This is a genomic window from Corynebacterium sp. NPDC104732 (genome assembly GCF_055583565.1).
This window is the reverse complement of record NZ_JBVJNS010000016.1, coordinates 1-50,600: the sequence shown is the minus strand read 5'-3', so window position 1 is coordinate 50,600 and position 50,600 is coordinate 1. Positions and strand designations below refer to the sequence as shown.

44 protein-coding genes are annotated in these 50,600 nt (G+C 59.2%); 31 read left to right on the top strand and 13 right to left on the bottom strand.

The genetic code is table 11. The features are described from left to right. Positions 1-542: 542 nt before the first annotated feature. Positions 543-1,898 carry a M20/M25/M40 family metallo-hydrolase gene (locus ACZ6ZO_RS10620; RefSeq protein WP_465292524.1) on the bottom strand — a complete coding sequence of 452 codons (1,356 nt, stop codon included), beginning with the start codon at positions 1,896-1,898 and terminating at the stop codon, positions 543-545. Positions 1,899-1,962: 64 nt separating this feature from the next. Beyond that, complete coding sequence (locus tag ACZ6ZO_RS10615; RefSeq protein ID WP_465292522.1) at positions 1,963-2,748, bottom strand: hypothetical protein; 786 nt, start codon at positions 2,746-2,748, stop codon at positions 1,963-1,965. A 338-nt stretch (positions 2,749-3,086) separates the two neighbouring features. On the opposite strand from ACZ6ZO_RS10615, the gene ACZ6ZO_RS10610 reads away from it, so the two are divergent. The 5 genes from ACZ6ZO_RS10610 to ppk2 all read left to right on the top strand — a co-directional run bounded on the left by ACZ6ZO_RS10610 (position 3,087) and on the right by ppk2 (position 7,895). Beyond that, complete coding sequence (locus ACZ6ZO_RS10610) at positions 3,087-3,854, top strand: hypothetical protein (RefSeq protein WP_465292520.1); 768 nt, start codon at positions 3,087-3,089, stop codon at positions 3,852-3,854. A gap of 320 nt (positions 3,855-4,174) precedes the next feature. Further along, positions 4,175-5,818, top strand: a complete 1,644-nt coding sequence (gene groL / locus ACZ6ZO_RS10605) for a chaperonin GroEL (RefSeq protein ID WP_208768100.1) — start codon at positions 4,175-4,177, stop codon at positions 5,816-5,818. A gap of 498 nt (positions 5,819-6,316) precedes the next feature. Continuing rightward, positions 6,317-6,502 (top strand): hypothetical protein, encoded by a 186-nt coding sequence (locus tag ACZ6ZO_RS10600; protein ID WP_465292518.1) that lies wholly within the window; start codon positions 6,317-6,319, stop codon positions 6,500-6,502. Positions 6,503-6,549: 47 nt separating this feature from the next. Next, positions 6,550-6,696, top strand: a complete 147-nt coding sequence (locus ACZ6ZO_RS10595) for a hypothetical protein (RefSeq protein WP_182385373.1) — start codon at positions 6,550-6,552, stop codon at positions 6,694-6,696. 299 nt (positions 6,697-6,995) lie between these two features. Further along, positions 6,996-7,895, top strand: coding sequence for a polyphosphate kinase 2 (gene ppk2 / locus ACZ6ZO_RS10590; RefSeq protein WP_182385374.1), 900 nt, complete (start codon positions 6,996-6,998; stop codon positions 7,893-7,895). A gap of 45 nt (positions 7,896-7,940) precedes the next feature. Here ppk2 and ACZ6ZO_RS10585 read toward each other — a convergent pair whose 3' ends face one another. The 3 genes from ACZ6ZO_RS10585 to ACZ6ZO_RS10575 all read right to left on the bottom strand — a co-directional run bounded on the left by ACZ6ZO_RS10585 (position 7,941) and on the right by ACZ6ZO_RS10575 (position 12,636). After that, positions 7,941-11,825 (bottom strand): Pls/PosA family non-ribosomal peptide synthetase, encoded by a 3,885-nt coding sequence (locus tag ACZ6ZO_RS10585; RefSeq protein ID WP_465292515.1) that lies wholly within the window; start codon positions 11,823-11,825, stop codon positions 7,941-7,943. A 2-nt stretch (positions 11,826-11,827) separates the two neighbouring features. Next, positions 11,828-12,280, bottom strand: a complete 453-nt coding sequence (locus ACZ6ZO_RS10580) for a MarR family winged helix-turn-helix transcriptional regulator (protein WP_465292513.1) — start codon at positions 12,278-12,280, stop codon at positions 11,828-11,830. A gap of 68 nt (positions 12,281-12,348) precedes the next feature. Next, positions 12,349-12,636: a rhodanese-like domain-containing protein gene (locus ACZ6ZO_RS10575; protein ID WP_465292511.1), complete on the bottom strand. Its 288-nt coding sequence runs from the start codon at positions 12,634-12,636 to the stop codon at positions 12,349-12,351. A 608-nt stretch (positions 12,637-13,244) separates the two neighbouring features. Here ACZ6ZO_RS10575 and ACZ6ZO_RS10570 point away from each other — a divergent pair. Genes ACZ6ZO_RS10570 through ACZ6ZO_RS10550 form a run of 5 tightly spaced genes read left to right on the top strand, consistent with a single transcriptional unit; the run spans position 13,245 to position 16,729 of the window. Next, the gene (locus tag ACZ6ZO_RS10570) at positions 13,245-13,865 is read left to right on the top strand and encodes a DUF4178 domain-containing protein (RefSeq protein ID WP_465292509.1); all 621 of its coding nucleotides are present in this window, start codon (positions 13,245-13,247) and stop codon (positions 13,863-13,865) included. 3 nt (positions 13,866-13,868) lie between these two features. After that, positions 13,869-14,354, top strand: a complete 486-nt coding sequence (locus ACZ6ZO_RS10565; protein ID WP_465292507.1) for a DUF2617 family protein — start codon at positions 13,869-13,871, stop codon at positions 14,352-14,354. Continuing rightward, positions 14,351-14,764 carry a DUF4247 domain-containing protein gene (locus tag ACZ6ZO_RS10560; protein ID WP_465292505.1) on the top strand — a complete coding sequence of 138 codons (414 nt, stop codon included), beginning with the start codon at positions 14,351-14,353 and terminating at the stop codon, positions 14,762-14,764. Before ACZ6ZO_RS10565 ends, ACZ6ZO_RS10560 begins: the two co-directional genes overlap by 4 nt. 25 nt (positions 14,765-14,789) lie before the next feature. Continuing rightward, on the top strand, positions 14,790-15,215 hold the full coding sequence (locus ACZ6ZO_RS10555) for a DUF350 domain-containing protein (protein ID WP_182385381.1): 426 nt from the start codon (positions 14,790-14,792) through the stop codon (positions 15,213-15,215). Then, positions 15,203-16,729 carry a polyamine aminopropyltransferase gene (locus ACZ6ZO_RS10550; RefSeq protein WP_465292502.1) on the top strand — a complete coding sequence of 509 codons (1,527 nt, stop codon included), beginning with the start codon at positions 15,203-15,205 and terminating at the stop codon, positions 16,727-16,729. The genes ACZ6ZO_RS10555 and ACZ6ZO_RS10550 overlap by 13 nt, the downstream gene beginning before the upstream one ends. On the opposite strand, the gene ACZ6ZO_RS10545 is transcribed toward ACZ6ZO_RS10550, so the two are convergent. Together ACZ6ZO_RS10545 and ACZ6ZO_RS10540 are read right to left on the bottom strand one after the other, a co-directional pair. After that, a complete protein-coding gene (locus ACZ6ZO_RS10545; RefSeq protein ID WP_465292500.1) occupies positions 16,697-17,926 on the bottom strand; it encodes a TsoY family (seleno)protein in 1,230 nt (409 codons plus the stop codon). The genes ACZ6ZO_RS10550 and ACZ6ZO_RS10545 overlap by 33 nt on opposite strands. Positions 17,927-18,649: 723 nt before the next feature. After that, on the bottom strand, positions 18,650-19,126 hold the full coding sequence (locus tag ACZ6ZO_RS10540) for an inorganic diphosphatase (protein ID WP_182385384.1): 477 nt from the start codon (positions 19,124-19,126) through the stop codon (positions 18,650-18,652). A gap of 85 nt (positions 19,127-19,211) precedes the next feature. Between ACZ6ZO_RS10540 and dacB the strand changes: the two genes are divergently transcribed. From dacB to ACZ6ZO_RS10485, 11 genes are all read left to right on the top strand, one after another. Then, a complete protein-coding gene (gene dacB, locus ACZ6ZO_RS10535; RefSeq protein ID WP_232843232.1) occupies positions 19,212-20,471 on the top strand; it encodes a D-alanyl-D-alanine carboxypeptidase/D-alanyl-D-alanine endopeptidase in 1,260 nt (419 codons plus the stop codon). Then, on the top strand, positions 20,468-21,385 hold the full coding sequence (gene tilS, locus ACZ6ZO_RS10530) for a tRNA lysidine(34) synthetase TilS (RefSeq protein ID WP_182385385.1): 918 nt from the start codon (positions 20,468-20,470) through the stop codon (positions 21,383-21,385). The genes dacB and tilS overlap by 4 nt, the downstream gene beginning before the upstream one ends. A 293-nt stretch (positions 21,386-21,678) precedes the next feature. Then, positions 21,679-22,263, top strand: a complete 585-nt coding sequence (gene hpt / locus ACZ6ZO_RS10525) for a hypoxanthine phosphoribosyltransferase (RefSeq protein WP_182385386.1) — start codon at positions 21,679-21,681, stop codon at positions 22,261-22,263. Positions 22,264-22,381: 118 nt separating this feature from the next. Next, on the top strand, positions 22,382-24,709 hold the full coding sequence (gene ftsH / locus ACZ6ZO_RS10520) for an ATP-dependent zinc metalloprotease FtsH (RefSeq protein ID WP_465292497.1): 2,328 nt from the start codon (positions 22,382-22,384) through the stop codon (positions 24,707-24,709). Continuing rightward, positions 24,702-25,280 (top strand): GTP cyclohydrolase I FolE, encoded by a 579-nt coding sequence (gene folE, locus ACZ6ZO_RS10515; RefSeq protein ID WP_182385388.1) that lies wholly within the window; start codon positions 24,702-24,704, stop codon positions 25,278-25,280. Before ftsH ends, folE begins: the two co-directional genes overlap by 8 nt. Further along, positions 25,280-26,125 (top strand): dihydropteroate synthase, encoded by an 846-nt coding sequence (gene folP, locus ACZ6ZO_RS10510; RefSeq protein ID WP_182385389.1) that lies wholly within the window; start codon positions 25,280-25,282, stop codon positions 26,123-26,125. Before folE ends, folP begins: the two co-directional genes overlap by 1 nt. Continuing rightward, positions 26,126-26,494 (top strand): dihydroneopterin aldolase, encoded by a 369-nt coding sequence (gene folB / locus ACZ6ZO_RS10505; protein ID WP_465292494.1) that lies wholly within the window; start codon positions 26,126-26,128, stop codon positions 26,492-26,494. A 1-nt stretch (position 26,495) separates the two neighbouring features. Continuing rightward, positions 26,496-26,987 carry a 2-amino-4-hydroxy-6-hydroxymethyldihydropteridine diphosphokinase gene (gene folK / locus ACZ6ZO_RS10500; protein WP_465292492.1) on the top strand — a complete coding sequence of 164 codons (492 nt, stop codon included), beginning with the start codon at positions 26,496-26,498 and terminating at the stop codon, positions 26,985-26,987. Next, positions 26,984-27,448, top strand: a complete 465-nt coding sequence (locus ACZ6ZO_RS10495; RefSeq protein ID WP_465292490.1) for a DUF3180 domain-containing protein — start codon at positions 26,984-26,986, stop codon at positions 27,446-27,448. The genes folK and ACZ6ZO_RS10495 overlap by 4 nt, the downstream gene beginning before the upstream one ends. Positions 27,449-27,466: 18 nt before the next feature. Beyond that, a complete protein-coding gene (locus tag ACZ6ZO_RS10490; protein WP_465292488.1) occupies positions 27,467-28,177 on the top strand; it encodes a DUF6779 domain-containing protein in 711 nt (236 codons plus the stop codon). A 24-nt stretch (positions 28,178-28,201) separates the two neighbouring features. Then, on the top strand, positions 28,202-28,720 hold the full coding sequence (locus ACZ6ZO_RS10485) for a hypothetical protein (protein ID WP_208768083.1): 519 nt from the start codon (positions 28,202-28,204) through the stop codon (positions 28,718-28,720). A 49-nt stretch (positions 28,721-28,769) separates the two neighbouring features. Here ACZ6ZO_RS10485 and ACZ6ZO_RS10480 read toward each other — a convergent pair whose 3' ends face one another. Then, on the bottom strand, positions 28,770-30,842 hold the full coding sequence (locus tag ACZ6ZO_RS10480) for a PhoX family protein (protein WP_465292486.1): 2,073 nt from the start codon (positions 30,840-30,842) through the stop codon (positions 28,770-28,772). Between the two features lie 209 nt (positions 30,843-31,051). Between ACZ6ZO_RS10480 and lysS the strand changes: the two genes are divergently transcribed. After that, entirely contained in the window at positions 31,052-32,623 is a 1,572-nt protein-coding gene (lysS, locus tag ACZ6ZO_RS10475; protein ID WP_182385395.1) for a lysine--tRNA ligase, read from the top strand. A gap of 52 nt (positions 32,624-32,675) precedes the next feature. Here lysS and ACZ6ZO_RS10470 read toward each other — a convergent pair whose 3' ends face one another. Together ACZ6ZO_RS10470 and ACZ6ZO_RS10465 are read right to left on the bottom strand one after the other, a co-directional pair. Continuing rightward, entirely contained in the window at positions 32,676-33,890 is a 1,215-nt protein-coding gene (locus ACZ6ZO_RS10470; protein WP_465292483.1) for a NupC/NupG family nucleoside CNT transporter, read from the bottom strand. A gap of 3 nt (positions 33,891-33,893) precedes the next feature. Next, entirely contained in the window at positions 33,894-34,364 is a 471-nt protein-coding gene (locus ACZ6ZO_RS10465) for a cytidine deaminase (protein ID WP_465292528.1), read from the bottom strand. Positions 34,365-34,522: 158 nt separating this feature from the next. Between ACZ6ZO_RS10465 and ACZ6ZO_RS10460 the strand changes: the two genes are divergently transcribed. From ACZ6ZO_RS10460 to ACZ6ZO_RS10450, 3 genes are all read left to right on the top strand, one after another. Then, on the top strand, positions 34,523-35,806 hold the full coding sequence (locus tag ACZ6ZO_RS10460; RefSeq protein ID WP_465292481.1) for a thymidine phosphorylase: 1,284 nt from the start codon (positions 34,523-34,525) through the stop codon (positions 35,804-35,806). Between the two features lie 223 nt (positions 35,807-36,029). After that, complete coding sequence (locus ACZ6ZO_RS10455; protein ID WP_465292526.1) at positions 36,030-38,051, top strand: glucose PTS transporter subunit IIA; 2,022 nt, start codon at positions 36,030-36,032, stop codon at positions 38,049-38,051. A 27-nt stretch (positions 38,052-38,078) separates the two neighbouring features. Next, on the top strand, positions 38,079-38,906 hold the full coding sequence (locus tag ACZ6ZO_RS10450; RefSeq protein ID WP_465292479.1) for a PRD domain-containing protein: 828 nt from the start codon (positions 38,079-38,081) through the stop codon (positions 38,904-38,906). On the opposite strand, the gene ACZ6ZO_RS10445 is transcribed toward ACZ6ZO_RS10450, so the two are convergent. Next, a complete protein-coding gene (locus ACZ6ZO_RS10445; RefSeq protein WP_465292477.1) occupies positions 38,903-39,541 on the bottom strand; it encodes a Pr6Pr family membrane protein in 639 nt (212 codons plus the stop codon). The genes ACZ6ZO_RS10450 and ACZ6ZO_RS10445 overlap by 4 nt on opposite strands. 44 nt (positions 39,542-39,585) lie before the next feature. Between ACZ6ZO_RS10445 and ACZ6ZO_RS10440 the strand changes: the two genes are divergently transcribed. Together ACZ6ZO_RS10440 and ACZ6ZO_RS10435 are read left to right on the top strand one after the other, a co-directional pair. Next, positions 39,586-39,885, top strand: coding sequence for a hypothetical protein (locus tag ACZ6ZO_RS10440; RefSeq protein ID WP_465292475.1), 300 nt, complete (start codon positions 39,586-39,588; stop codon positions 39,883-39,885). Between the two features lie 165 nt (positions 39,886-40,050). Next, a complete protein-coding gene (locus tag ACZ6ZO_RS10435; RefSeq protein ID WP_182385401.1) occupies positions 40,051-42,654 on the top strand; it encodes an ATP-dependent Clp protease ATP-binding subunit in 2,604 nt (867 codons plus the stop codon). Positions 42,655-42,746: 92 nt separating this feature from the next. Here the strand turns inward: ACZ6ZO_RS10435 and ACZ6ZO_RS10430 are convergent, their stop codons facing one another. Together ACZ6ZO_RS10430 and ACZ6ZO_RS10425 are read right to left on the bottom strand one after the other, a co-directional pair. Then, entirely contained in the window at positions 42,747-42,914 is a 168-nt protein-coding gene (locus ACZ6ZO_RS10430; protein WP_182385402.1) for a hypothetical protein, read from the bottom strand. Between the two features lie 1,166 nt (positions 42,915-44,080). Further along, positions 44,081-45,103 (bottom strand): HtaA domain-containing protein, encoded by a 1,023-nt coding sequence (locus ACZ6ZO_RS10425; protein ID WP_465292472.1) that lies wholly within the window; start codon positions 45,101-45,103, stop codon positions 44,081-44,083. Positions 45,104-45,281: 178 nt separating this feature from the next. Between ACZ6ZO_RS10425 and ACZ6ZO_RS10420 the strand changes: the two genes are divergently transcribed. Genes ACZ6ZO_RS10420 through ACZ6ZO_RS10405 form a run of 4 tightly spaced genes read left to right on the top strand, consistent with a single transcriptional unit; the run spans position 45,282 to position 50,404 of the window. After that, positions 45,282-47,510 carry an HtaA domain-containing protein gene (locus tag ACZ6ZO_RS10420; protein WP_465292470.1) on the top strand — a complete coding sequence of 743 codons (2,229 nt, stop codon included), beginning with the start codon at positions 45,282-45,284 and terminating at the stop codon, positions 47,508-47,510. Beyond that, on the top strand, positions 47,507-48,610 hold the full coding sequence (locus tag ACZ6ZO_RS10415; RefSeq protein WP_465292468.1) for a heme/hemin ABC transporter substrate-binding protein: 1,104 nt from the start codon (positions 47,507-47,509) through the stop codon (positions 48,608-48,610). Before ACZ6ZO_RS10420 ends, ACZ6ZO_RS10415 begins: the two co-directional genes overlap by 4 nt. Further along, positions 48,597-49,640, top strand: a complete 1,044-nt coding sequence (locus tag ACZ6ZO_RS10410; RefSeq protein ID WP_465292466.1) for a FecCD family ABC transporter permease — start codon at positions 48,597-48,599, stop codon at positions 49,638-49,640. The genes ACZ6ZO_RS10415 and ACZ6ZO_RS10410 overlap by 14 nt, the downstream gene beginning before the upstream one ends. Continuing rightward, complete coding sequence (locus ACZ6ZO_RS10405; protein WP_465292464.1) at positions 49,637-50,404, top strand: heme ABC transporter ATP-binding protein; 768 nt, start codon at positions 49,637-49,639, stop codon at positions 50,402-50,404. Before ACZ6ZO_RS10410 ends, ACZ6ZO_RS10405 begins: the two co-directional genes overlap by 4 nt. Positions 50,405-50,600: the final 196 nt, after the last annotated feature.

Here is a 50,600-nt window from a genome sequence, read left to right as displayed (position 1 = left end):
AACAGTCCTACTGACAGGCATAACAAGCAGCTTCCTCCCGGCAACACACGCCGGGCTCAGCCACGCAGACCCTCCAACAAAAAGTCCGCAGTCCCTTTTTCCAAAAAGCAAATGTGAAGCTCCCACTCTCGAAAAACAGGACTCGAACTCAAGCAGTGGGGCGCTTAGGGGAGGGTTGCTGGTGAGATAGTCGGCTTTGGGGTTGGCTGGGGTGGGGGTTGGCCCCGACATTACGGCCCCGACAATGCCTGGCTAGCGCGTTGGCCCCGACATTACGGCCCCGACAATGCCTGGCTAGCGCGTTGGCCCCGACATTACGGCCCCGACAATGCTGCCAAAACGCCTCAATGAACCCGAACTTCGGGCGGGTAATGTCGGGGTGGGCAAAGGATATGCCGACCCACCATCAACTAAAAACGCAACTGTTGGGAACAATGGAACAATTGAGGATATTGTGATAAATGGGCTAACGTTGCGCGAATCGCAAAAACCCGCGAACCCAAAAAAAACTGAGCTCGCGGGAGAAGGTAAGGAAAAATGCGTTATGCCTTGTAGTTCAGCAAGAACAGAGCTTCGGCGATCGCAATATCGCGGATTTCTTCTGGAGCCACGGACTCGTCAGGGGAGTGGATCACGCAAGACGGTTCTTCGACGCCAAACAGTGTAATTTCAGCGGATGGCATGATTGATTGGAGTTTTTCGCATAGTGGGATGGAACCACCGGAGCCGACGGTCACTACGTCAGAGGAAAAGGCGTCTGCCATGCAGGTGTTGAAGTAGGTGACTGCGGGGCCGTTGATGTCGGTGCGGAAGGGGTCGTTGAGGCCTGAGGTTTCGATGGTGATGTGTGCGCCCCATGGGGTGTGTTTACGCAGGTGGGCCTCGAGGGCGTCGGCGACTTGCTGGGCGGTGAGTCCTGGTGGGACGCGGAACTGGAGGTTCGCGGAGCAGGTTGCTGGGACGGCGTTGACTGCTTCGGCCACTGGGGTGGAGGTCCAGCCGGTGATGGAGATTGCCGGACGCGCCCATACCTGATCGGCGACTCCTGTAGTGCCGGAGCCCATGACTGCAACGCCGTCGAGGATGCCGGCGTCGGCGCGGAAGTCGGCTTCATCGTAGGGAAGGCCGTCCCACTGCTGGGTGCAGTCGAGGCCGTCGATGGTGATCAGGCCGCTCTCGTCGCGGAGCGTGTTGAGCAGGCGCACCATGGCGAAAACGGCATCAGGCGCGGCGCCACCGAAACCGCCAGAATGGACGGGTGCGCGGAGGGTGTCGAGGGTGACCTGCATTTGGCCGCCACCGCGTAGCGTCGTGGTGAGCGTCGGCTTACCGACGGCCACATTCCCCGAATCCGCGATGAAAATAACATCGGCTTGGAACAGTTCTGGCCGGGTGTCGATGAGGTTTTCCAAGCCCTCGCCACCCATCTCCTCAGAACCTTCGATCACAACGCGGAGCCCCAGCGGGGTGCCACCGTGCTCAGCAACAGCGCGCAACGCAGCCAAGTGCATGACCAGGTTGCCCTTGCAGTCGGCTGCGCCTCGGGCGTACCAGCGGCCATCGCGTTCGGTGAGGGTGAACGGATCGGAAGTCCATTTGTCCAGGTCACCTGCTGGAACCACGTCATAGTGGGAGTACAGCAGGACGGTTGGTTGGCCTGGTTCTGGGTCCTTGGTGGCGATGAAGATGCGAGCGCCGTCGATGCCGTCGTGGTGAGTGACGTTGAGTCCGGCGTCGGTAAGCGCCTGCTCTACCCAGTTCGCTGCACCGGCGAGCTCCTCAGCGAGTTCCGGCGTGGAGTGCACCGAGTTGAAGGACGTGAGCTCGGAAAGGTCCTTGAAAATGCGGTCGCGCTGGCCCGTGATGTGGTCGCGGATGGATTCAATCGAGTTAGTCATGCCTTACAGCATACGGACAATAGCGAAACGCCCGAGCAAAAATTCATTTGCCCGGGCGCGATGGCTAGAAGTGTGGAAGTCCGTTGCTCTTCAAGAAATTGTTGATCACGGTGCCGATTCCGAAAACGATGCCGATGGTTCCGAGGGCGCTGAGGATGACGTCCACGATGCCAAAAGCGCTGTCAGAGGAAAACCCGCCGTCTGCATCAGATTCAGGGGATTTCTGCTTGTTGTCGGTTTCCGGCTTGGCTGGGTTTGCCTGCTTGTTGTCGGTTTCCGGCTTGACTGGGTTTGCCTGCTTGTTGTCGGTTTCCGGCTTGACTGGGTTTGCCTGCTTGTTGTTGGTTTCCGGCGTGGCCTCAGGGGATTCCTGCTTGTTGTTGGTTTCCGGCGTGGCCTCAGGGGATTCCTGCTTGTTGTTGGTTTCCGGCGTGGCCTCAGGGGATTCCTTCAGGTCCTTTTCGGTAGGAGACTCAGCTTTTGTTCTGGCCTCTGCCTCAGCATCGAGTGATTCCATTTCCTTTTCATCTATGACCTTGGCAAGGTCGGGGAATGCCCAGTGGAGGTATGCGGAGGGGTCAACTTTAAGTAGTTGGTCTCGAAGGTCCTTAGCTTCCTTAAGGGAGGCCTTCTGGAATAGTTCCTTAACCTGTTTAACCCATTCTTTGGCTTCCTTATCATCAATGTTTGAATTTTCACCAGGGGCCGGTGGGTGTTCAGCCGATTGTTTGATCTTAAGTTTTAGATAATCTGGCACTGGCGGAAGTTCCACAGCTTGTGCGTTTGGAGCCGTAAGCGCGCTTACTGCCAGGGAAATAGCCAGCGCCGAGGTGAAAAGAGCTTTGCGCATGAAAGACCTCACGATAGATGATTGATGAACTGATTTCAGAGTTTAGTTCGGAGAGTTAGGGTTGCCTTAATTTCTTGCGCGTGTTTTTTATCACTGCTGGGTGTGGTGAAACCTTAAGTGCAACCAGGGTTAATGCAAAACATTTAAAGGAAATGATCAAAGTAGATTAATAAAAATATGTAGCAAACGTTTAAAAAGTTTTAAGGAAGGGGCTGGGCAATGGCGAAGGGTTATAGCCCGTAGGTGCTTGATCCTTATTCACAAGAGTGTGAACTACACACAGTCGGATCCGCAAACTGTGGAGTATCAAGTTGTCGATGTAGATAAAAGACTGGTCATTGACGGAGATTCCTGCTCCAAAGCCGTATGCTTTCGCTGACTCGTGGGAAGCGAATGTTCATCCGGTGCCTCAGTTGCCTGTTGTTCCCGCGCGGAAATGGTCGTCGAAGCTGATTGTCAGCGTTGTGGTGCCGATTGTGGGTCTGTTGCTGCTGGGTGGTGGTAGCTATTGGGATTATTTGCAGTATCAGACAAAGGCGGAGGGGGAGCCTGCCGTGGTGAGGATTACCCGGAAAGTTCCGCCGCCGGTGCTGGACGTATTCTCAGTTGGTGGCGATTTTGGCGCAGTGCTTTACGATGGTTCGCAGTCCCACATCTTTGGCACCCTAGTTTCGGATGTGCCGTGGGCCACTATAAAAGTGTCAATCGCGCTGGCTGCACTGGCGCAGGGCGCTGCTGATCCGGGGTTGGTGGCGCCTGCTCCTGTGGTTAATTCGGCGCCTTCTCGACATGGTTTCAGTGTGTTTGGGCAGATGGAATGGACGCTAGCCTCACAAGCTGAGTTAGGGTGCCACCCGAACGCTGCGATAGTAACGGACAAAATGGGTTTAGTAACTCCTGAACAGCGCGACGGTTTAGGGCAGATTCCAGGGATGAGGTTTAGAGGGGGGTGGGGGTCGGATCCTTCGGGCGGGTATTTTGCGCGGCGGTTCGGTTTTGTGGAAACCCCGGCGGGGTGGTTTGGGGTGGCGATTGCTGCGCGGCCGACGGACGGGAGCTATATGTCTGCGCAAATGATGCTGGATGAGGTGACATCTCAGCTGTAGCAGCGGATGGTTGCGGGTGGTGCACTGAATTGCGCGGAGCTGCCTCACTAGGGTGGTTATAACCGATCCGGTTTTAGTGGCCGAAATCTGTCTGCAAAAATTCTCTCTATACCTGTATATAAGGAGCGATGTTTCACTGGGATAATCTTGCACTCACCTCCATGGACTGCTAGAAACGAGTATTAGCACTTGCATTGCCTAAGTGCCAGGAATTTTTTAGCGGGTGAGGTTGGCAACACACTCACCGACCGTGCCGTCGCGGGCGCCCGCTATTAAGTGACGTGAGTGTCGTCCTCAACTAACAAGGAGTACATACTTACATGGCTAAGATCATCGCCTTTGATGAAGAAGCACGCCGTGGTCTGGAAAAGGGCCTGAACACCCTGGCTGATGCAGTCAAGGTAACCCTTGGCCCTAAGGGCCGTAACGTGGTGTTGGAGAAGTCTTGGGGCGCTCCAACCATCACCAACGATGGTGTCTCTATCGCTCGTGAAATCGAGCTGGAGGATCCATACGAGAAGATTGGCGCTGAGCTGGTCAAGGAAGTAGCTAAGAAGACTGATGACGTTGCCGGTGACGGCACCACCACCGCTACTGTGCTCGCTCAGGCGCTGGTTCGTGAGGGCCTGCGCAACGTGGCAGCTGGTTCTAACCCGATGGGCATCAAGCGTGGCATCGAGAAGGCTGTGGAGAAGGTTACCGAGCAGCTGCTGAGCTCCGCTAAGGAGATTGAGACCGAGGAGGAGATCGCTGCTACCGCTGGTATCTCCGCCGCGGATCCTGCGATTGGCGCAAAGATTGCTGAGGCGATGTACGCCGTTGGCGGTGGCAAGCTGAACAAGGAATCCGTCATCACGGTGGAGGAGTCCAACACGTTCGGTGTTGAACTCGACGTGACTGAGGGTATGCGCTTTGACAAGGGCTACATCTCCGGTTACTTCGCTACCGATATGGAGCGCCAGGAAGCAGTCCTGGAAGATCCATACATTCTCCTGGTGTCCAGCAAGATCTCTAACATCAAGGAGCTGCTGCCACTGCTTGAGAAGGTTATGCAGACCGGCAAGCCTCTGCTGATCATCGCTGAGGATGTTGAGGGCGAAGCCCTCTCCACCCTGGTGGTCAACAAGATCCGCGGCACCTTCAAGTCTGTTGCTGTGAAGGCTCCGGGCTTTGGTGACCGTCGTAAGGCCATGCTGCAGGATATGGCTATCCTCACCGGTGGCCAGGTCATCTCCGAAGAGGTCGGCCTGTCCTTGGAGACCGCGGACATCGAGCTGCTGGGTACCGCACGCAAGGTGGTTATTACCAAGGATGACACCACCATCGTTGAGGGTGCCGGCCAGGCTTCCATGATCGAGGGGCGTGTAAACCAGATCCGCGCCGAGATCGAGAACTCCGATTCTGACTACGACCGCGAGAAGCTCCAGGAGCGCCTGGCTAAGCTCGCTGGCGGTGTCGCAGTGATCAAGGTGGGTGCCGCTACCGAAGTTGAGCTCAAGGAGCGCAAGCACCGCATCGAGGACGCTGTCCGCAACGCCAAGGCTGCTGTCGAGGAAGGCATTGTGGCCGGCGGTGGCGTGGCGCTGCTGCAGGCTTCGCACGTGCTTGACGACGCCCTGTCCCTCACCGGCGATGAGGCTACCGGTGTCAAGATCGTTCGTTCCGCCCTGTCTGCCCCTCTGAAGCAGATTGCGGAGAACGCTGGCCTGGAACCAGGCGTTGTTGCTGACAAGGTCGCTAGCCTCCCGCTGGGCCAGGGCCTGAACGCCGCTACGGGCGAATACGTTGACTTGATGGCTGCTGGCATCAACGACCCAGTGAAGGTAACTCGCTCTGCCCTGCAGAACGCAGCATCCATCGCTGCGCTGTTCCTGACCACTGAGGCTGTCGTTGCAGACAAACCACAGCCTGCCGGCGCTGCGGTCCCAGATGCAGACGCTATGGGTGGTATGGGCGGCTTCTAGGGCCCCTTCTAGCACCGCTTTATCCCGTTCCTTCTCGGTTACGTCCCGAGAAGGAACGGGATTTTTGTGTTTCTGCAAGGCACACAAGTTAATTCTTGGGGCAGTAGAGGGTATCTGACAGCATGTATATACCCCCGGATGGGGTAAAAAATGGGGACTTTTTTCGGGGGTATTTCTGGCGCTCGCGCTTAATCGAAGCGACTACGTCGGGCGTTACGGGGTCAGGAAAAGTTTCACGAAAAAGTAGCGTTACTGAAAAGGTGTCAAAAGCAGTTTTCCCTTCCTGAACAGGCGATTTGCAAAATCAAGGTTAAATCTTGTTGATGTAACAGTTTCTTCTTTGGCGTTCACGGCGGGGGAAAGTGTGACGGGAGAAAATGGGGTTTCAGGTTGACCGTGGAAAGAAATGTGCTTTAATTTAAGTCATGACGTCCTGAGGGGCGTCAGCAACTGGAACCGTTTCTCCAGCTAGAAGCTGGAACCTCTCAAGGAGTAAATATGTTCGAACAGATCGGCAACTTCGGCAAGGTCATCGAAGGTCTCGCAAAGATCTCCGACAACATTGGCGGCGCTTTGGATAACATCGTGACTCTTGCTAACCCAATCAACTGGATCATCTTTGCTGATGACTTCGCATTTAACGTCTTCGATGCCACCAGCTCGGCTCTTCTGTCGTCCTACTAATTCTGGGCAACATCAATCACACTTTCTTATCTACTAGGAGATAACCAATGCTTTCTGCTGAACTGATCACCTCCACCGCTGACTTTGCAATCGACCTCTTCCAGCCAATCCTGACTCTGGGCGAGACCCTCAAGCCACTGGGCAACGTTGCTTCCGCTATCGCAAGCATCGCTAAGGTTTTCGGCCTCAAGTAAGCCTTAATAGCCTGAGCTTTGAGCTCTAGCTTGTGAAATTCCCCCGACCATCAGGTTGGGGGATTTTCTTTTTGTTTCTCGGCCTGTAGTTCAGGGGATCGTTGCGGTTGCTTGATTCAGGCGTTGACGCGCAGGTTTCGGTGGCTCACCGGTAGGCCACTGCTGAAAGAGCATTTCCGCGCCAGCAGCTGGGATGAGTTACGCCAGAAAAACATTTCGAGAATCTCAGTAACTACTCCCACCTATTTTAGGGTCCGTTTTAGCAGGTCTGGCCCACGTTCCCGGGGTAGTATTGAACTATGGCTGAAGCAAAAGAGCAGGAATTTCACATTGTCGATCTCGCGGCTACCGAGGGTTACGTGGTAGACGATTCTGATGAGGATGATCCTGTCCTCCTTACCCCTTCGGGTAAGCCGATTGATACCTGGCGGGAAAATTACCCATACAGTGAACGTCTTACTCGCAAAGAATACGAGCGTGAAAAGCGCGCACTCCAGATCGAGCTTTTGAAGTGGCAGAACTGGACCAAGGAAACTGGTCAGAAACACATTATCTTGTTTGAGGGCCGTGACGCTGCGGGCAAGGGTGGCACCATTAAACGCTTTAACGAGCACCTCAATCCTCGTGGTGCCCGTACCGTTGCGCTGGAGAAGCCCTCGCCCCGCGAATCTACTTCTTGGTACTTCCAGCGTTACATCCAGCATTTCCCTTGCGCTGGCGAGATCGTGTTCTTTGACCGTTCCTGGTACAACCGTTCCGGTGTTGAGCGCGTTATGGGCTTCTGCACTGAATCGCAGCACGCTGAGTTCCTGCGTGAGGTCCCTATGCTCGAGAATATGATCATGGGTTCCGGAATTTCCCTGACCAAGCTGTGGTTCTCCGTTACCCAGAAGGAGCAGCGCACCCGCTTCGCTATCCGTCAGGTAGACCCAGTGCGTCAGTGGAAGCTTTCCCCAATGGATCTCGCATCCCTGGACAAGTGGGATGATTACACCCGCGCTAAGGAAGAACAGTTCCGCTACACGGACACTGACGAATCTCCATGGATCACCATTAAGTCCAACGACAAGAAGCGCGCCCGCCTCAATGCGATGCGCTACGTGCTTTCCAAGTTTGAATACACCGGAAAAGATCACGAGCTCGTTGGCGAGCCAGATCCGCTGATCGTGCTGCGCGGTCGCGACCAGATCGGCGACTAAACCAACAAAAAATGGGCGCCCACCAGGGGCGCCCATTTTCGCTAACTACACCCGAGGCTCAATCGGGTTGCCCTGCCACGCAGAGTTGGCGGGGACCCGGTCGCCGCGCATCACGAGGGAAGCAGGCCCCACGGAGGCGTCGACACGTAGCTCAGAGGCAGGCAATGCTACGGAATGGGGGCCGAGGGTTGCGCCGTCGGCAAGCGTCACAGCGTCCAAACTCATCACACGGTCCTGGAACAGGTGGGTCTGCACCACACAACCCCGGCCCACGGTGGCTCCCCTGCCCACACAGCACAGGTCAGCCTCCGGGAACCAATAGGACTCAATCCACGCACCCCGACCCACGTGGGCACCGAGGAGCCGCAGCGCATTGTTCAGCGAGCCGGTGCCCAAATTGTGGTTCAGGTACCACGGGGCACACACGCCTTCCACAAACACATCCTGCAACTCGTTCAGCCACACGAACCGCGACCACAACGGGTGATCGCCCGCCTGAATCTGGCCCACGCACGCCCACTTCACCAGCACCGTCACCAGCAGAGCACACAGTCCGGCCACCATCAACACCACGCCACCGAGTGCCCACGCAGCCCAAAACCCCCACACAGACCACAACGTTTGCAAAGCTGCGAGCACCGCGACGAACAGCAACCCAGAGGTGATCGGGCCCAGGAGACGCAAGGTCTCCACCAAACCACGGGCCGCCTTCACACCAAAGCCAGGGTTGTAGGTGAGATCCTCACCGGAACCGGCGGACACCGTCACGCGACGCAGCCGCTCCGGAGGGCTGCCCCACCAGTTAGATCCCGCCCGGGCCTTCTTCGGAGTCGAGGACAACACGGCCACCAGGGAATTCTTACCCAGCTTGCGACCCGGCCCAGCGATACCCGAATTACCGAGGAAGGAACGCTTGCCCACCCGTGCTACGTCAGTGAGCATCCAGCCACCGCCCAGCTCATAGCCACCCACCATGGTGTCATCAGCCAGGAAGGAGCCCTCCTTGATTTCCGTCAGGCGGGGAATCATCACGGCCGTGGAGATTTCGGCATTAGCTCCGATCTTCGCGCCCAAGCTGCGGAACCACAGGGGAGTGAGCTGCGAAGCATAGAGCACGAAGAGGTGGGTTCGGGCGTCGTCAAGCGTGCGCTCCGTCACCCACAGCCGCCAGCCCATCACGCTGCGCACCGGGAACACACCCGGCTTCAGGCCGATGCCCACCACGCGGACGATCAGCCACACCATCACCATGTAGCTCAGCAGGCCCAGGAGGGCGCCTGCCGGGGTGAGCGCCAACGCCCAGCCCAGTGCCGCCAACCCGGACAGTGGGCGCAGCATACTTGGCAGCATCACCACGACACCAGCCACGGCCAACGCCAACAACGGCACCAGGCTGAGCGCCACTGAGGTGAGCCCATACAGCGGAACCCAGTAGCTGCGACGCGGCGGATGCTCCTCGGGGAAGCGGTGCTTGGAACGGCCCACTTTCGCCGCCGGCGAACCAGACCAGCGCGCCCGCGCCTTCACCGGCTTGTGGCCAGTCACGCAGGAGCCTGCCTCGATGTGGGCGTCTTCACCAATGACCGACCCCGGCAACAACGTGGAACGCGCGCCGATGCGCGCATTAGCGCCAATCTCAATGGCACCCACGTGCACCTTGTCGCCTTCAACCCAATACCCGGACAGATCCACCTCAGGTTCCACCGCAGCATGATCCCCGAGCGTCAGCAAACCCGTCACTGGCGGCAACGTGTGCAGGTCAACCTGGGCGCCTACCTTCGCGCCCAGGAGCCGCGCATAGGTCAAAATCCATGTCGCACCGGCGATGCTCGTGGCTCCGGACGTCGCTGCGAAGCGTTCCGCTGCCCAGAGCCGCAGGTGTGTCACCCCGCCGCGCGGGTATGTACCCGGCTTAATAGACCCGGCGATGAGACGCACGAGCAACGCACCTACCGGCAGCCTGCCCAGTGGGGTGAAGAATGCCAAGACCAGGACCACCAGCGCCCACGTCGGCAGCGACAGCGCCCAGGTGACACCAGCAAAGCCCAACAGCCAATTCAGCACCGCCAGGCCCGTCACCCATTGGCCGGCCAGCAGCGTCATCGCCAGAATCTGAATCAAAAACTGCGCCAGGCGAGTGCTCAGGCCAACTGGCTTGATTTCCGAATGCAGATCTTCCGGGATTTCCGACGTGAGCGACACCCCGGTGTCGGCCGCGATCTGGTCGACCCGTTCCGCAAGCAACTCCAGGCGCGGGTGGTCATAGAGGTCCCGCACGGACACGGTGGGGACCCGGTCACGAATCGCGCCTACCAACGTGGCCGCCGCGAGTGACGTCCCCCCGAGCTCAAAAAAGTCCGCCTCCTTCGATTCCACCGACACCCCAAGAGTGTCCACCCACAACTGAGCGAGCCACGACTCCGTGCCACTCAGCCCCTCGGCCTCCACCGCAGTACCCGGCAGCGGCCACGGCAACGCCTTCTTATCCACCTTGCCGGACGTGCGCACCGGCAGATCATCCATCACATGAATGCGCGGCACCAGGGCAGCGGGCATGATGTTGCTCAACCGTTCATGGGCCTCGGCGTGATCAAACGCCTGCGTCTCGTCCTCCAAGGACACATAACCGACCAGCACCTTATCGCCCGCGCCAGTGGCCTGCACCGCCACCGCGGACTGGCGAACATTCGGCAAAGACGCCACACCGGCCTCCACCTCACCCAGCTCAATGCGACGCCCACCGATCTTCACCTGATCATCCACGCGCCCCACAAAGTACAGGCCGTCCTCTTCCAGGCGCACGTGGTCGCCGGAACGGTACGCGCGATCCCAACCGATCGACGGCATCGGCGCATACTTTTCCGCATCCTTTTCCGGATCCAAATAGTGGGCCAGCCCCACCCCGCCGATCACCAACTCGCCGACCTCACCGACCGCCACTGGTTGCTCCTGCTTATCGACGACCACCAGGTCCCAACCCGCGAGCGGCAAGCCGATACTCACCGGCTGATTCGGCTCCATCGTGGTGGCGCACGCCACCACCGTGGCTTCCGTGGGGCCGTACGTGTTCCACACCTCGCGATCCACCGTCGCCAAACGCTCCACCAGCTCCGGCGGGCAGGCCTCGCCACCAAAGATCAACAGGCGCACGTTATCCAGCGCTTCTGCAGGCCACATCCCCGCCAAAGTAGGAACCGTAGAGACCACGGTGATGTCCCGGCGAATGAGCCACGGGCCCAAGTCCATGCCGGACCGAACCAGCGAGCGTGGGGCGGGGACCAGACACGCGCCGTGGCCCCAGGCCAGCCACATTTCCTCACAAGAAGCATCGAATGCGACAGACAAGCCAGCCAGCACTCGGTCCTCCGGGCCGAGCGGTGCGTCCTGCAGGAACATCTGCGCCTCTGCGTCCACGAACGCTGCCGCGCTGCGGTGCGAGACCGCAACCCCCTTCGGTTTGCCGGTAGACCCGGAGGTGAAGATGATCCAGACGTCGTCGTCAAGGCGGGGGCGCTCGGTGTCACCGCTTTCGGAAAGGCGCTTGATACGCAGGCCTTCGTCGGTGAACACGGCGTTGACGTCGGCTTCCCCGAACACCATGTCCGCGCGTTCATCCGGGTCATCAGCGTCCACGGGAACGTATGCGGCGCCAGCGGCGATCGTGCCCAAAATGGCAAGGTATAGGTCCTTAGTTCCGGAGGACATGCGGATGCCAATGCGATCCCCACGCCGGATCCCATGAGCATGTAGATGGGCAGCTAAATTATCAACTTCCTCCATTAAATCGGCGTAGGTCATTACCGTGCCGTCATCAATGGCTGCGGCCTCCGGGTGCGCCTCGGCGGTGGCTTGCAGCAGCTCATAGAGGGTGCGCGCGGGCGGGGCCTGGGAGCTACGCAAATACTGGGCGGGGACTAGATCAATACTCACAGCTACTGAGGGTCCTCCTCAGCGATCAAAACAGAAGTTGCGAGTTTGCGCAGGTGCTTGAGTTGCTTAGATGTGGAATCGTCCAACGCCCGGGCCTCAGCCTCGCTCACCAGGCTCACCAGCTCCGCGTGGGCATTCTTGCCCTTCTTCGTAGCGGCAACGATCTGCCGACGACGATCCTTTGGATCACGCTCCCGCTTGGCCCAGTTGTGGGACTCTAGGGCGTCGATAAGCCGAACCATGTCGGACGCGTCAATGGCGAGCAGCTCGCCGAGGGACGCCTGGCTCGACGCCGACGCCTCAATGAGGCACGTCAGCACCCAAAATTCCCGAAGGGTTGTGCCCTTGGTGGCGAGGGTAGCTTCCACCTCATCGCGGGTGCGACGGCGCAGGCGCTCCAGCTGGAAGGAAGGGGACTGGAGCAGACGTGTTGGGATCTCAAGAGGCGTGGTCATGCCTCAATGTTAAATCCCAAACATCAAAAAGTTAAATCATTGGTGCGGCACCACTATTTTGTTGACTGTTAGCCAGTTGGCAGTCCCGCAGCTACCCAGGCATCCGTGCCGCCCTCAACATTGATCGCGTCATAGCCGGCGCTTTCCAGGTACTGGCACACCTGCGCAGAACGGCCACCACTCTTGCAGATCACGTACACCTCCTGACCCTTATTGACCTGGTCCACGTGAGACGTGAAGTTGGACATTGGTAGGTTGACGGCGTTTTCGGCGTGAACGGCGGCGTACTCATCGGCCTCGCGAACATCGATGAACTGGGCGCCGGACGGAACCTCAGAAACAGAAACAGAGCGCATAGTTTTTCTCCTTACTTAGATGGATGTGTTAGCCAGTGTACTGAAGGAAGAACCAGGCAGACTCGCTCCCGCCATGTGGTTTGGATGTGTATTCCCTGCAGATAGATGCTGGTGGCGGGTTGTGCGGGGTGGTGTTTGCGTTGTCCCCGACATTACCCTCCCGAAGTTCGGGCTGGTGGGGGGTGTTTTTGGGCAATCTCGGGGGAGTGATGTCGGGGTCGTGCTCTTTCGGATCAGGTTTTTCCCAATTGCCTCATCCTTCTCAGCAATCCTGCCCCTTGTCTATTGCCGGGAGCTGAAAACGCACCTCATGGTGCTGCTGCTGAGTGGGATTCCAAGCAAAAGTGCGCGTGTCCTGTTGGCCCCGACATTACCCTCCCGAAGTTCGGGCTCATCGAAGTGTTTTTGGGGCATTCTCGGGGGCGTAATGTCGGGGTCAAGGGGTTAGTCGCCTAATCTCGGGGGCGTAATGTCGGGGCCAACGCCCCGGCCCGCCAATCCCGCGTTCACCCCCCAGCCCACCAATGTCAGTGGGGTGCCGAATTGTAGAACCTGGAAAAGTTCAACTAACGCGCATTGATAAGCCATCCCTATTAGGATCGGCGACTATGAACTCCGGATTTATTATTTTCATGGTGATCGCAATCGTTGCTGCTGGGCTGGCGATCTATTTCTTCCGCTCTGCCAGCCGAGATGACAAGGATGGTATTGGTCAGCCGCAACGTTTTCACCGGGACCCGTTGCAGGATGTGGTCGGCGCGGATCAGTTCGGTCCAGACGTCGTGGCCCCGGGCGCGATCATTTCCCGAGGCGGGAAGGATTACGTGGTACGCGGCACCTTAACTCTCAACCAGGGGCCTTATTACTGGTGGGAGCACCTGCTTGATGGCGGTGACGGTTCCGAGTGGTTCGGGGTCGAGGTTGATGAGGGCCAGCTGATCCTCACATGGTGGCGCACTCGTAAGGGCGCTGGTCTGACTCCGGATTCCTCCGTGGAGTTTGAGGGGATCACGTACCAGGAGGACGAGCGTGGCCACGCCCACTACCAATCCCAGGGCACAACCGGCCTTCCAGAGAGCGGCGAGATGCGGTACATCGACTACGCGGATGCCTCGGGCGCGAAGCTGCTCGGTTTTGAAGGCTGGGCGAGCGATGAGTCTTGGGAAGTGTCGACCGGCGAGACGATTCAGCCGGGCGAGCTCACCGTGTACCCAGCACCAAAGGTGTAACGTATGCGAGTTAGTCTCGAGTGCCCCACCGCCGACGTCAGCGCCCACGACCTTGGCTTGCTTCTCGACGGCCCACTGCCCGAGATCCTCACCGCCCGCAGCTATCGCACCCAGTGGCGCAGGGCGGAAACCAGTCTTGAGCTTGGCATCATCGGGGCGTCGCACGTGGCGACGGTCCGGCACGGGGATCGCACCTTTAGGGAGGAGATTTCCTGTTTCGCGGGCGCCCCGGGGAGCTTGGTGTCGCAGCAGCGGCGTCGTTACGCGCTGCGCGCCAACGTGGCCACCTGCCCCGACTTTCCCACCGCAGCCACGGACCTGTTGGCGGGGTTGGAAGGCTGGTTGGTGGCGGAATTCCCAGGTGTCGGTCCGTTTCACATCACCGCCGTGACCGGAGGTTTTGCTGAGGGCATGTGGGAGTGGCAGACGCACCACCTGTACCCGGAAGAAAAGATCATCGTGAGTACGGCTAGTAGGTTTGAACTATGAGTTCTCGGATGAAGCGAAAGTTAGGGGCCCTGTTCCTGGTCATTGCAGTGGTGAGTTTCGCTGCGGCGCTGATCGTTGGGACATCACCCAAGCCGAATGCGTATTCGAGGTATGGCACTTACCCGTGCGAGGGAAACGTCCAGCAGGTGGCGGATCAGATCGCGGCGGAGGATCGGCCGCAGGCCCGCCAGTTTGATCCCAAGACAGGCACGGAATACTTGAAGTATCGCAAGCGTGTGGTCACGGTCTATCAGGCTGGTCCTACCTACTGTGAGATCCGGGTGGAAGACTTGCGGCGCTACAACGACGGGACGTTTGTGTGGCTCGGCCCTGGTTTCACCCCGAGCTCGCCGTCTCATTCCTCCGGCGGTTCGTCTGGCTCGGGTGGCTCCGGTTCCGGCGTGAAGTGAATTAAAGAAAAGGATAAAGAACGTAATGGCCGCTGACTTGCTGATTGAAGTTCGAGACACCGTCGTTTATTTCGTGTTGTCGCTGTTTGTGCTGCTAGTGGGTTTTGGGATGTTGGATCTGCTGACTCCGGGCAAGTTGTACCGGGCGGTGTTTGTGGATCACCTGCCAAATGCGGCCGCGATTGCGATTGGCCAGCAGGTAGGCCTGGGGCTGATCGTGGTGACTACGGTGCTGGGCTCCCCGGAGTCCTTGCTGGAGGGCATCACAGAGGTAGTGGTGATCGGTCTGCTCGGCGTGGTGTTGCAGGCGGTGGTGCTGGTTGCTTTGGAGGCGTTGATCCCGGGCAGGTTCCGTGATTTGGTGCTGGATCGTAAGCTGCGCGCCGGGGCTGTGACGTGCGCGGTGTTGCTTGTTGTGATCGCTGCTGTGAATGCTGCATGTTTGACTTAACTAGTAGATGGTGGCGGTTTTTCCTGCTGATTTCGGTAGGGATTTGCGCCGCCTCGGGGTTGATTTACGAGCTCGCGCTGCTGAGCCTATCCACCAGTCTGAATGGGGGCGGGGTGGTGGAGACGTCGCTCATTGTGGCGGGGTATGTCGCGGCGTTGGGGGCTGGTGCGCTGTTCGCGAAGCCGCTGCTGCGCTGGCCGGGCCTGTCGTTTTTGATTGTGGAGACCACGCTCGGCATCATCGGCGGGGTGTCAGCCCTGGTGCTGTACGTGGTGTTCGCGACGCTGGGCCAGTCGACGGTGGTGCTGGTCGCGGCCACTTTCCTGATCGGCGCGTTGGTGGGCATGGAAGTGCCGCTATTGATGACGCTCATCCAACAAGGCAAGCTTGCCGACGCGCGAAGCGTCGGATCCCTGCTGGCCACGCTGAACTTTGCCGACTATGCCGGCGCGTTGATCGGCGGCTTGCTGTGGCCTTTTGTGCTGTTGCCGCAGCTTGGCATGATGCGCGGCACTCTTGCTGCGGGAATGGTGAATCTGGCGGCCGCGTTGTTCATTGCGGTGGTGCTGCTGCGTGGCTCGCTTCCTGGTCGGCAACTCTGGTCTGCGGTGACGGCATTGGTGCTGGCGTTGGCCCTGCTCACGACGCTGCTGGTGCGCAGCGAAGGGATCGTCACTACGGCGCGTGCTGCGCTGTACCGGGACCCGGTGATCTACGCGCACCAGTCCGACTACCAGGACATCGTGGTGACTAAGCAGGGCAAGGATCGGCGTCTGTACCTCAACGGTGGCCTGCAGTATTCCAGTCGCGACGAGTACCGATACACCGAATCCCTGGTGTACCCGGCGCTGACTGAGCGCACGAAGGATGTGCTGGTCATCGGTGGGGGAGATGGGCTGGCTGCCCGGGAGCTGATTCGGTTTGGGGCGCAAGTGACGCAGGTGGAACTGGATCCGGAGGTGGTGAAGGTGGCGAACACGGTGCTCGTGGAGGATAACGAGGGTGCCTTGCTGAGTCCGCAGGTGCAGGTCCTGAATGAGGACGCTTTCACGTGGCTCCGCGCCGGGGGAGAGGGCAAGCAGTACGACGCTGTGATCATCGACCTCCCCGACCCCGACAACCCCACCCTGGCGAGGCTCTATTCGCAGGAGTTCTACACCCTGGCGCTCGCGACTCTGAGGCCGTCGGGGCGCATGGTGGTCCAGGCATCTAGCGCCTTCACGACGCCCGACGTGTTCTGGCGGGTGCGCGCCACGCTGGAGGCTGCAGGCTGCTCATCGACGTTCCCGTACCACACCCACGTGCCCACCTTCGGGGATTGGGGTTTCGTGCTGTGCGGAGACGCCCTCACCATGCCCCCGGTGTCGGGGCTGCGCTATCTTTCCCCGGAGGTGCTAGCTGCAGCTGGGGTATTCGGGCTGGACAACGGGCCACGGGACCTGCCGCCATCCACCCTGGACCACCCGTACATTGTTGACGACCTACGTCGTGGCTACCGCCTGGCGGGGGAATAGCTGGTTCTTAGTCAGCACCACCATCAAGCCAATCGTGGCCACCTGAACCGCTACGATCAACACCATCGCTAGTGCATAGAGTGGGGTGCCGCTGGCGAGCAGCCCGTTCTTCACCAAGCCCACATGCAGGAAGAAGTAGCCCAATACTGTTAGGGCAACACCCGGGCAGACCAACGTAAACGGTGCCGGAGTGCGGTTTTCCTGTGAGAACACGAACCTGCGGTAGAAACCGTTTTTCTTCATCACGGCGTGGCCGCCCATGAGAAACGCCAACTGGATCGCCAACGCAACCCCCAGCACCACCATCACCATGATGGATGTCGCCGAATGGGGTGCTAGCGGCTTGCTGAGTGCGGTGGCCCCGGCGTCGGCAAGCGTGTGCGTGCCATGGCGCAGGCGCAGGAACGTTATCGCCCACAGCGTCATGATCGGAACCATCAACCACAACGTCGCGGAGTTGTGCAGGGTGAGTTTGTAGCGGAACATGCTCATGGCGCCCATCGGAAGGAACACGGCGACGAGCATCGCAGAGATCACGCCGAAGAACAGCGTCCCAGCGAAGCCGAACAGCACCGTGTACTTGTTATCGCTCATCGCGGCGGGTGCAGCGAAACCAACGGCCACCATCGCGAACGAAAACCCAGATAGCAGCTGGTTCAAGCCACCATTGCCCTCGAAATCGAACCCAGCGGTCAAAATGCGCTTCACATACCCCGCCAAGTACTTCAGCGCGAGGACGCCCGTCAGACCGTAGGCGACCAACGCGCCGGGGAACAAGTACTCCACCACGCTCCACAAATTGGGAGTGGTGGTGGCAAATGCCATGAACAGGCCATTGACAGTCATCGCGAGGGTGAGGGGGATCGCCATCAACGTGATCTCCGCATTAGAGCTGAGCAACTTCGGATACGCCGCAGTGCGCTTAAACGCGGCAAACTCCCTGAGATTCCACAACAGGAGCGCTACATGGATAGCGAAAAACACAAACATGCCCGCATAACCGATGACGATCGCGGACTTCATGATCGGCCCGGCGGTGGACCATGCCGCCTGTATTGATTCCAGGGTTGGGATCGGGGTCTTTGGGTGCGGGGTGAGGTGCATGAAGATCATGAAGAAACCAATGCTCATCCCGCCAAAGCCGAGTGAGGATAGGAAATAAAGTGGCGAGTACTTTTCGCCAAGGTGAGACAACATAACTTAGCCAACAACTTTCTGTATTCGAAGGGGCTTCGCAGAGTTTCAAGCTGGCAATTGTGTGCTTCATTCCTCGCGTTTTTCAGCAGGGGTAGGGTTAATGAAAAACTGATGGTTAGATGACTATGAAAATGAAAAGGTGGTACCCCCGGCGGGATCTGGAGTTTTGCTGAAGTGGGAGTCCTGGAATTCGATACTCGGAGTAGCTCGGGGTGTTTTGTGGAGAAAAATGGTCTTTATTCACCGAGTCTCGAATTTCAGGACTCGCGTTTACGCGGTTAGTGTGACTTGGGGGATGCCGTAGGTCGGGTTCTGACAGCTGTTAACTATGGTCCCGGGATGGTGCTGCTAAAGAGTAAACCCCGACATTACGCCCCCGAGAATGCCCCAAAATGGGTGCGATGAGCCCGAACTTCGGGCGGGTAATCTCGGGGAGAAAAGGTAGGCAGCCTGGCTCGTAATTTGGTTGCATGTTTCTTGAGTCCAGTGGGGTGATTGGGGCTGTTGTGGCGATGGTGACCGTGGCGCTCGATGCTACGCCGCTGAGGATTCTGGGCTGCGGTGCTTTAAGAATGCTCCCGACATTACTCCCCCGACAATGCCCCAAAATCGCTGCGATGAGCCCGAACTTCGGACTGGTAATGTCGGGGCCAAAGTTGCGGGCCCCAGAAAACCAAAAACCCGCGAACCCAAAAGCGGGCTCGCGGGTGTGTAGTTAAGAAACTACTTGCCGTAGCGTTCGACTGCTTCGGCGAGGATCTTTTCTGCTTCGGCCTTGTCGCCCCAACCGGAGCCGGTGACTTCCTTGTTTGGCTCGAGGTCCTTGTAACGGGTGAAGAAGTGCTCGATCTCGTCCTTTACATGGGAAGGAACATCGGCGATGTCCTGCAGGTGCTCCCAGCGGACGTCGTCGACGACGCAGAGCAGCTTGTCGTCGCCACCTGCTTCGTCGGTCATCTTGAACACGCCGAGTGGGCGAGCGTTGACGATCACACCTGGGAATACTGGTTCTGGCAGGATGACGAGTGCGTCGAGTGGGTCGCCGTCTTCGCCGAGGGTGTGGTCGATGAAGCCGTAGTCTGCTGGGTATGCCATTGGGGTGAACAGGTAGCGGTCCAGGTAGACTTTGCCGGTTTCGTGGTCAACCTCGTACTTGTTGCGGGAGCCCTTCGGGATCTCGATGGTTACTTCAATGCTCATGCGCACTCCTTGGTTTGGTCAAAAGTTCACCACTATCGTAGCGCCGAACCCTGGATGGCACGGGCAAGAGGGCTAACCTGGTGGGGTGTTCAAAAAGGTTGGGTGGATCAGCGCAGTGGTCGTGACCGCGATCGCGGTCGGTGGTGTCGCGACGGTTGCGGTGGTGGATTCTGACGTGTTGCAGCCACGTAAGCATGATCCGGCTGCCACGCTGAGCGCGCCGACGAGGACGCTGGTGGGGATGGGGAACCAGCCGGTGGACGTCGATAAGCTGCGTGCCCGACTGCAGGATGCCGCGCAGGATCCTCGGCTGGGGAAGCTGGGTGGCGTGGTGACCGCGGCGGATGGGCAGGTGGTGTGGCAGCAAAGCCCCACCGCCGTGATGAAGCCCGCGTCGAGTACCAAGGTGCTCACCGCGGCGGCGGCGCTGCTTACTCTGGACCTGAACGACCGCATTGAGACGCAGGTGGTGCAGGCCGAGCCCGGTGTCGTGGTGGTCAAAGCCGCTGGTGACGTGATGATGACCGATGAACAGCTCGATGACCTCGCCGACCAAATTGGCGCCGCGGACCGCGTCCTCATCGACACCTCCCTCTGGTCGCAGGACACCTTCCTGCGCGGGTGGGGCGAGGAGAACATCGCGCAGGGATTCATCGCCCCCATGGAACCGGCCATGCTGTACGGCGGGCGGAACGGAGGCACAAGCGGCGACCTGCCACGCTCAACGACGCCCGCAGCCGACCTCGCAGCAGCCCTCGCAACGCGACTCGGCGCCACCAGTGGCACAGGGAAAGCCCCGCAGGAAGCCCAGGTCGTTGCCACGGTGCGCTCCGAACCGCTCTGGCAACGCCTCGAAACCATGATGGAAAACTCCGACAACGTCATGGCCGAAGCCATCGGCAGGGAAGTCGCCGTACGCCGCGGCACCGGCAACGACGTGGCCGCCGCAGTGCGCGCCACCCGAGAAGTCCTCGCGGAAAACGGTTTCGACCTCACCGGACTCGACCTCAAAGACAACTCCGGTCTGTCAGAAGATAACCGCAACACCCCACGCCTGCTCTCCGACATCCTGCACCGCGCGGTGACGGATACCCGCCTCCGCCCCCTGATAGACACCCTGCCCGTCGCGGCAGCAAGCGGCACCCTCGCCAACCGCTACCACGACCTCGAAGGACGCGGCTGGGTGCGAGCCAAAACCGGCACCCTCACCGGCGTATCAGCCCTCGCGGGGGCCGTCACCGGGCAAGATGGCCAGACCTATACCTTCGCCCTGATCTCCAATGACTCCGACGTCCTCGCCGCCCGCGCTAGCCTCGACGAATTCGTCTCCACGCTCCGCCAATGACAGTTCCCTATCCTCGGCACAGCCCGGCATTCCTCCGCATCCGGAACGCAGTGCGCCCATTTGTCACCGAACAACCCACCGTGATCGGGCTGTCCGGGGGAGCCGATTCCCTCGCGCTGGTCGCCGCTGCTCTCGTGGAAGGCGCGCAGGTGCATTCCGTGGTGGTCGATCACCAGCTGCAGGAAGGCTCAGACGTGGTCGCGCAGCGCGCCACCGATGTGGCCTCGCGATGGGGTGCCCACGCAACCGTTATCCCGGTAGTTGTGTCCGGTGGTGGCGGAATGGAAGCAGCCGCCCGGCAGGCCCGATATGCAGCGCTAACTTCCTTTGGGAAGCCCGTCTGGACCGCACACACCATGGACGACCAAGCCGAAACCTACCTGCTTGGGGCACTGCGGGGAAACCCAACAGGTATTGCGCAGGAGTCTTGCATAAGCGGGGTGCGGATCGTGCGACCGCTCCTCGGCGTACGGCGCGCCGACACTGTGCAAGCGTGTACCGAACTGGGAGTGGAAGCGTGGCAGGATCCACACAACGACAGCTTTGAATACCGCAGAGTCCGCATCCGCCACGAGGTATTACCCCTGCTCAACGACATAATCGGTGGCGACAGCATCCCAGCCATAGCGCAGGCCGCCACTCGGGCACACCAAGCCAATGAGACAATCACGAGCCTGGCAGATCCCTTCGCGCCGATATCACAACTGCGATCCATGCCGGTGGCGGTCCGGCACGAGAGCATCGCAGGCCTCATCCGGTCTGCTGTCGGAAAAGTATCTCAAGCTGCGTTACAGCAGGTAGACGACCTAGTCATGGGTTGGAAAGGTCAAGGTCCGGTCGCGATCGGGGGAGGCTCGGGCGTGCGGATCTGGATCCGGCGCAGCGGGGACCAGCTCGTGGTGGAGGAACAGTAGGGTGCTGTGGAGTCTTAGTGTCTTGGGGCCTTAGTGTCCTTTGCAGAAATGATGATATTGAATTGACGATGCTTCAAGGTCAAGCTAATGAAAATGAGCGACATCCAGGGAACATCGTCAATTCAATATCGTCAAAACCCAAGAACAACAAAATATCTAGCCAGACTTGCCCTAGTGAAAACCTGGGCCGGTACCGGTGGACCTATGTTTCTGGAATTTCTTGGTGGTTCCCGCTAAAAAGTGGCAAGCTGGCTATAACTGTTTGTTACTCGCTACCAAGGGGCGTACTACACATGCATGACAAGAAGGATTTCAACGTTCCGGCTAACCGTTATGGGGAGGATGTGGAGGCGGTTCTCATCGACGAAACCACACTCCACAACCGCATTCAGGAGCTGGCAGATAAAGTTTCTGAGGCGTATCGGGATGCTGACGATGACCTTCTGCTGATTTGTGTGTTGAAGGGCGCGGCGTTCTTCATTACTGACTTTGCGCGTGCGCTGAGCATTCCGAGCCAGTTGGAGTTCATGGCGGTGTCGTCTTATGGCAATTCGACGAGCTCGTCGGGCGTGGTTCGTATTTTGAAGGACTTGGATCGGGATATTGAGGGCCGCGATGTGATCATCGTGGAGGACATCATTGATTCTGGTCTCACCTTGTCGTGGCTGCTGAAGAACCTGGAGAACCGCAACCCGAAGTCGCTTGAGGTGGTGTCGCTTCTGCGTAAGCCGGAGGCGGTGAAGACGAAGATCGACCTGTTCGATGTCGGTTTCGAGATTCCGAACGAGTTCGTCATTGGATACGGCCTCGACTACGCCGAGCGTTATCGCGACCTGCCGTTCGTCGGCACGCTGCACCCGCGGGTGTACACCAGCTAGCACGCTTGACGACGACCACGGGAACTACCACCTGTGGTCTTTCGTTATTCTTTAGGAATTATTACCCGCCCGACTAATCCCAAGAAAGGTTCCGCCAGACAACCACTGGCGGTAATCGATGGACAATAAGAAACTGCTGCGCTACGGCGCTATCGCCGCAATCGTCCTGATTATGATGTTCAGCACCGTGTTGCTGACTAGTGATACTCGGGGCTTCCAAAAGGTGGACACCAGCATTGCGCTCAAGGAGCTGGATGCGAAGAACATCAAGGAAGCTCGCATTGATGATCGGGAGCAACGCGTGCGCCTGGAGCTCAAGCAACCAATTAAGGTGCAAGAACGCGAGGGTGTGACCAAGGTCATCGCGGATTATCCTGCACGCACCGCGCCGATGATCTTTGAAAAGGTGCAGGCTTCGGACGCTGAGAAGTACAACACCAAGGTCACCCGAGACACCTTCCTTGGCTCCATGCTGCAGCTTCTGCTGCCAATGCTGCTGTTCTTTGGCCTGATCATGTTTGTCATGACCCGGATGCAGGGCGGCGGCTTCGGCATGTTCGGATTTGGTGGCTCCCGCGCCAAGGAACTGACCAAGGACATGCCGACGAACACCTTCGCGGACGTCGCGGGTGCCGACGAAGCTGTCGATGAACTGCAGGAAATCAAAGACTTCCTGCAGGACCCCTCCCGGTACGAAGCACTCGGTGCGAAGATCCCGCGGGGCGTGCTGCTCTACGGCCCCCCCGGCACGGGTAAAACCCTCCTCGCTCGTGCCGTGGCCGGCGAGGCCGGGGTACCGTTCTACTCGATCTCCGGTTCCGACTTCGTGGAAATGTTCGTCGGTGTCGGTGCTTCCCGTGTCCGTGACCTGTTCAAACAGGCCAAAGAAAATAGCCCGTGCATCATCTTCGTCGACGAAATTGACGCCGTCGGTCGCCAGCGCGGCGCCGGGATGGGCGGTGGCCACGACGAACGCGAACAAACACTGAACCAGCTGCTGGTGGAAATGGACGGCTTCGGCGACCGCCAAGGCGTCATCCTCATGGCCGCCACCAACCGACCGGACATCTTGGACCCAGCGCTGCTGCGCCCCGGTCGCTTCGACCGCCAGATCCCGGTCACCAACCCAGATTTCAAGGGGCGCGAAGCTATCCTGAAAGTTCATGCGAAGGGCAAGCCGTTTGCCAAGGACGTGGACATCACCGCACTGGCAAAGCGCACCGCGGGCATGTCCGGTGCAGACCTGGCCAACGTGCTCAATGAGGCTGCGCTGCTCACCGCCCGCATCGGTGGCAACGTTATTACTGCTGACGCCCTGGAAGAAGCAACCGACCGCGTGATCGGCGGACCGCGACGCTCCTCCAAGGTGATCTCCGAGCACGAGAAGAAGGTCACCGCCTACCACGAGGGCGGCCACACCATCGCCGCCTGGGGCATGAAGAACATCGAGTCGATCTACAAGGTCACCATCCTGGCCCGTGGCAAGACCGGCGGCTTCGCCATGACCGCGCAGGAAGACGACAAGGGCATGTACACCCGCGACGAGCTGTTCGCCCGGATCGTCTTTGCCATGGGCGGGCGCTCCGCAGAAGAACTCGTTTTCGGTGTTCCAACCACTGGCGCCTCCAACGACATCGAACAAGCCACCCGCATCGCCCGCGCCATGATCACCGAGTACGGCATGAGCCCAGAAATCGGCACGGTGAAGTACGGGGAGGAACAGGGAGACCCGTTCTCCGGTCGCGGCGGAGGTGGCATCTTTGACCCGTCGGAAAGCGTGCAGGCCACCATCGACGAGCAGACCCGCTACCTGGTGAACAAAGCCCATCAAGTCGCCTACGACATCCTCCGCGAAAACCGCCACTACCTGGACAAACTGGCGGAGAAGCTGCTGGAGAAGGAAACCCTGCGCCGCCCGGACCTCGAGGTGATTTTCGAAGGGCTGGAGCCACGCGACGCCCTGGAAGTATTCCCAGGAGAATCCGCGAACTTCCCAGCACAGAACGGGTTCGAACCCGTCAAGACCCCAGTGGAACTTGCTATCGAACGCGGCGAGGAACCACCGAAGCGGTTCTCCATCCTCGAAGCATCCCGCGCTGCTCGCGAGAAGCGCCAGAAGGAACTCGAAGCACAGCGGAACATGCCGATGCCACCAGTGGCTCCGGTACCGCCGTCGGAAAGCGGGCGACATGCAGCGCCGGAAGGACCTACCCCCACCTACGGCGGCACCCCACCGCCAGCGGACTGGTCCGCGCCGGGCTGGCCACCACGCGAGGCGAACAATAATCCGTACGCAGGGCCAGAAGCTCCGCATCCGGGATTGCAGCAGTACCCTGCGCCACAGGATGACAAGCCCGAAGAGACCGAGGAAATCGGATTCCGCCTGCCGGACCACGAGCAACCGGACCACGAGCAGCCGGAGAACGAGGAGCGCAAGGATGATTAGCCCTCAGTTCGACCAACAGCGCGCCGAAGCTGCGGTGCGGGAACTGCTCATCGCGGTGGGGGAGGACCCGGACCGGGAGGGGCTGCAGGAAACCCCGGCCCGCGTCGCGCGTGCTTACGCGGAAGTGTTCGCGGGCCTGCATGTAGATCCAACGGAAGTGCTGGCCAAAACCTTCTCCGAGGACCACAGGGAGCTGGTGCTGGTCCGGGACATCCCGATTTACTCCACGTGCGAGCACCACTTGGTGCCGTTCTTCGGAAAAGCGCACATCGGGTACATTCCGGGAGCTTCCGGGAAAGTCACCGGCCTGTCCAAGCTTGCTCGGCTGGTGGACTTGTATGCGAAGCGGCCGCAGGTCCAGGAGCGACTTACCTCGCAGGTCGCTGACGCGCTGATGGACAAGCTTGATGCTCACGCGGTGATCGTCGTGATCGAGTGCGAGCATCTGTGCATGGCCATGCGGGGCATCCGCAAGCCAGGGGCCACTACCACTACGTCCGCGGTGCGGGGCGGGTTCCAAACCAACGCTGCCTCCCGCGCCGAGGTCTTGAGTCTCATTCGGGGTGCCTGATGCGGGTTGCTGATCTGACGATTCCCGGCCGGTGCACCGTCATGGGCATCGTGAACGTGACGGAGGATTCCTTCTCTGATGGGGGTCAGTATGTGGACGTCGATAAGGCGATTGCGCACGCCCACGAGCTGATTGCGGCCGGCGCCGACATTATCGATGTTGGCGGCGAGTCCACTCGGCCAGGCGCAACGCGGGTCCCCGCGGACGTCGAACAGGCCCGTGTGGTGCCCGTCATCAAGGCCTTGGCAGCGGACGGCATCCGCACCTCGGTGGACACGATGCGCGCCAGCGTCGCCGAAGCAGCGGCGGAGGCTGGGGTGAGCCTGCTTAACGACGTCTCAGGCGGCCTCGCTGATCCCGACATGTATCGCGTGATGGCTTCCGCTGACCTTCCCGTTTGCCTCATGCATTGGAAGACCGTGCGGTTTGGCGACGCCGCGGGCCAGGCCCACGCCACCGGCGATGTGGTGACAGATGTGCGCCGGGTGTTCGACATCCTGGTGGACAACGCCCTGACCGCCGGAGTAAAAGCCGATCAGATCACGCTGGATCCGGGCCTCGGCTTCGCGAAATCCGCGGCCGATAACTGGGCTCTGCTGAAAGCCTTACCGAGCTTCATCGCCGGCGAATATCCCATCTTGGTCGGAGCTTCCCGGAAACGCTTCCTCGCCCAGGTGCGCCGGGATCGAGGCCTAGACGTGGCTTCCCCCGTGGAGGCCGATCCTGCGACCGCCGCAGTGACCGCCATTGCCGCCCAGCTGGGCGCCTGGTGCGTGCGCGTGCATGAGGTCGGTGTCTCGCGCGACGCTGTGGACGTGGCCGCCCGCTGGAACCAAGGAGCGTAAATGGCAGACCGCATCGAGCTCAAAGGCCTCAAATGCTACGGCTACCACGGGGTGCTGGAAGAAGAGAAGGCCACCGGGCAGAACTTTTACGTTGATGCCACCTGCTGGCTGGACTGCGCCCCCGCGGCAGCCACTGATGACCTCACCCAGACCCTGAATTACGCGGAGCTCGCCGAGGTTATTCACGGTATTGTTACGGGTCAGCCACGCGATTTGATCGAAGCCGTCGCGGCGGAGATCGCAGACACCGTCATGGCGCGGTATGAGCTGCTGCACGCCGTGGAGATCACGATCCATAAGCCTGATGCTCCGATTCCGCTGCCGTTCGCGGACGTTGCCGTGGTCGCCCGCAGATCCCGGAGGAAATAGGATGCGCGCCGTTTTGTCCATCGGATCCAATATGGCGGATCGCTATGCGCTACTGCGCAGCGCCTACGATTACTTCGCCGCGGACCTCGTCGCCTCCTCCAGCATCTATGCCACGCCACCGTGGGGCGGGGTGGAGCAAGACGAGTTCCTCAACGCCATCTTGATCATCGACACCGAGCTCAGCCCGATGGAACTCCTCGCGGCCGCGCATGAGATTGAGGAAGCGGGGGAGAGGCGTCGTGAAGTGCGCTGGGGCCCGCGCACCCTCGACGTGGACATTGTGCAGTGCCTTGACGACGCCGTGGAACAAATCTCAACCGACCCCGTCCTCACCCTCCCACACCCCTATGCGCACAAGCGGGCCTTCGTCCTGGTGCCGTGGCTGGAAGCGGACCCCCAAGCCACCCTCCGCGGCGTCCCCATTAGCGAGTACCTCGCAGCGATCAGCCCGGACAATGTGGCTGAGGTGCGGAAAGTCGGTGAATTTTCATGAAGTCCACCAGCATCACCGCGCTGATCTTCTCCGGGGTGGTCGTTGCCTGCGCAACAGCCATCCTCACCTGGGGATTCTATGGCTTGTTGCCTGCGACCGCGGCGAGCGCGTCGGTGACGCTGTGGCTCCTTACCCTGGTGTGTTTGGTGCTGGCCTGGCGGATCCGGGAACGTAAAGACGCTGGGAAGATCGGCATGGACCGCTCGCAGTTAAGTCCGTTGCTGGCGGCGCAGTTTCTGGTTATCGCTAAGGCCTCTGCATGGACTGGGGCGCTGGTGGGTGGCGCGTACCTTGGGATCGCCATGTATGTGCTCCCTCGGGCCGCGGACCTCGTCGCCGCAGCCGAAGATGTTCCTGGGGTGATTGCATCCACGCTGGGCGGAATCGCCCTCAGCGCTGCTGGAGTTTATCTAGAAAGAAACTGCGAGACGCCTCCGCCTACCGACGGTGAACCCGCATAACAGGTAGATTGAATAAGCATGAGTGACGATCCAATGACCCAACCTGCGGAAGAGACCAACACCACCGACAAAACCCAGATCATGCTGGTGGCGTTGGTTGTGCTTGCCGTGGTGGCGAGCGTCGTCATGCTTTTCTCCAATAGCGCAGCAGCAATGAAAGTGGCGGTGCTGGCGGCACTGTGGGCAGCCTTCCTCGGCCTGTTCCTGGTGGCCAAGTACCGGCGCATCGCCACCGAAGAACGTGCGCGTGCAGAAGAGGAACGAGAAAAACTCGCTGCTGAGCTCCGCGCCGAACAAGCAGAACTCGCAGTAGAAAACGCCATCTCTGCTTCTGCACAAGACACCGAACTCTTGCAGGACATCCGCGCCCAACTTGGCGAACTACGCCAACAGCTGGAGGAACTCTCCGGTCGGGAATTCGGGTATGAACCAGCAACCCTCACGGCCGAAGCCTCCCGAATCCGGGAACTTGAAACCGCAACCGACGAGGCGCTGACCGAAACCATCCCAGCAGTGGAGGAATCACCAGTCGAGGCAACTGTGGAACCTTCTGATGATACTTCTGGCGCCTCTCGCTTCGATACCGGCTCCTTCGCCACCGTAAAACTGGACACCCCTGCCGCGGTACCAACCCCAGAACCGGAATCACACGGCCGTCGCCGTCGTGATGAAAACAAAGATTCGATCTCTGTTGCAGAGCTGCTCGCAAACCTGAAGAAGAACAAGTAACTTTCCGCTGAGGAGAACATTCACTTGGCCGCACTAAGCCCACGGTTACGGGTAGCTGACACGAGTCGCCTCTCGGAGTTGGCGCGTCGATTGAGTCAAGCAGGACACCATGTGGGGGAGGCGACCTCGTGGGAGGACCTGGCCAAGTTTGATCTGATCATCATTTCAGAGCCGGCGGAATATGTCCCAGAGGCTGTACAGCGCTTGGAACCATTAGTTTCATCGCGACAGATCGTGATTCACACCGCGGTGGAGTTAGGCGCCGAACCACTTATTGACCTGCCCGCCCTGGGCATAGCCATGGCGTGCTTTGGAGACGACTTCATCGTGGATACCTGCGATGAAATCAGTCAGGCCGTGGCGGAAGTCCTCGTGGCCGAGATGCATGGCAGCGTGTGGGCCGTTTCAGATGAAGAACGCCCTGACTTAGCCAGGGCGTTGAAAATAGCTGCTGAAGCGAATGCACTGAAACTTCAGGCGCTGCGTAGCGTGTCCAGCGAAGCGGCGCGAAACATTGTCATCCGCCAGCTGGGAGGGTGGTAGGTTACCCCAGACAGTGGTGCCGGGAGCAACCCTTAAGGTTTAGGCTTCCTTAGGCTTCGACGCCAACTTTGCCCTTCTTAGGCCACACCACAACTACTGCTGGGCGTGGGACAGCGTTGCCACCGTCTGGCCAGTGGATTGCTGGCTTGTCCGCGGAGGCGTCGTCACCTTCGCCTGGGTGCTGGACGTTGACCATGACGCGCTCGTCGGTGACGATCGGGCCACAGGTCTCAGCGCCCTTCGGGACGGTGAGGAAGCACTTGAGCTCGCCACGGTGGTCACCCGGCTCAACAGCGCAGGCGTACAGTCCGTCGTTGGACTTGAGTGCGTTGCCGTCGGTGGAGATCCACAGGTTGCCGTGGGAATCGAAGGCGAGGTTGTCTGGGCAGGAAATTGGGGAGACCTTTTCCTTGTCGAAGCCACCGAAGTAGGTGTAGGCCTCCTTCGGATCGCCACAGACGAGCAGCAGGTTCCAGGTGAAGTTTTCCCCAGCGTGGTCATCGTCCATTTCCAGGACCAGACCGTTCTTGTTTTCCTTGATCGGAGCGACTTCTTCGACTCCTGGGTAGTTCTTGCCCTCTTCGACTGCGCCACGGTACTTGTTGTTGGTCAGCGCGACGTAGACCAGGCCGGTCTTTGGAGAGACTTCGACGTCCTCTGGGCGGTCCATCTTGGTGGCTTCGACCTTGTCGGCAGCGAGGCGGGTCCACACAGCAACCTCGTCTGGCTTCATGCCGTCCACGTGGGATTCAGCGGAGCCGTCTTCCTTGGAGGTCAGGAGCTTGACCCAGGTGCCCTTGCCGTCGAATGCGCCGTCCTTAGGGAGCTGGCCGGAGCCGTCGATCTCGTCCTTAGGGGAGTTGCCCTCGAACTTGGCTACGTACAGGGTGCCTTCGTCCAGGATCTTGAGGTTGTTTTCCTTGTCGCCTTCTTTGAACTTGCGCGTGGAGACGAACTTGTACAGGTAGTCATTGCGCTCGTCGTCACCGGAGTAGCAGACGACGGTGCCGTCGGAGGTGATGTGGATGTTGCCGGCCTCGTGCTTGAAGCGGCCCACGGCGGTGTGCTTGATCGGGGTGGAGGTTGGATCCATTGGGTCGATCTCTACCAGCCAGCCGAAGCGGTTTGGTTCGTTAGGGGTCTTGGACACGTCGAAGCGGTCGTCGAAACGCTCCCACTTGCGCTCGGATGCGTCGCCCTTGATGCCGAAGCGCTTGAGCTTCTTCTTGGCGTCTTCGTCGGAAAGCTGGTTGGCGTTGCCGAAGTACTGGTCGAAGTTTTCTTCGCCGGAGAGCATGGTGCCCCATGGGGTGATGCCGCCGGAGCAGTTGTTGAGGGTACCCAGGACGGTCTTGCCCTCTGGGTCCGCGGCGGTCTTGAGTAGGTCGGATCCAGCTGCTGGGCCAGTGACCTTGAATGGGGTGGTGCCCGTGATGCGACGGTTGAGCTTACCGAATTCGCGCTTCAGCTCGCCCGAGCCCTCAACCTTGGATACTTCGAGGATGGTGTGGCCGTGCGCCGCGAGACCGATCTTGAACTGGTCCTCGGTTGGGTTTTCTGGGTCGTAGCCCTTGAACATGTTCGGCTCGGTGGAGTACTCGTGGGAGCACACGTAGACCATGCGGTTGCTGTCTTCAGGGTGGTCCAGCAGGCCGGCGAAGTCATTGTTGAAGCCGAACTGCTTCTCGGCTGCCTCTGGGGTCTGGTTGTCGACGTCGAACTCAGGCGCGCCCTCGATCACTGGATCGCCCCACGCGATCAGGACCTTCTGCTCGTAGCCTTCTGGGATCTTCACCTCCTTTTCGGTGTTCGCTTCGACCGGAGTGAACTGCATGCCCGGCAGGGACTTGGCCTGGTCTTTCTTCGCGGAGGAGGAAGCAGAACCCGTGGTTTCAGCATTACCGGAGTCGCTATCAGAGGAGCATGCTGCGAGGGCAGAAGCGCCACCGACGGCCAAGACAGTTACCGCACCGGCCTTCAACGCGGAACGACGCGTGATGTCGCCGAAGTACTCGTTATTCGATTCGTTGGCGCACTCGCCGAAGCAGGCATTACCGCACTTGTAGGTGCAGGTCTGCTTGGTGCGACTAGAAGTGAACAGGTTGAAACCCTTAAGTCCCACGGTGGGGCCTCCATTTTCTTACGCGGTTTATGGGGTGAGCGGATACAGACTTTAGGTAAGCAGAGTTGCAGCAATTGAGAATCGGAGTTACGCCTAAGTGAATTTTCTGTGAAATAACGGGGCATTAGCGTGTGTGGAGCGGGGCGTCGAAAAGCTGGCACAAAGAGTGAGGTGTTTCCAGGTACCACTATGGACTACGCTTAATAGCCGTGACTGACGCTAAGAAGACTCAAAATGCCAATGAAGACCTCCCAGAGCAGCTGCGCATCCGACGTGAAAAGCGCCAGCGTCTGCTGGACGCAGGTACCGACGCGTACCCCGTCGTTGTCGACCGCACCACCTCCATCAAGGATGTGCGTGCAAAGTACAACGTGGTCACCGAAGGCACTGAGCCTATCGACGGCGTGGTGAACCTCCAAGTAGGGGAGGAAACCCAAGACGAAGTAGCCATCGCAGGCCGCGTCATTTTCGTGCGCAACACCGGAAAGCTGTGCTTTGCTTCCATCCAGGAAGGTGACGGCACCCGCATCCAGGCCATGCTCTCCCTCGCAGAAGTCGGCGAAGAGCGCCTGGTCGCCTGGAAGTCCGATGTTGACCTGGGTGACTTCGTCTCCGTTCGTGGTCGTGTGATCGCCTCCAAGCGCGGCGAGCTCTCCGTTATGGCTTCCTCCTGGGCAATGGCAGCGAAGTCTCTGCGTCCGCTGCCCGTCGCTTTTGCGGACATGTCCGAAGACACTCGCGTGCGTCACCGCTACACCGACCTCATCATGCGCGAGGCCGCTCGCGAGAATGCCATGACCCGTATCAAGGTCATGCGCGCGCTGCGTAACTTCCTGGAGTCCGAAGGCTTCCTCGAAGTGGAGACCCCAATGCTGCAAACCCTGCACGGTGGCGCCGCAGCCCGCCCATTCCAGACCCACTCAAACGCACTTGACATCGACCTTTACCTGCGCATCGCCCCTGAGCTTTACCTCAAGCGCTGCGTCGTCGGTGGCATGGAGCGCGTCTTCGAAGTCAACCGCAACTTCCGCAACGAAGGCGTGGACTCCTCCCACTCCCCAGAATTCGCCATGCTCGAGACCTACCAGGCCTGGGGCACCTACGACGACGGCGCCGACCTGATCAAGCGGCTCGTCCAGTCCGTCGCCATGGAGGTGTTCGGCACCCTCGAGGTCACGCTTGCCGACGGCACCACCTACGATCTCGGTGGCGAGTGGAAGCAGATCGAGATGTACCCATCTCTCAACGAGGCCCTGCAGCGCAAATTCCCTGGCCAGCCAGAAGTCACTATCTCCAGCTCGGTTGAGGAACTGAAATCCATCGCCTCCGTGATTGGCCTGGACGTTCCCGCAAAGGGCGGTTGGGGCCACGGCAAACTCGTGGAAGAGATCTGGGAGCACCTGTGCGAAGACCAGCTCTACGGGCCAATCTTCGTACGGGACTTCCCAGTTGAAACCTCGCCATTGACGAGGCAACACCGCTCCAAGCCGGGCGTAACCGAAAAGTGGGACCTGTACGTCCGTGGCTTCGAGCTGGCTACCGGCTACTCCGAACTCGTTGACCCAGTCATTCAGCGCGAACGCTTCGAAGATCAGGCACGCCTGGCCGCCGGTGGCGACGACGAAGCCATGGTCCTCGACGAAGACTTCCTCACCGCCATGGAACAGGGCATGCCACCGACCTCCGGTAACGGCATGGGCATCGACCGTCTCCTCATGGCCCTCACCGGCCTGGGCATCCGCGAGACCGTGCTGTTCCCGATGGTGAAGCCAGAAGGTTAAGTACAGAAACAGGGGCTTCAGAAAACTCTGAAGCCCCTGTTCATCGCGTCGCCTATAGGGCGATCACGCCCACGATCGCGGCGTTCAACATGTTGGTGCAAAAGCCGGCAAATAGCGCTTTGACGCCTAGCTCAGCGACCTCCGAGCGCCTCTCGGGAACGAGCGCGCCGAAAGATCCAATCTGAATGGCGATGGAGGAAAGGTTGGCAAAGCCAGCCAGAGCGAAAGACGTAAGCATGATGGACTTAGGGCTGAGATTGGCCACGTGCTCGGAAAACGAGGTGTAGCCGACGAATTCGTTGATGATGGTCTTCTCACCGATGAAGGAGCCGACCAGTCCGGCTTCGTGCCACGGCACACCGATTGCCCAGGCAAGTGGGGCGAACAACAGGCCGAACAAGCCCTCGAGAGACCAGCCTTCTTGACCGAACATCGAGCCCACTCCGCCAATAATGGCCGAAAGCATAGCGATCGTGGCAACGAAGGCGATGAGCAGGCATGCGACGGTGACCGCGATTCGCCCGCCCGAAAGCGCACCGGCACCAATTGCGTCGATTACGTTCTTCGAGTTTTCATCGCGCATTTGTGTGACGTTCGCATTTACTTTTGACTCCTCCGTCTCCGGCATGAGTGCTTTGGCTACCATTAGTGAGGCAGGGGCATTCATGACGGAGGCGGCGAGCAAGTAGGGCAGCGGTGCTCCCAACAGGGAATACCCGACCAGCGTGGAGCCTGCGACCGACGCGAAACCCCCGGACATACAGGCGAAGAGCTCGGAACGAGTAAGTTGTGGCAGCCAAGGACGGATAACGAGTGGGGCCTCAGATTGGCCGAGGAAAATTACTGTCGCAGCCCAGACAGATTCCACTTTCGAGGTTCCGAGTACTTTGTTGAGTGCGGTTCCGACGATTTCCACGAACCACTGCAGGATGCGCAGATAGTACAGTGCGCCGATGATGGCGCCCAGGAAGATAATCACAGGCAGTACGTTGAGCGCGAAGATGAATCCGACATTGTTGCCGAAGAGTGGTCCAAAAACGAAGGAGGTGCCTTCGTTGGTGTAATTAATGAGTTTTTCAATGGAACCAGCCGTCGCTTTGAGCGCCTGGAAACCCGGTTCCCACTTCAGTACGAGCAGGGCAAAGGCAATCTGGAGGGTTAGCCCTACGCCCAGGATGCGCCAATTGATGCGTCTGCGATTGTTTGACAAGGCAAATAGAACTAGGAAAATCAGTGCGATACCAATGAGGCCCTGGAAGCGTTCCATGGTCTATGCCTCTTTCTCTGCTGGGAGATGATCGGGACCGAAGGAATAGGGGAGGAGGCTTTCAAAATCGATGCTTAGCGGTTCATGATTGTCGTCTTCGACGATGACCCGCTTCGTGTTGAATTCTCGGAGCACCTGCCGGCAGGCACCACATGGCCAGCATGGCGCAGCCTTGAGGCCGACGATAGCAATAGCCTCGATTACTCTTTCGGAGGAGGTAGAGGTGCTGGCAACCATAGTGGTCGCCGCATTGCGCTCTGCGCATAACGTAAGTCCGTAGCTAGCGTTTTCGACATTGCATCCCGTGAATACTGCGCCATCCGTAGTGAGCAACGCGGCTCCTACGGGAAAACGGCTATAAGGGGCATAGGCATGATGCGCAGCGTCCCGCGCTAAGGCGAGTAATTCTGCATCGCTGGTCATGAGCGAATCCTTTCCATGAACCGCCAGGTGCTCGTGGCTGCTCAACCACAAGCGAGCCACATAACATTTGATAAAGCTTCCATTGACATATGTTCTATCTTATGATGTTAATTGTCACAGGGTTCCAATACAAGAGGTGAGATTACAGCAGCCCCATGGGAGTGATGATCCTCACCAGATATTTGTCGTGGGGCAGAAAGGAAGCAGAAATGGCCACAACTTTTGATGTCGTCGACATCATTCGCACCAAGAGGGACGGGGGTGAGCTCTCCACGGAACAGATCAACTGGGTAATCGATGCATACACGCGCGGGATTGTGGGCGATGAGCAAATGGCTGCTCTGAACATGGCAATCTTCATTCGGGACATGAATCGTCGCGAGATCGTCGACTGGACGCAAGCCATGATCAACTCCGGTGAACGGATGGATTTCAGCTCTTTGAGCAAGCCCACGACAGACAAGCACTCCACCGGCGGGGTGGGAGACAAAGTCACCCTTCCGCTCGGCCCGTTGGTCTCATCCTTCGGGGTCGCCGTGCCACAGCTCTCCGGTCGAGGCCTCGGGCACACGGGAGGAACGCTGGACAAACTGGAAGCGATCCCAGGCTGGAAAGCTGACATGTCTAATGCGCGCATGATGGAGATTCTGGAAGATAGTGGGGCAGTGGTCGCAGCTGCGGGTTCCGGCCTGGCTCCGGCCGATAAGAAGATCTACGCATTGCGCGACATCACCGCGACTGTAGACTGCATTCCGCTGATCGCTTCCTCCATCATGAGTAAGAAGATCGCAGAGGGTACGTCCTCTCTCGTGCTCGACGTTAAGGTTGGCTCGGGAGCGTTCATGAAGGATCTGGATCAAGCGCGAGCTCTCGCACAAACCATGGTTGACCTGGGGCACGATGCTGGGGTTCAAACCCGTGCGCTGCTCACAGACATGTCGACTCCGCTCGGCAAGAAGATCGGCAACGGCCTCGAGGTGGAGGAATCGATTGAAGTACTCCAGGGCGGTGGGCCTAGCGATTTGGTCGAAATCACCTGCGAGTTGGCGCGACACATGCTCGATCTAGCGGGTGTGCATGATGCTGACGTGGAGACTGCACTCAAGGACGGTCGAGCAATGGACTCCTGGCGCAGGATGATCAAGGCGCAGGGCGGAGACCCAGATGCCAAGCTCGCCCGAGCTCCCCACACTTACGAGGTTCTAGCGGAAAAAGAAGGAACAGTGCAACAGTTGGATGCTCTGGCATTGGGCGTGGGTAGCTGGCGTCTTGGCGCGGGGCGCGCCCGGAAGGAAGATCCAGTGCAGGCCACCGCTGGCATCGAGATTCATGTGGATTTGGGGCAGCGCGTGACCAAGGGGCACAAGCTGCTGACGCTGCACACCGAAACTCCTGAGCGCTTCGAGCATGCCCTCAACTCGATCTTGCCAGGCATTGTGATTGGTGAGGCAGCTGCTCCCGAGCGGAGGATCATCCTCGACCGTATTGTATGACAGGCCACTTGGTGTCCCCTTGACGTGTGCATCTCACAGGCCTAAAGTTAACAACAGATTAACCAATCAGGGTTGTTACTCCTAGAATCCTTCGAGGCAAGACCTGAGACATGGAGCGTCGGACAATGTGTTCGGTGCCTTGTGTCTCGGGTCTTTTTTGTATGCAGCGGGGAAGCTACAGAGCAGCCCTAGTGACAAAGTTAAGGAGTGATTACCGGTGAGCATGACTCGGCAAGAGACTGCGCGGGCCATTCTTGATGGCATCGGTGGCGCCGACAACATTGCGTCGTTTAGCCACTGTGCTACTCGGCTTCGTTTTGAGCTGCGAGATGCCAAGAAGGCTGACAAGGCGAAGCTGGAGTCCATCAGGAAAGTGATGGGTGCTGTCCCACAAGGCGGCAACTACTACCAGGTTGTGATCGGTGGCGACGTCGCTACCGTGTACGACGACATGAACGCTCTGCCAGAGATGAAGGGTGTGCAGGCGAAGTCCGATGCCGAGGTGAAGGCTGAGCAGCGGGCAAAGGCGAAGGGTAAGCTGCCTTGGCTGGACGCGTTCTTCGAGTACCTGTCTGATTCCTTCCGCCCAATCCTGGGTGTGTTGCTTGGTGCATCGCTGATTATTGCGTTTGCTGCAGTTTTGGACGCATTGGGAGTCGTTGATTTCCGTGCTGAGGACAAGCCGATTTCTTGGGTCTTCGTCGACGCAATGTGGCGCAGCGTGTTCTACTTCCTGCCGGTGATGGTTGCGTTTAACGCTGGTAAGAAACTGCGCATCGATCCATGGGTTACGGGCTCGATTATGTTTGCGCTGCTCACCCCGGAGTTCATGGCGCTGTCCGAGCACACATCCACCGTCTGTACCACCAACGATGCACTGGGCACCGAAACCTGTAAGGCCACCATTTTCGGCCTGCCAATGTTGCTGCAGGGCTACGGCGGTAACGTCTTCGTGCCACTGATCATGGCTGCTGTCGCCGCTGCTGCTTACAAGTTCTTCCAGAAGATCATTCCTTCCGCCGTACACATGGTGTTCGTGCCATTCCTCACCCTCGTTGTGATGATCCCACTGACGGCGTTCCTCATCGGCCCATTCGGCGTCTGGCTCGGTAACGAAATCGGCATTGGTCTGTCCTGGATGAACACCAACGCACCGTTCGTGTTCGCAATCCTCATCCCGATGCTGTACCCATTCCTGGTGCCGCTGGGCCTGCACTGGCCACTCAACGCTCTGATGCTGGTCAACATCAACACCTTGGGCTACGACTTCATCCAAGGCCCAATGGGCGCCTGGAACTTCGCCTGCTTCGGTGCTACCGCTGGTGTGCTCTTCCTGTCGCTGCGTGACCGCGACACTGAAATGCGCCAGACCTCTGCTTCTGCACTGGCCGCAGGCCTGCTCGGTGGTATCTCTGAGCCTTCCCTCTACGGTATTCACCTCCGCTTCAAGCGCATCTACCCACGTATGCTCGTCGGATGTTTTGCAGGTGGCTTGACCATCGCAGTTCTGGGCATGGCTTCCAATGGTGTTAAGACCTCGGCATTCGTCTTCACCTCGCTGATCACCATCCCAGTGTTCAGCCCAATGCTCACCTACGCTGCCGCCATCGCCGTCGCATTCTTCGTGGCATTCACGCTGATCGTCATCACTGACTACCGCACCCCAGAAGAGAAGGCAGATGCTTTGGCACGCATCGCTGCAGCCAAGGCAGAGCCAGCAGCTCCTGCAGAACCAGTAGCTCCTGCAGCGCAGCCGGTAGCAGCCCCAGCTGGTGGCGTCGGTACGCTCACGAAGGTTGCTACTCTGGCAGCACCTGTCGCTGGCCAGGTCGTGGACATGAAGGATCTGAGTGACGCAGCCTTCGCCTCCGGGGCGCTCGGCACCGGCCTGGGCATCAAGCCAACCGAGTCCACCGTGGTCTCCCCAATCGAAGGCACCGTGATCACCGCGATGAAGACCGGCCACGCCTACGGCCTGAAGACCGACGACGGGGTGGAAGTCTTGGTCCACATCGGCATCGACACCGTGAAGATGAAGGGCGAGGGGTTCACCCAGCTGGCTAAGAAGGGCGATCGGGTGACCGTCGGCCAGCCACTGGCTGAGGTTGACTTCGCAGCCGTCACCGCCGCTGGGTACGACGACACCGTCATCATGACCGTCACCAACACCAAGAAGTTCGGTGGTGTCTCCCCAGTACCAGCGGGCCCAGTATCTGCCGGTGACACGGTGGTAACAGTTTCTTAACAAAGGGGCTGCACTACACTGCATACTATGCGTGTTCTGCGAGTCTTTAACAACAACGTCGTCCTTGCCACGAGTGGTGAGGGCGGCGAAGTTGTTGTTACCGGCCGCGGAATTGGGTTCCAGGTCAAAAGCGGCGATCCTGTCGCGCAGGACAAGGTGGCCAAGGTGTTTTATCCCGCCGACGGCCGCGACCCCGACCACCTTGCGGAAATGCTCGCGATGATCCCGGCGGAACACATCCGGATCGTCATTGAGGCGATGGCCAAGGCGGGGATGCCGTCCGAATATCAAGACAAGATCACTCTGGTTATCGCGCTGGCAGACCACGTCAGTGGTGCGATCCGGCGTAGCTACGAGGGGCAGGAGCTGTCCTACCCGTTGCGGGCGGAAGTGCAACAGCTTTACTCTGAGGAATATTCCCAGGCGGTCCGGCTGCTCCACGCGATAAATGAGCAACTCAGGCAGCCTATTTCGGAAGAAGAAGCGGTCGCTTTCACCTTGCACCTGGTCAACGCCAGTTTTACCAGCGGCGATTTGTCGTATACCTACCAGATGACAGGCCTCATCGAGCAGATGATTGCCGTGGTCGAGCAGGGCAGCGACAAGGAACAGCTGGACCAGATCAGTATCGCCCGCTTCATCACTCACCTGCGGTATTTGTTTGTGCGCATTGCGCAGCATAAACAGCTTGCGGAAAAGCCAGGGGCGGTCAGCACCGCGATTATGGAAGCGTATCCGGAGTGTGTGGAGGTTGCGTACCGGCTGGCTGAGTTGGTGGAGCTGCGATTGGGCGAGTCGCTCACGGAGGACGAGGTGTCTTACCTGGTCCTCCATGTCGCACGGTTGAGGAACTAATCCTTCGTCAGGGCCCGCTCCGCTACGGACATTGCCCCAATGAGGGCAGCGGTGACAGCCCCGACTGCGCACACGTTGCGCACAGCAGTGGGGTAGCCGAGGATCGTGGGGTTGATAAAGTCGTAAGGGTAGTAGCCCTGGGTGCGAATCCCTCGGTTAAACGTGTAAGCGGCCCAGAACAGCGGGATCGCGAAGGCGAAAGCAGCGGAGTTTCGTGTGACGTCCTGCGTGGGCGCGCCGGGGCGGTCCAGGAGCCACAAGGTGGGCACCGCAATGGGCATGATGGTGTGCACGATCGGGTTGGTGATCTTACCCAGCCCCTCCACGATGGATGTCTTTGCCAGCAGCGTGTTGTACACCAGGCCGGTGATCACCAGCATGGTCACCGCGTTGATGCGCAGAAACGCCAGGCGGGCAGGCCGCTTACCGACGGCGTACTGCGCGCTTACTAGAGCGCCGATGATATTCGACCACAGAGTGAAGTAGGAGTAGTGGTTGATGAGCTTTTGCTTCGGGGTTTCAAAGGCCGGCCAATCCTGAAAGACGGTGGTAGCAGCCTGGTAGCCGGACAGTGCGATGGCTGCGCCACCAAGAACTGCGGTAAGCGCGCCGGTGCGGCGGACAAGTTTTCTCATAGAAACCGATGGTAGTAGCTTCGGCCTGCAGATATTATGGTGCCATGAAAAAGATGATTGCTGTTGTTTCTGCTGTGGTGGCCAGCTGCGCGATGATGCCGTCGGCCAGTGCTAATCCTGTCGAAATGTCCCTAGAGCCGATTATCAAGGTGGATTCTCCGGAGCACTCGTATTGGGCGGCGGTTGCCGTTGATAGTTGGGATATGCCGGTATCTCCGGTGCCGGAGCTGCACAAGTGCGCCAAGTTTGTGGGAGGGAGCACGGCTGACCCGGGGTTGCGCTTTTTCGCTTCCAACGTGTGCTTAAAACTGAATCCGAACTCAGTTCCGGCTTTGAATTGGTAGTTTCGGCGTAAATCGGGCGCTGTTCGCTAGAGGCGTACAGCGCCCTTTGTGCAGCTAAAGGATAGTTTTTGTGCTGTTTGCTCTGGGGTGGGGCTGAAATTGGAAATTTTGGTGCGGTCTGCGCGTTAAAGTGGGTGCAATTAACAAACGGAATTTAGGAGTGTCATGTTCGAGAGGTTTACCGACCGCGCTCGACGCGTTATCGTGCTCGCTCAAGATGAGGCGCGCATGCTCAACCACAATTACATCGGCACCGAGCACATCCTGCTCGGTCTGATCTCTGAGGGTGAGGGCGTCGCAGCGAAGGCCCTAGAGTCCATGGGGATCAACCTGGAAGATGTGCGTCGGGAGGTTGAGGAAATCATCGGCCACGGCACCACTCCGCCGACCGGCCACATTCCGTTTACCCCGCGTGCTAAGAAGGTGCTGGAGCTGTCCTTGCGGGAAGGCCTGCAGATGGGCCACAAGTACATCGGCACCGAGTTCCTGCTGCTCGGCCTGATCCGCGAAGGTGAAGGCGTCGCAGCGCAGGTGCTGGTTAAGTTGGGAGCTGATCTGCCTCGCGTGCGCCAGCAGGTTATCCAGCTGCTCAGCGGCTACGAAGGTGAAGGCGGCAACCCGGATGATTCCTCCGGTGGTCCTTCCCTCGCTGGTGCTGGTGCTGCCCCTGGTGGCCGTTCCCAGGGTGGTCCTGGTGAGCGTTCTAACTCCCTGGTTTTGGACCAGTTTGGCCGTAACCTGACCCAGGCTGCTCGTGAGGGCAAGCTTGACCCGGTCGTGGGGCGCGAGAAGGAAATCGAGCGCATCATGCAGGTGCTGTCTCGCCGTACGAAGAACAACCCGGTTCTGATTGGTGAACCTGGTGTGGGTAAGACGGCCGTCGTTGAGGGCTTGGCGCTGGACATTGTTAACGGCAAGGTCCCGGAGACCTTGAAGGACAAGCAGCTTTACTCCCTGGATTTGGGTTCTCTGGTTGCGGGTTCCCGCTACCGCGGTGACTTCGAGGAACGCCTGAAGAAGGTGCTCAAGGAGATTAACCAGCGTGGCGATATCATCCTGTTCATCGATGAGATTCACACGCTCGTCGGCGCGGGCGCTGCTGAGGGTGCGATTGATGCTGCGTCCTTGCTGAAGCCGAAGCTGGCCCGTGGTGAGCTGCAGACCATCGGTGCCACCACCCTGGATGAGTACCGTAAACACATTGAGAAGGATGCGGCGTTGGAGCGTCGTTTCCAGCCGGTGCAGGTCCCGGAGCCGTCCGTGGAGATGACGATCGACATTTTGAAGGGGCTGCGGGACCGCTACGAGGCGCACCACCGCGTGTCCATCACCGATGGCGCTCTGGCTGCCGCCGCGAACCTGTCCTCTCGCTACATCAATGACCGGTTCTTGCCAGATAAGGCCGTGGACCTGATCGATGAGGCCGGCGCCCGGATGCGTATCAAGCGGATGACCGCGCCGGAGGGCTTGCGCGAAATCGACGAGCGTATTGCTGACGTGCGCCGTGAGAAGGAAGCGGCGATTGACGCTCAGGACTTCGAGAAAGCAGCTGGCCTGCGCGACAAGGAGCGCAAGCTGGGCGAGGAGCGCGCTGAGAAGGAAAAGCAGTGGCGCTCCGGCGACCTGGAAGAGATCGCTGAGGTGGGCGAGGAGCAGATCGCTGAGGTACTCGGCCACTGGACCGGCATCCCAGTGTTCAAGCTGACCGAGGAAGAGTCTTCCCGCCTGCTCCACATGGAAGAGGAGCTGCACAAGCGCATCATCGGCCAGGAGGATGCCGTCAAGGCGGTCTCCCGCGCGATTCGCCGTACCCGCGCAGGCCTGAAGGATCCGAAGCGTCCGTCCGGTTCCTTCATCTTCGCTGGTCCTTCCGGTGTGGGTAAGACGGAGCTGTCCAAGGCGCTGGCAGAGTTCCTCTTCGGTGAAGAGGACGCCCTCATTCAGATCGACATGTCCGAGTTCCACGACCGCTTTACCGCGTCGCGTCTGTTCGGTGCCCCTCCGGGGTACGTCGGCTACGAAGAGGGTGGCCAGCTGACCGAAAAGGTACGCCGTAAGCCGTTCTCCGTTGTGCTGTTCGACGAGATTGAGAAGGCCCACAAGGAGATCTACAACACCCTCCTGCAGGTCCTCGAAGATGGCCGGCTTACCGACGGCCAGGGCCGTGTTGTCGACTTCAAGAACACCGTCTTGATCTTCACCTCTAACCTGGGCACCAGCGACATCTCGAAGGCTGTGGGTATGGGCTTCTCCGGAAGCACCTCGACGGACCAGGATGCCCAGTTTGATCGGATGAAGGGCAAGGTCCACGACGAGCTTAAGAAGCACTTCCGCCCAGAGTTCCTCAACCGTATCGATGAGATTGTGGTCTTCCACCAGCTCACTCAGGAGCAGATCGTGGAGATGGTGAACCTGCTCATCGGTCGCGTGGAGAAGGCGCTGGCTGCCAAAGACATGGGCATCACGCTTACTGACGTCGCCAAGAATCTCCTTGCCAAGCGCGGTTTCGATCCTGTGCTCGGTGCCCGTCCGCTGCGCCGCACTATCCAGCGGGAAATTGAGGACGTGCTGTCCGAGAAGATCCTCTACGGTGAGTTCGGTGCCGGTGAGATCGTCAACGTGGACGTCGAAGGCTGGGACGGCGAGTCCAAGGGCGATGACGCTAAGTTCGTGTTCACCGCCACGGAAAAGCCACTGCCGGAAGGCCAGTTCTCAGAGATGTCCGTCGAAGCTGCGGAAGCAGTCTCTGACGTTTCCGACGTAGAGTAAGCCAGTCAAGTTAGCAGGCCACCAGAACCTCAAGGTTGTGGTGGCCTGCTTTTGGTGGAGCGGGAAGAGTGTGACTCTGCTGCGTGCTTGTCTTAGAAACCAGCCCGTCCTCGGTCGATATCGCGCTGAAAATCTAGCGCTGATTGACGGGTTTCTTCGTCGTGTTCCTCGCTGCGCTTACGAATCTTTTGCTGCATCATGCCAGCGGGGATGACGATCAACAAGATGGCGACGATAACAACTAGCCAGAAAGTCGACATGTTAGCTTCGGCTGCCGTGCCCACTCCAAGGGGTAAGGGAGCAAAATGTGTGTCCGGTCGGCGTGTTGTCGGTTGTTACTTCACTTCTGGGGGCTTTGATCACGGTCCCTGAAGTTTCTTACTAAAACCCGGGAAGCATTCCCCGGATCTCGGGCCGAAATCAGTGAAATAGCAGGTGTGAAGCCTAAAGGATCACCGAGACCCGGGGAACGCTTCCCGGGTTTTGCGGAGTTAAGCAGCAAAATATATGTCCGGCCAGGCACTGTTGTGTTAGTGCTCGGCTGGGATAGCGTTGTCGCAACAGGGCTGGTCGACCTGTTTCCCAGCTTGTTTTATTTCCCATTTGTCCCAGTGTGAGCACACTACGTGGTCGAGGATGGATGTGATGAGTAGGCAGCCTGCTGCAGTGTACGTCGCCTTCGATAAAGACCTGATCGTATACGCGGTAGGGGTCGGCGGTGCAGAGGGCATCAATAAGTCACAAGGGGTGTGAACCCGCGGTTCAGACTTCTTCGGGAGATGCCTCACGAGCCTGCAGGATCGGTCAGTGCGGTTGAGCTGACAGCATAAGCATGGAAGGCTCGAAAAGTTTGCCGCGTGTGTGTGATCAGCTTTGGTGTTGGTAGTCGAAGCGCCACTAGGTGGTGCACCGCCACCTAGTGGTGCCGTTGTTTTTGCTTTTGTCCCAGGCAGACGGGGGCATCGGGGTCGGTTTTTGGTTACCGGAGTTAGGTGACCGCACCTGTTAGTGCAGGTGCGGTATCACTCGCGGTATTGAACAAGGATTGTGCGTTTATAAGACCTCAAGCTATATAACACATGCATTTGCATACCTTGACCAGGGCCTATCGCGGACAACAGACACACTTTCTGCTACTTAATCCCACTCCAAGCTGGAAATTAATGATGCTGAGTGAAAGGCTGGGGAGCTTTGAATTTGTTAGCTGTGGTTGGGCGCTCTCGGGCTATGCCACACGCGTGTCCAATAACTCACAGTCTCAACCATTACAAGTAACAACCATTGGGATGTGGTGCTCTCAGGTCAAAGAGAAGAAGTCCACTTGTAGGTTGGGCTTCCGGGGACATGCCACGAGCATGAGAAAGTGCCGAAACCTCAAGTCGGGTTAAAAACGACGCCGAAGCGTCGTTTTTAACCCGCTAACTAGTTACTTCATCAGCCCAAAGTGCTTGGCGATGGCCACGCCAGCCAGGCCGAAAAGGCCGCCAAGTGCGGCGAGGATCCCGGCGTCGGTGCCGGAGCTTCCCAGGCTGAAACCGTTGTCCTGGTTGTTTTCCTTACCGGGCTTGTTTGGTGCAGGTGCCGGTGCAGGTGCCGGGTTTTCACCGGGCTTGTTTGGTGCAGGTGCCGGTGCAGGTGCCGGGTTTTCACCGGGCTTGTTTGGTGCAGGTGCCGGTGCAGGTGCCGGGTTTTCACCGGGCTTGTTGTCCACTGGTGCTGGGGCTGGGCTATCGGCACAGGTTGCTTTGAGCTTAAGGGATACCTTTACGGTGTCCATAGGATCGCCAGCTCGGTAGGCTCCCATGAAGGCGCGGTCGGCGCCCTTTTGTAGGTCACGGGTGGACTCGGGGTGCTTGACGTATTTCAGGCCGGGGGCTTCGAGGGTGAGGGTGCCCTGGTCGAACTTCCAGCCGGTGGTGGTTCCTTGGGCGATGACGTCGCGGCCGGTTACTTTGTTTTGTTCCGTTTTGTCTTCCGGGGTGAGGGACGTCATGGCTTTACCTGGTACGTAGTACGAGGTGTAGTCAGTCTTGACGGTGACTTGGTTGCCGCTGACGTCGACGCCGAAGTTGCCTAGGGTGACATCGAGCGCGTCGTGGTGGCCGGTGAAGTGGGCGGTGCCGGTGGCGGCGAGGGAAGTGACAGCTGGAGTGCCGTTGTTGGCGGTGAGTTTGACTGATGCTGGGTCGATTGGGCTGGAGAAGTAAAAGTCTGGGCCAGCTTTGTCGGTGCCGTGCTCGGTCATGCCGCTGACGGTCCATGCTCCGTTCGCGATGGGGCCGTCGATGTAGTTGCGCCAGGTTTGCTTGATGCCCCAGTCGATGGTGCCGCTTTCAACGTCGAAGCTTGGGTTTGCGCAGGTGTTTTCTGCTGCTGTCGCATGTGGGATTGTCAGGGTGCTTGCGAGAAGGCTGGTGCCGATTGCGGTAGCAAGGATTGAACGTTGCATAGAAATCCTTTGTGTCGGAATGGAATCTTTGAGAAAATCAAAGTAAGGTTAGCCTAACCTACGAATTTGCCTTGAAGGTAGTGGGGTGTGCTTCGGGGGTGAGGTTAGCTTTACCTAACTCACCTCGTTTTGTACTGTTCACCCGAAGCGTTAATTAACAAAGAAAAGATGGACAACGATGCGCTCACGTACTGTGACAAGTTTTTGTGCCACAGCCCTGATCGTCTTACTAGGGGTGGCGCCCGCCGCTCAGGCAGCTGAGACGGGTTCTGGCAGTTGCGAAAACCCAACTTTCGAGATCTCCGGCGGCGAGCTGAGCTGGGGTTTTAAACATAGTTTCCGCCGCTATATCGACAGCCCCGTGGCGCACGGTGGGTTTGAAACCACCGGCGATGCCCAACTGCAAGGCGCCTTCTCCGATGAGAATGCCGCCTTTGTTTTTCCGGTTAACAGCAGCTCCGGGGCAGCGAGCAGCCTGGAAGTCGGCTCGCGCGGTGGCGTCCGTTTCACCGGTCATGACGGGGTGCTCGACTCGGCATTCAGCGATCTTAAGCTGCAATTTTCCAGCGCCAATCAGGCAAAGCTGATTGCTTCTTACAACGGCAAGATTGCCGAAGACTTCCGCCCGGGTACACCGACCCGTGATGTGTCCGAACCTGCTTTGGAGCTTGCCGACGTCCACTTCTCCGACTCCTTAAGCGCAACCAATACTCAGCTCACCGGTCGGGTAGTGCTCACCCAAGCCGGAAACGACATTGGATTTAATGGTGCGTACCGCACGGAAGCAGATCGAACTGTCGATCCGCTGAAAATTAACCTTAAGGGTAAAGCAGTGTGTGCCGACGGGTCCGAGCGCGCTATTGGAGGCTCTGGCAACTCTGGCACCTCTACGTCCGGTGGTGGGAAAAGCAGCGGAACCAAGATTGAAAAACTGCCCGATCGCCAACCAGTCCCGGAAGCCAACCACACCATTGTGCAATGGGGAGACACCCTCACTCTTTCTGCCAGTGGCTTTGCGCCTAACAGCGTGGTAGCGGTTCGGAAGGGCAAAGACACCACTGATATTGGTACTGCTACCGCAGATGCCAACGGCTTGGTGGCAGTGGACATCACCATCGCTCCGGAAACACCCCTGGGCACCACCACGTATTCCCTCGTTGGGGCTGGGGCAGGCGGTGGAGCTCATACCGCTACCACCCACGTGCGCATTGTTCGCTCCTCCGGGGTGCACAACTTCTGGGAAGGTACCAATCAGGTGGTGAACGGACTGGTGGAGACCCAGCGGGTTGCCACCGCCGGCGGCAACTTATTCACAGCAACTACCGGAATGCTTAACGCCGCTGAATCACTGGGAGCTAAGTTCGGGTTGAAGCCCGGTAACTCCACCACCGAAACCAAGGGCAGCCAGACAACGCAGAATGGCGTCGATAAGCCTGCTTCGGCGACAGCCACCGTCAAAAGCGGTGCGCCGTCTGGCGGAACCGCGAGCGCGGCCGGTCCTGCAGCCGCAGGAGCCGCAAAAGCTACCGGTGGCGCCGCTAATGCCGGGGCGCAGGCCGGAGTGTGCTCCGCTTCCGATGGGAAAGGCGTCTCCCAAGCGAGCTTGTCCTGGGGTGTGAAGGAATCCTTCCGCTCTTACATTTCGGGCAATATCGCCAAGGGATCCTGGGAAACCAATGGCACCACATACTCCGGTGGCAACTTTGTCTGGAACGGCACCGCGGGTGCGGTAGCCGGAAACAACGGCGTCATTCAGTACACCGGTGCAGTCCGATTCACCGGCCACGACGGGGTTTTGGATCTCAACATTGCCGATCCGGAAGTCCAATTCGACGGCAATACCGGTACCCTATTTGCCAACGTCCGGTCCAGCGACATGGACGGCAATAGTCGCGACTTCGGCAGGGTAGCCCTGGCCACCTTGAACACTCAGGCTTCGGGTTCCGGCGACAGCCTCAATCTCACGGCCACCACCGCATTGACCGCAGAAGGGGCTAAGGCATTCGCTGATTTCTACCCAGCTGGAATCGAGCTCGACCCCATCACAGCTACAGCGCAGCTTTCCGGTGCCGCCAACTGCGCCGCATCCCACGGGGCAAGTGCGGGCGGCCAAGCAGCGGGGAACACCACCAGCGCAGCAAGCGCAGCGGTGAAGAAAGCTAACGCCAAAAATGGTGGCGCTCCAGAAGCGATGGGGCAAGCCAAAACCGGTCGCAGTGCAACATCTTTGCTGGATGAAAAAGAGCAGCCAAACACCATGTTGGTGGCAGCGGTTGGTAACCCTGGCATTCCCGTAGCCCTGGCGTTGTTGCTCATCGCAGCGTTCGGGTTCATGGCATTTTCCCCGGGTGGTGCAAAACACCGCACAAAATTTTTCCGTCGTAACAATGAAGGAGCAGGCGAATGAGCCTGAAAAACAAGATCGCCGTCGTGGCGCTGATCACCACCGGCGCCATCGCCCTCACAAGCTGTGGCTATGGTTCCTCCGCTGAGCTAGGACGCGGGGCGAAACTTGGTGAGGCCAGCAGCCAGATCACCACGCCACAGGCAGTTCCGGCGGCTCATGAACTCCCGGACCCGCTGTCCTTGCGTGGCCCGAGCGTTGCTGCAGACATCGGTGAAATCATCCCGATTACCACCAACCCGCAGCCACAACTGCCAGTGAGCTTCACTGACGCTGACGGGCATCAAGTAGAGGTTACCGACGTCTCCCGCATCATCCCCCTGGACCTGTACGGAACCTACTCCCGCGTCATTGAGGGCTTGGGACTCGTGGATAGCATCGTCGGGCGCGCGGTCTCGTCGAACGAGAAAGCACTGGAGCATGTACCACTGGTGACCAAAGACGGCCACAGCATCAACGTGGAAGCGGTGTTGCAGCTCCAGCCGACCTTGGTGATCGTGGATCATTCCGTGGGACCACTGGAAGCGATTGAACAGCTGCGCGCCGCCGGCGTTACCGTCGCGATGCTCGATCCGCAGCGCACCCTCGAATCCGTAGGCTCAGACATCCAGCTGGTAGCGAACTGTCTGGGGTTGAAGGACGAAGGAAAGCGCTTGGCAGAGCGGTCCACGAAGCAACTCGAAGTGGATCAGGCTGCGCTGGCAAAGATGATTCCAGCTGACTCCCCACGACGCCCGCGCATGGCGTTCCTCTACGTGCGTGGCAACGGCGGCGTGTTCTTCATCATGGGCAACGGCTACGGAGCTGAGGTGCTTATCGACGCCGTCGGCGGCGACAACGTAGGCAAAGACATCGACGGTGTTCGCCCCGCAAACGCAGAATCCCTGGCAGAACTCAACCCAGAAATCATTTTGGTCATGAGCAAGGGGCTGGAATCCACCGGTGGTGTCGATGGATTGTTGCAGCGTCCAGGTGTCGCCCAAACCATCGCCGGCCAGAACCGCCGCATCGTCGCGATCCCAGACGGCCAGTCCCTGTCCTTCGGGCCCCAAGCGGGTGCGCAGCTCCTAGCAACCGCTAAGGCGATCTATGCGCCAGAGTGATGCTATTGCCCAGCGTCGACGTCAGCGCATCCTCACCACCTGTGGCCTTAGTCTTGCTGTCGTGGTCATTGCGGCGGGGGCGCTGTCGGTAGGACAGTACAGCATGACGCTCACCGACGTCCTCCGGATCATCGCTGCCGGTCCCACCGCACCCAGCCCCGAGCTCGGGGCATCAGTACTGTGGCAAGTCCGCATGCCCCGAATCGTGCTCAGCCTGCTCATCGGTGCAGCTCTCGCGGTATCCGGCGCCGTGATGCAGGCACTGTTCGCTAACCCGCTCGCAGAACCCGGTGTCATCGGTGTCTCCTCCGGCGCCGGTGTGGGAGCTGCGATTGCCATCGTTTCCGGGCTTAGCTTCGCTGGCACTTTCACTGTGCCACTACTCGCATTCGTCGGTGCGGCGGCTACCGCATGGCTTGTGTTCATCTTGTCCCGCGTCCGCGGGCAAACCCAGGTGGTGTCGCTGATCCTCACCGGTATCGCAGTGAACGCCATCGCGGGTGCTGCTATTTCCTTTCTGATTTTCCTGGCACCCACCACCGCGCGAGAGCAAATCCAGTTCTGGCACATGGGGTCGTTGAACGGCGCGCAGTGGAAGCATGTGTTCACGGTGCTTCCCGTCATCATCTTGGGAATCGTGTTGTCAGCAGCGCTTTCCCGGCAACTGGACCTGTTGGCGCTCGGTGAGCGGGCCGCGGAACATGTGGGAGTGGGCGTCGCAAAGCTGCGTTTTTACTCCCTGGCCGTGGCGACGATGCTCACCGCAGCGGCCGTCGCCTTCGGAGGCATCATCGGGTTCGTGGGGCTGATCGTGCCACACCTGCTACGCCTCGTGCTCGGCGCCGGTAACCGCTGGTTAATACCTGTTTCGGCGCTGGGCGGTGCGGTGCTGCTGTCCGCCGCGGATATCGTGGCGCGCACAGCCATCGCCTATGCCGACCTTCCCATTGGCATTTTCACCGCGCTGGTAGGCGGCCCGGTGTTCTTCTACCTCCTGCGACGCACACTAGCGAAGGGGCAACACGTATGACGGCGATTGTGAACGCCCAGGACATCACCGTGTCCGTCCTTGGCAAGAAACTCATTAAGAACGTCTCAGTTCAGCTCACGCCCGGCCTCGTCACCGGCATCATCGGCCCAAACGGCGCCGGAAAATCAACGCTCCTGGCGGCGCTGGCCGGCGACATCGCCACCACCTCCGGCACCATCACCATCGGTGGCAAGGACATCACGCGCTACACCCCGCGGGAACTCGCCCGTCAACGCGCCGTGATGCTGCAGGATGTTGGCGTCTCTTTTTCCTATCTTGTTCGCGACATCGTGGAAATGGGGCGCAGCCCGTACCCCGCAGACCCTGGCGACCCACAGCGCGTCGACCACGCCCTCCGCACCGCTGACGTTGCCCACCTCCAGGATCGCATCATCACCAACCTCTCCGGTGGCGAACGGGCCCGTGTCGCATTCGCCCGCGTCCTCTGCCAAGATACTCCCGTGGTGATGCTCGACGAACCTACCGCCGCCCTCGACATCAAACACCAAGAACAACTCCTCTCCACCGCCCGTGATCTGGCGCGCCGGGGAGTTGCCGTTGCCGTAGTGCTGCATGACCTCAACCTTGCCGCCGCCTATTGCGACAGCATCACTTTGCTCAAAGCCGGTTCGATCTATGCACAGGGCACACCGCGGGAAGTGTTAAATAGCACGCTGCTTACCGACGCCTACGAGTGCCCCATCTCTGTCACCCACCCACCCTCATCCCCCGATACTCTGCTCATCAGCCCAGTGCGCGGGTAGGGAGAACCTGATAGGGATTTGTTTTCCGGGACAAATCCCTATCACATTGACTGCTATTCCCTCAGGTAAAGCATCGGGATAGGCGTAGCGATTCGTCTTTCCCGCTGCCCGCCAGTTAGTTGTGACCCTGGTTGGGTTTCAGGCGTGGTTTTCTAGCTGTGCTAGATGCCTGGTTTCCAGTGTAGCTGGTTGTTGT

Coding starts and splice junctions, on each gene's coding strand:
- folB (WP_465292494.1), top strand. CDS start 26,126: ATGGCAGACCGCATCGAGCTCAAAGGCCTCAAATGCTACGGCTACCAC.
- ACZ6ZO_RS10460 (WP_465292481.1), top strand. CDS start 34,523: ATGGCCACAACTTTTGATGTCGTCGACATCATTCGCACCAAGAGGGAC.
- ACZ6ZO_RS10490 (WP_465292488.1), top strand. CDS start 27,467: ATGAGTGACGATCCAATGACCCAACCTGCGGAAGAGACCAACACCACC.
- ACZ6ZO_RS10420 (WP_465292470.1), top strand. CDS start 45,282: ATGCGCTCACGTACTGTGACAAGTTTTTGTGCCACAGCCCTGATCGTC.
- ACZ6ZO_RS10445 (WP_465292477.1), bottom strand. CDS start 39,541: ATGAGAAAACTTGTCCGCCGCACCGGCGCGCTTACCGCAGTTCTTGGT.
- ACZ6ZO_RS10545 (WP_465292500.1), bottom strand. CDS start 17,926: ATGTTGTCTCACCTTGGCGAAAAGTACTCGCCACTTTATTTCCTATCC.
- ACZ6ZO_RS10415 (WP_465292468.1), top strand. CDS start 47,507: ATGAGCCTGAAAAACAAGATCGCCGTCGTGGCGCTGATCACCACCGGC.
- tilS (WP_182385385.1), top strand. CDS start 20,468: ATGACAGTTCCCTATCCTCGGCACAGCCCGGCATTCCTCCGCATCCGG.
- ppk2 (WP_182385374.1), top strand. CDS start 6,996: ATGGCTGAAGCAAAAGAGCAGGAATTTCACATTGTCGATCTCGCGGCT.
- ACZ6ZO_RS10555 (WP_182385381.1), top strand. CDS start 14,790: ATGGCCGCTGACTTGCTGATTGAAGTTCGAGACACCGTCGTTTATTTC.
- ACZ6ZO_RS10580 (WP_465292513.1), bottom strand. CDS start 12,280: ATGACCACGCCTCTTGAGATCCCAACACGTCTGCTCCAGTCCCCTTCC.
- ACZ6ZO_RS10430 (WP_182385402.1), bottom strand. CDS start 42,914: ATGTCGACTTTCTGGCTAGTTGTTATCGTCGCCATCTTGTTGATCGTC.
- ACZ6ZO_RS10435 (WP_182385401.1), top strand. CDS start 40,051: ATGTTCGAGAGGTTTACCGACCGCGCTCGACGCGTTATCGTGCTCGCT.
- ACZ6ZO_RS10470 (WP_465292483.1), bottom strand. CDS start 33,890: ATGGAACGCTTCCAGGGCCTCATTGGTATCGCACTGATTTTCCTAGTT.
- folP (WP_182385389.1), top strand. CDS start 25,280: ATGCGGGTTGCTGATCTGACGATTCCCGGCCGGTGCACCGTCATGGGC.
- ACZ6ZO_RS10595 (WP_182385373.1), top strand. CDS start 6,550: ATGCTTTCTGCTGAACTGATCACCTCCACCGCTGACTTTGCAATCGAC.
- ACZ6ZO_RS10570 (WP_465292509.1), top strand. CDS start 13,245: ATGAACTCCGGATTTATTATTTTCATGGTGATCGCAATCGTTGCTGCT.
- ACZ6ZO_RS10620 (WP_465292524.1), bottom strand. CDS start 1,898: ATGACTAACTCGATTGAATCCATCCGCGACCACATCACGGGCCAGCGC.
- ACZ6ZO_RS10600 (WP_465292518.1), top strand. CDS start 6,317: ATGTTCGAACAGATCGGCAACTTCGGCAAGGTCATCGAAGGTCTCGCA.
- ACZ6ZO_RS10455 (WP_465292526.1), top strand. CDS start 36,030: ATGACTCGGCAAGAGACTGCGCGGGCCATTCTTGATGGCATCGGTGGC.
- ACZ6ZO_RS10575 (WP_465292511.1), bottom strand. CDS start 12,636: ATGCGCTCTGTTTCTGTTTCTGAGGTTCCGTCCGGCGCCCAGTTCATC.
- ACZ6ZO_RS10440 (WP_465292475.1), top strand. CDS start 39,586: ATGAAAAAGATGATTGCTGTTGTTTCTGCTGTGGTGGCCAGCTGCGCG.
- ftsH (WP_465292497.1), top strand. CDS start 22,382: ATGGACAATAAGAAACTGCTGCGCTACGGCGCTATCGCCGCAATCGTC.
- ACZ6ZO_RS10550 (WP_465292502.1), top strand. CDS start 15,203: ATGTTTGACTTAACTAGTAGATGGTGGCGGTTTTTCCTGCTGATTTCG.
- ACZ6ZO_RS10450 (WP_465292479.1), top strand. CDS start 38,079: ATGCGTGTTCTGCGAGTCTTTAACAACAACGTCGTCCTTGCCACGAGT.
- folK (WP_465292492.1), top strand. CDS start 26,496: ATGCGCGCCGTTTTGTCCATCGGATCCAATATGGCGGATCGCTATGCG.
- groL (WP_208768100.1), top strand. CDS start 4,175: ATGGCTAAGATCATCGCCTTTGATGAAGAAGCACGCCGTGGTCTGGAA.
- ACZ6ZO_RS10425 (WP_465292472.1), bottom strand. CDS start 45,103: ATGCAACGTTCAATCCTTGCTACCGCAATCGGCACCAGCCTTCTCGCA.
- folE (WP_182385388.1), top strand. CDS start 24,702: ATGATTAGCCCTCAGTTCGACCAACAGCGCGCCGAAGCTGCGGTGCGG.
- ACZ6ZO_RS10615 (WP_465292522.1), bottom strand. CDS start 2,748: ATGCGCAAAGCTCTTTTCACCTCGGCGCTGGCTATTTCCCTGGCAGTA.
- ACZ6ZO_RS10565 (WP_465292507.1), top strand. CDS start 13,869: ATGCGAGTTAGTCTCGAGTGCCCCACCGCCGACGTCAGCGCCCACGAC.
- ACZ6ZO_RS10410 (WP_465292466.1), top strand. CDS start 48,597: ATGCGCCAGAGTGATGCTATTGCCCAGCGTCGACGTCAGCGCATCCTC.
- hpt (WP_182385386.1), top strand. CDS start 21,679: ATGCATGACAAGAAGGATTTCAACGTTCCGGCTAACCGTTATGGGGAG.
- ACZ6ZO_RS10540 (WP_182385384.1), bottom strand. CDS start 19,126: ATGAGCATTGAAGTAACCATCGAGATCCCGAAGGGCTCCCGCAACAAG.
- ACZ6ZO_RS10405 (WP_465292464.1), top strand. CDS start 49,637: ATGACGGCGATTGTGAACGCCCAGGACATCACCGTGTCCGTCCTTGGC.
- ACZ6ZO_RS10560 (WP_465292505.1), top strand. CDS start 14,351: ATGAGTTCTCGGATGAAGCGAAAGTTAGGGGCCCTGTTCCTGGTCATT.
- ACZ6ZO_RS10495 (WP_465292490.1), top strand. CDS start 26,984: ATGAAGTCCACCAGCATCACCGCGCTGATCTTCTCCGGGGTGGTCGTT.